This is a genomic window from uncultured Campylobacter sp. (genome assembly GCF_938039245.1).
Taxonomy (GTDB): domain Bacteria; phylum Campylobacterota; class Campylobacteria; order Campylobacterales; family Campylobacteraceae; genus Campylobacter_A.
Genome location: NZ_CALHVN010000020.1, coordinates 1 through 57,671, shown reverse-complemented (window position 1 = coordinate 57,671; position 57,671 = coordinate 1). Strand labels below are relative to the sequence as shown.

The following is a 57,671-nucleotide window of genomic DNA, read 5'->3' as shown; positions in this document are numbered from 1 at the left end:
AGCGAGGAAAGGCCGCCTACGAAACCACGTTCAAAACTTAGAAAAGATTTAAAATTTAAAGAAGCTCCAGAGCCTATGGGCTAAAAAAATTACGAACCAAAGGCATGTTTTTATAAAAAAAATGTAAAACACGACTATTTTTTGCAAAAGTCTTGACTTTGAGAAGAAATTGGGCTATAATCCAACTTTCACAAATCAGGATGCTGGTGTAGCTCAGTTGGTAGAGCTACTGCCTTGTAAGCAGTGGGTCGGCGGTTCAAGTCCGTTCACCAGCTCCATTTCATAACAGTGTTTGACCAGAAATACCATTAAGCATTTATAATTTAAAATTAATTAGGGTGAGATACTCAAGTGGCCAACGAGGGCAGACTGTAAATCTGCTGACTATGTCTTCCGTGGTTCGAATCCACGTCTCACCACCATGCTATATGCGGGAGTAGCTCAGTTGGCTAGAGCATCAGCCTTCCAAGCTGAGGGTCGCGGGTTCGAGCCCCGTTTCCCGCTCCAGAATTTTGGAAATGAAGCTGGGAGCTGTAAAATGATAAAAGTCTCTATAAATTTTTATACATTTGCTGTAGCTCTATTTTTAATTTCCTTTTAGTTGTTTATGTTTTTATATTATCTCTTATGCCAAGCGATATTACGCTCATATGGCTCAGAGGTAGAGCACTTCCTTGGTAAGGAAGAGGTCGCGGGTTCAAGTCCCGCTATGAGCTCCATGGTTTTAGAGAAATTAGACATAAATTTGAATTAAAAACAAATCATTACGGAGGAAGAGATGGCAAAAGAAAAATTTTCACGTAACAAGCCACACGTAAACATTGGTACTATCGGTCACGTTGACCATGGTAAAACAACATTGACAGCTGCGATTTCCGCTGTTCTTTCAAGAAAAGGTCTTGCAGAGCTAAAAGACTATGATAATATCGATAACGCTCCTGAAGAAAAAGAGCGCGGCATTACCATTGCTACTTCTCATATTGAGTACGAGACTGAAAATCGCCACTATGCACACGTTGACTGCCCAGGCCACGCCGACTATGTTAAAAATATGATTACAGGTGCGGCTCAAATGGACGGCGCTATCCTAGTTGTTTCTGCTGCTGACGGTCCGATGCCTCAAACCAGAGAGCATATTCTACTATCTCGTCAAGTAGGCGTTCCTTATATCGTTGTATTTATGAATAAGGCTGATATGGTTGACGACACGGAGCTTCTTGAGCTAGTCGAGATGGAAATTCGTGAGCTTCTAAACGAGTACGACTTCCCTGGTGACGATACTCCAATCGTAGCAGGCTCGGCTCTACAAGCTCTTAATGAGGCTAAGGCTGGAACAGACGGCGAATGGTCTGCAAAGGTTCTTGAGCTTATGGCTAGAGTTGATGAGTATATTCCAACTCCAGTACGCGCAACAGATAAAGATTTCTTGATGCCTATCGAGGACGTTTTCTCTATTTCCGGTCGCGGTACGGTTGTTACCGGTAGAATTGAAAAAGGTGTGGTAAAAGTAGGCGATACCATCGAAATCGTAGGTATTAGACCAACTCAAACTACTACAGTTACCGGCGTCGAGATGTTTAGAAAAGAGATGGATCAAGGTGAAGCAGGCGACAACGTAGGCGTTCTTCTAAGAGGTACAAAAAAAGAAGATGTTGAGCGCGGTATGGTTCTTTGCAAACCTAAATCAATTACTCCTCACACTAAATTTGAGGGCGAAGTTTATATTTTAACAAAAGAAGAAGGCGGACGTCATACCCCATTCTTTAACAACTATAGACCGCAGTTCTATGTAAGAACGACTGACGTTACAGGTTCTATCACTCTTCCAGAAGGAACAGAAATGGTTATGCCTGGTGACAACCTAAAGATAACTGTTGAGCTTATTGCGCCAGTTGCTCTTGAAGAGGGAACTCGCTTCGCGATTCGTGAAGGCGGTAGAACAGTCGGCTCAGGCGTTGTTTCTAAGATTCTAGCATAATTTAATTTTATATTTTGGCGGAGTTTTTCTCCGCTTTTTTGAAGGGAATTTATGGCAAAAGGTAACAGAATAAAAGTTGGTCTTAAATGTTCTGAATCAGGTGATATAAATTATACTACGGTAAAAAACAGTAAAACAACAACTGAAAAATTGGAACTAAAAAAATATTGTCCAAGACTAAAAAAACATACCATTCATAAAGAAGTAAAATTAAAGAGCTAAGGCTTTTAGGGCAATAGCTCCAACGGTAGAGCGCTGGATTCCAAATCCAATGGTTGGGGGTTCGAATCCCTCTTGCCCTGCCATCAAAAGGTTAAAAATGGAAAAAATAATAAGCTATATTAAGCTTTCTTGTGCGGAGATTGAAAAGGTAATTTTTCCACTCAAAGAGCAAATCAGGAATGCTTTTATAACGGTTTTTGCTGTAGTAGCTATTGTCTCACTTTTTTTAGCTCTTGTTGACGTCATTATGTCTTTTTCTGTTTCAAAGCTTATTTAAGGTTGAATGTATGGCACATAAATGGTATGCAATTCAAACTTATGCCGGTAGCGAAATGAGCGTAAAAAGAGCTATTGAAAATTTGGTTAGAGATAATCACATTGAAGAACAACTAAAAGAAATTATAGTTCCTACTGAAGACGTAATAGAAATAAAAAATGGTAAGAAAAAAATAAATGAGAGAAGTCTTTATCCTGGATATGCTTTTGCGTATCTTGATTTAGATACTGCTCTTTGGCATAAGATACAATCTCTTCCTAAAGTAGGTAGATTTATAGGTGAGGCTAAAAAGCCTACGCCTTTGAGCGAAAAAGACATTAATTTAATTCTGGAAAAGGTTCAAAAACGTGCTGCTCCTAAGCCAAAGATTTTCTTTGATAATGGTGAAAATGTTCGTATTACCGAGGGACCTTTCGCAAATTTTACCGGAATAGTAGAAGAGTACGATATGATACACGGCAAGTTAAAGTTGAATGTTTCAATATTTGGTAGAAGTACTCCAGTTGAAATTTTGTATTCACAAGTTGAGAAGATAGTATAAGGAGAAGTTTATGGCTAAAAAGGTTGTAGGCGAAATTAAATTACATATTGCTGCTGCAAAAGCAAATCCGAGTCCTCCGGTAGGTCCGGCTCTTGGTCAGCAGGGTGTGAATATTATGGAATTTTGCAAAGCTTTTAATGAAAGAACTAAGGATATGGCCGGATTTAGAGTACCGGTCGTTATTACAGTATATGCAGACAAAAGTTTTACTTTTATCACAAAACAGCCACCTGCAACGGATCTTATCAAAAAAGCTGCAGGCATAGAAAAAGGTTCGGATAATCCGTTAAAAAATAAAGTGGCTAAGCTTACAAAAGCTCAGGTGCTCGAAATTGTTGAGAAAAAAATTGCCGATTTAAATACTAAAGATAGGGAGCAAGCAGCTAAAATTATTGCTGGTTCAGCTCGTTCAATAGGTATTACGGTAGTAGATTAATCCTTTTACCACATAAGGGTTTTGTTGAAGTTAAATTTATGGCACGCGTTAATACCTAATTTAGCGCGTGTATTTTAAACTTAGCAATGTGGAAGCATAAAAATTATAAATGCGGAGAAATCAATGTCAAAAAAAACTACAAAAAGATTTAGTAAGCTGCTTGAAAAAGTTGATGCTACTAAAAATTATTCTTTAGCTGAGGCTATTGATACTATAAAACAATTAAAAAGCGCAAAATTTGACGAAACCGTTGAAATTGCTTTGAAACTTAATGTTGACCCAAGACACGCAGATCAAATGGTTAGAGGCTCGGTTGTACTTCCTGCAGGAACCGGCAAAACTGTTCGCGTAGCTGTTATAGCAAAAGATGCAAAAGCTGACGAAGCAAAAGCTGCCGGCGCCGATATAGTCGGTAGCGATGAACTTGTCGAAGATATCCAAAAAGGAATTATGAATTTTGATGTTCTTATTGCTACTCCAAATTTAATGGGACTAGTCGGTAAAGTAGGACGAATTTTGGGACCAAAAGGTCTTATGCCAAATCCAAAAACAGGCACTGTTACTATGGATGTAGCTCAAGCGGTCAATAACGCAAAAAGCGGTCAAGTTAATTTCCGTGTAGATAAGCAAGGAAATATACATGCCGGTCTCGGTAAAGTTAGCTTTTCAAAAGAGCAACTAAACGATAACATTTCAACCCTTATTAAAGCGGTAAATAGACAAAAACCTGCAGCAGCAAAAGGTAGATACATTAAGAGTGCTGCTTTATCGTTAACTATGAGCCCTTCTGTTCTACTCGAGACTCAAGAGCTTATGGATCTACGCTAATTTTTAGCTAATAAATTTTTATCTTAGATTGGAGATAGCAGAGGCTTTTGCTTAATCGCGCTTTTATGCCGCTCTGCTTGAAATCACTAGTCGGAAAGGAGAAAAACTAGATGACGAGAAATGAAAAATCTGAAATAATCAGTAAACTTGAAGCTGAATTTAAAGAAAATGAAGCGATTATAGTTTGCGATTATCGCGGTCTTAGCACTAAAAAGCTAGAGGCCTTGAGAGATGCGGCTAGGGTTTTAAACGTAAAAGTTCAAATCGTAAAAAATACTCTTGCAAATATTGCTCTTAATAATATCGGAAAATCCGGTATGGTTTTGAAAGATACTAATATCTTTATCTGGGGCGATCAGCTTTCAGCTACTAAAGTTGCGGCTAAATTTGAAGAAACAAATAGCGAACTATTCAAAATTAAGACCGCTCATATTGATGGCGAAGTTGCAAGCGTCGAGAAAGTCAAGGCTCTATCTAAGATGCCTAGCCGTGATGAGTTGCTTGCGATGCTTTTGCAAGTTTGGAATGCGCCTATCCAAAATTTCACTATTGGACTAAATGCGCTTAAAGAGAAAAAAGAAAAATCAGCATAAAAGGATAAGAAATGGCAATTACTAAAGAGGACGTATTAGAATTTATCTCTAATCTTTCAGTATTAGAGCTAAGCGAATTAGTAAAAGAATTTGAAGAGAAATTCGGCGTAAGCGCTGCTCCGGTAATGGTAGCAGGTGGCGCAGCAGCAGGCGGCGCAGCAGACGCAGCTGAGGAGAAAACAGAATTTAACGTTGTTCTAGTTGACGGCGGCGACAAGAAAATCAACGTTATTAAAGTCGTTCGCGCTCTTACCGGCCTTGGTCTTAAAGAGGCTAAAGATGCAGTCGAGCAAACTCCTTCCGTTATTAAAGAAGGCATTAGCAAGGATGAGGCTGAAGCAGCTAAAAAAGAGCTTGAGGAAGCCGGCGCTAAAGTCGAACTTAAATAATTTTACTTATTTTTACAGAGGAGGCATTGCCTCCTTATTTAATTTTTATAAAGATGCCGCAGACGTGCGGTTATTTACTTTCTTTCAACTTATACCAATGAGGTAGAATATGCTAAATAGTTTATACTCAGGAAATCGTCTTAGGGTTGATTTTTCAAATGTCGCCAAAGAGATCGATGTTCCTAACCTACTACAATTACAAAAAAAGAGTTTTGACCAGTTTTTAAACGTAGATAAAAATCAAGGCGAAAGCGGTATAGAAAAAGTTTTCAAATCGATATTTCCTATACATGATCCTCAAAACCGCTTAAGCCTGGAATACGTAAGCTCTGAAATCGGAAAACCAAAATATACGATCAGAGAGTGCATGGAGCGAGGGCTTACCTATTCTGTAAATTTAAAAATGAAAGTAAGGCTGATCGTTCACGAAAGAGATGAAAAAACAGGCGAGAAGATCGGCATAAAAGATATAAAAGAGCAAGAAATTTTCGTTCGCGAAATCCCTTTAATGACGGATAGAATTTCATTTATTATTAACGGTGTCGAACGCGTCGTAGTTAATCAACTTCACAGAAGCCCGGGCGTTATTTTTAAAGAGGAAGAAAGTCCGACTGTCGTAAATAAACTAATTTACACCGCTCAGATTATCCCGGATCGCGGCAGTTGGTTATATTTCGAGTATGATACTAAAGACGTACTATATGTTCGCATAAACAAGCGTAGAAAAGTGCCGGTAACCATATTATTTAGAGCGCTTGGATATAAAAAGCAAGATATTATTAAACTATTTTATCCGATTCAAACTTTAACGATAAAAAATAATAAATTTTTGACCCCGTTTAATCCTGACGACTATCAAGGCAGGGTCGAATACGATATCAAAGACGAAGAAGGTAACGTTTTACACGAGGCCGGCAAAAGACTAACCAAGAAAAAGGCCGATAAGATTATCGCCGACGGCGTCAAATTTGTCGAGTATCCGACTGAAATATTGGTAAATAGATTTTTGGCTCACCCGGTTATCGACAAAAATAGCGGCGAGGTGCTTTACGATACTCTTGCGCAGCTTGACGAAAATAAATTGGTTAAAATTTTAGCCGATCAAGAGAGCATCGAGATAGCAAACGACCTAGCTGCAGGCGTTGATGATGCGATTATAAATTCGTTTATAGCCGATAACGAGACGCTAAAACTGCTACGCCAAACCGAAAACGTCGATGACGAAAACGACCTTGCTGCGATTAGAATTTATAAAGTCATGCGCCCGGGCGAACCGGTAGTTAAAGATGCCGCTCGCGCTTTCGTAAACGATCTGTTCTTTAATCCTGAAAGATACGACTTGACGGGTGTCGGTCGTATGAAAATGAATCACAAGCTAGCACTTGAGGTGCCTGAATACGTAACGGTTTTGACCAATGAAGACATTATAAAAACGGCAAAATATTTGATAAAGGTCAAAAACGGACAAGGGCATATCGACGATCGCGACCACTTAGGCAACCGTCGTATCCGCTCTATCGGCGAGCTTTTGGCAAACGAGCTTCACCTAGGCTTTGTAAAAATGCAAAAAGCCATCAGGGATAAATTTACGACCTTAAGCAACATCGAAGAGATTATGCCTTACGATCTGGTTAATCCAAAAATGATAACCACGACGATAATGGAATTTTTCACCGGCGGTCAATTGAGTCAATTTATGGATCAAACCAACCCGCTTAGCGAAGTTACGCATAAACGCAGACTTTCAGCGCTGGGAGAAGGCGGTCTCGTAAAAGATAGGGCAGGCTTTGAGGTGCGCGACGTTCACCCGACTCACTACGGCAGAATTTGTCCGGTAGAGACTCCGGAGGGTCAAAATATCGGCCTTATCAACACGCTTTCGACTTACGCAAAGGTAAATAATCTAGGCTTTGTCGAGGCGCCGTATAAAAAGGTCGTAGATGGTAAGGTAACCGATGAGATCGTTTATCTAACGGCTACCCAGGAGGAAAATTTAGTTATCGCCCCAGCTTCTACTACGCTTGATGAAAGCGGCTATATAGTAGAGGATCTGATCGAAGCTAGACAAGACGGCGAGATGATACTAGCTAAGCGCGAGGACGTTAAACTCATAGACCTTTGCTCCGGTATGATAGCCGGCGTTGCGGCATCGCTTATTCCGTTTTTGGAGCACGACGACGCAAACCGCGCTCTAATGGGATCAAACATGCAACGTCAAGCAGTACCGCTACTTCGCTCATCCGCTCCTATCGTAGGTACGGGCATGGAGAGTACCGTGGCTCGCGACGCATGGGAAGCAATCAAGGCTAGACGCGCGGGAGTAGTTGAGAAGGTGGACAATAAAAACATCTTTATCCTCGGCGAAGACGAGGCCGGTCCGTATATCGATCACTACTCGATGGAGAAAAATTTAAGAACCAACCAAAACACAACCTTTTCTCAGCATCCTATTGTCAAAAAAGGCGAAAGCGTAGCAGCCGGGCAGATCATAGCCGATGGTCCGTCTATGGAGCGCGGCGAGCTAGCTATCGGTAAAAACGCCCTTATAGCTTTCATGCCGTGGAACGGGTACAACTACGAGGATGCCATCGTAATCAGCGAAAAAATGATCCGAGAGGATGCATTTACGAGCGTGCATATTTACGAAAAAGAGATCGAAGCACGCGAGTTAAAAGACGGCGTAGAGGAGATCACCAAGGATATTCCGAATATCAAAGAGGAAGATCTGCTTCATCTTGATGATAGCGGTATAATAAAAATCGGTACGCAAGTAAAACCGGGCATGATCCTAGTCGGTAAGGTTTCTCCAAAAGGCGAGGTTAAGCCGACGCCTGAGGAGCGCTTGCTTCGCGCGATTTTTGGAGAAAAAGCCGGCCACGTGGTAAATAAATCGCTTTACGCGACAGCCTCTATGGAAGGCGTCGTCGTAGATGTTAAAATTTTTACTAAAAAAGGCCACGAAAAAGATAATCGCTCAAATAAAGTTTATGAGGAAGAAAAAGCGGCTTTTGAAAAAGAACACCACGATAGACTCTTGATGCTAGACCGCGAAGAGATGCTAAAAGTGGGCGCTCTGCTTTGCAAAACGCCTTTAAGCTCTGCTCAAACTATCGGTAAAAAAACCTATAAAAAAGGCGAAAAGATCGATAAAGAGGAGTTTGAAAACATCAATCGCTTTACTCTAAGTGCGATCGTTAAAGGCTTTTCAAAAGACGTTCAAAAATCATACGACGACATAAAAAATCATTTCCAAAACGAGAAGAAAAAGCTCAAAGAAGAGCATGACGCGAAGATGGAAATTTTAGAAAAAGACGACATATTGCCAAGCGGCGTAGTTAAGCTAGTTAAAGTCTACATCGCGACCAAGCGCAAGCTAAAAGTGGGCGATAAGATGGCGGGCCGCCACGGAAACAAGGGTATTGTTTCAAACATCGTCCCTGAGGTCGATATGCCTTATCTTCCGAGCGGTCAACCGGTCGATATCGTGCTAAATCCGCTGGGCGTTCCTAGCCGTATGAATATCGGTCAAATTTTAGAAAGCCACTTGGGACTTGTCGGCTACCGCTTGGGCGAGCAGATAAATCAAATTTTCCAAGAGAAAAAAGGCGAGTGGGTAAAAGAGCTACGAGCCAAGATGATCGAGATAGCTTCGGCGTCTAAATTTATGGATGCTAAAAAGACTCTAGGTAAAATGAGCGACGAGATGCTTTTAGACTACGCTAGAGATTGGGCTAACGGCGTCAAATTTGCCACGCCTATATTTGAGGGCGTAAGGGTTGATGAGCTAATGAAGCTATTTGAGTTAGCCAAGATCGATATGGATGGCAAGACCGAGCTTTACGACGGACGCACGGGCTCAAAGATCAAAGAGCGCGTAAACGTCGGATGTATGTATATGCTAAAGCTTCACCATCTAGTCGACGAAAAAGTCCACGCTAGAAGTACGGGACCATATAGCCTTGTTACTCAGCAGCCTGTCGGCGGTAAGGCGCTATTTGGCGGACAAAGATTCGGAGAGATGGAGGTTTGGGCGCTTGAGGCATACGGCGCGGCTCATACGCTTCGCGAGATGCTAACGGTCAAATCAGACGATGTCGAGGGACGCTTGTCTGCGTATAAAGCCCTAACCAGAGGCGAGAATGTGCCTGAAACCGGCATTCCTGAGACATTTTTCGTTCTAACAAACGAGCTAAAATCATTGGCGCTTGATGTCGAGATATACGATGAGGATGAAAATAATGAGTGAGTTAAAACCTATTGAGATAAAAGAAGAACGCAGACCGCGCGATTTTGAAGCGTTTCAGCTTCGTTTGGCTAGCCCTGAGAGGATAAAGTCATGGAGCCACGGCGAGGTCAAAAAACCCGAAACCATAAACTACCGTACGCTAAAACCTGAGCGCGACGGTCTATTTTGCGCTAAAATTTTCGGTCCGATCCGAGACTACGAGTGCCTTTGCGGTAAGTATAAAAAAATGCGCTATAAAGGCATCAAATGCGAAAAATGCGGCGTCGAGGTAACTAGCTCAAAGGTGCGCCGCTCTAGAATGGGGCACATCGAGCTCGTGACTCCTGTAGCGCATATCTGGTACGTAAATTCGCTCCCAAGCCGCATAGGAACGCTGCTTGGCATAAAGATGAAAGACCTTGAGCGCGTACTTTACTATGAGGCATATATCGTCGAGAGCGTAGGCGACGCGTTTTACGATACCGAAAATAGCAAAAAAGTAGAAATTTTCGACGTTTTAAACGAAGAGCAATACGTTTCTTTAGCTTCCCGCTTTGAAGAGAGCGGATTTAGAGCTAGAATGGGTGGCGAAGTTATCCGCGACTTGCTAGCAAATATCGATTTAGTCGAGCTTTTAAACACCCTAAAAGACGAGATCAGTGCGACAAATTCGGAAGCCAAGAAAAAAACCATAGTAAAAAGACTAAAAGTCGTCGAGAGCTTTTTAAATTCCGGCAACCGTCCCGAGTGGATGATGATTACGAATTTGCCGGTCCTTCCGCCGGATCTTCGTCCGCTAGTTAGCCTTGACGGCGGTAAATTTGCGGTTTCCGACGTAAATGATTTGTATCGCCGCGTTATAAATAGAAACGCGCGCTTAAAACGCCTTATGGAGCTTGATGCGCCTGAGATTATCATTAGAAACGAAAAGCGTATGCTTCAGGAGTCCGTGGATGCGCTATTTGACAACGGACGACGTGCAAATGCGGTAAAAGGTGCAAATAAACGCCCTCTAAAATCGCTTTCTGAGATCATTAAGGGTAAGCAAGGCCGCTTCCGCCAAAATTTGCTCGGTAAGCGCGTCGACTTTTCCGGTCGTTCGGTTATCGTTGTCGGACCAAAACTACGTATGGATCAGTGCGGACTACCGAAAAGAATGGCTCTTGAGCTGTTTAAGCCGCACTTGCTGGCTCGCCTTGAGGAGAAGGGCTATGCTACGACCGTAAAACAAGCTAAAAAGATGATCGAGGATAAGACGAACGAGGTTTGGGAGTGCCTGGAGGAGGTCGTTAAAGATCACCCGGTCATGCTAAACCGCGCTCCGACGCTTCACAAACTATCTATCCAGGCGTTTCACCCGGTGCTCGTCGAGGGCAAGGCTATCCAGCTGCATCCGTTAGTTTGCGCCGCATTTAACGCGGACTTCGACGGCGACCAGATGGCCGTTCACGTGCCGCTATCTCAAGAAGCTATCGCCGAGTGCAAAATTTTGATGCTTAGCTCGATGAACATCTTGCTTCCTGCAAGCGGTAAGGCCATCACGGTTCCTAGCCAGGATATGGTTTTGGGAATTTACTACCTAAGCCTAGAGAAAACCGACAGCAAGGGCGCTAATAAAATTTTCGCATCCGTAGACGAAGTAATGATCGCCGAGGAAGCGCACTGCCTAGAGGTACACTCGAAAATCAAAACGATGATTGGCGGCAAGACGCTATTTACGACTGCGGGTCGCTTGATCATCCGCTCGATTCTGCCCGATTTTGTTCCTGAAAATATGTGGAACAGGGTTATGAAGAAAAAAGATATCGCAAATTTGGTCGATTACGTTTATAAAAACGGCGGCCTTGAGGTGACGGCGGGATTTTTGGATAAGCTTAAAAATTTGGGCTTCCGCTATGCGACCAAGGCCGGTATCTCGATCTCTATCGCCGATATCATCGTGCCTGACAGCAAGCAAAAATATATCAACGAAGCCAAGAAAAAAGTCCGCGAGATACAAAATCAATACGGCGCGGGCTTGCTAACGGACTCCGAGAGATATAATAAAATCATCGACATCTGGACGGATACGAACAACGTCGTCGCAGGCGAGATGATGAAGCTCATCCAGGGGGATAAGGGCGGATTTAACTCTATTTATATGATGGCCGATAGCGGCGCGAGAGGCTCTGCGGCGCAAATTCGCCAGCTAGCCGGTATGCGCGGTCTTATGGCGAAGCCTGACGGCTCGATCATCGAGACGCCGATCATATCAAATTTCCGCGAAGGCCTAAACGTTCTTGAGTACTTTAACTCAACCCACGGTGCCAGAAAAGGTCTAGCAGATACCGCGCTAAAAACGGCGAACGCCGGATATCTAACCAGAAAGCTAATCGACGTCGCGCAAAACGTGAAAGTCACTATACACGACTGCGGTACGCACGAGGGCGTCGAGATCACCGAGATCACCGATAACGGCGAGCTTATCGAGAGCCTGGAAGAGAGAATTTTAGGCCGTGTGCTAGCCGACGACGTTATCGATCCGATAGCAAACGAAGTGCTATTTAGCGAAGGTACGCTAATAGACGAAGAAAAAGCTAAAGCCATAACCGAAGCAGGTATAAAATCGGTAAGCATCAGAACGCCGATAACTTGCAAAGCCGCAAAAGGAGTTTGCGCTAAATGCTACGGCGTAAATTTGGGCGAAGGAAAGCTGGTAAAACCGGGCGAAGCCGTCGGTATCATCTCGGCCCAGTCTATCGGCGAGCCGGGAACTCAGCTAACGCTAAGAACCTTCCACATCGGCGGTACGGCATCGACTGAGCAGCAAGACTACCAAGTCGTCGCGCAAAAAGAGGGCTTTATAAGGTACTACAATCTAAACGTTTACGAAAACGGAGGCAAAAGAATCGTAGCAAATCGCAGAAACTCGGCCGTCTTGCTCGTCGAGCCTAAGATCAAAGCTCCGTTTGACGGAAAGATCGAGATCGAGATCGCTCATGAGGACGTAAATATCATCGTAAAAGGCAAAAAAGAAGAGGTTAAGTACACTCTACGAAGGGGCGATTTGGCTAAACCTAACGAGCTAGCGGGCGTTAGCGGTAAGGTTGAGGGCAAAATTTACATCCCTTATGCTAACGGCGACGCAGTCAAAGAAAACGAAAGTATCGCCGAAGTCATAAAAGAGGGTTGGAACGTGCCTAATCGTATCCCGTTTGCCAGCGAGATAAAGGTCGAAGATGGCGAGCCGATCGCTAAGAAAGTCGTTGCGGGCGCAAACGGCGTGCTTAAATTTTATATCCTAAAAGGCGATTATTTAGAGCGCTTAAGAAATATCAAAAAAGGTCACGTCGTAACCGAAAAGGGGTTATTCGTCGTGGTTGCCGACGAGGATGATAGAGAGGCGGTTCGCTACTATATCCCGCGAAACTCTATCATCAAAGCAAACGATAGCGACACCGTGGATAGCAAAGCAGTCATCTCCGAGCCTGAAAATCAAGAAAAAATCGTCATAGCCGAGTGGGATCCGTACTCTACGCCGATCATCGCCGAGGCTGCGGGCAGAGTATCGTACGAGGATATAGAGCCTGGATACAGCGCCGCCGAGCAGTATGACGAGGCGACCGGTCAGAGCCGTTTGGTTATAAACGAGTATCTACCTTCCGGTATCAAGCCTACTATCGTGATTAGCATGGACGAAGGTAAGATGATCCGCTATCAACTAGAGCCTAAAACGGCGATATTCGTAGCGGACGGCGCTACGGTAGCGCAGGCTGATATCCTAGCTAAGACGCCTAAGGCTGTAGCTAAATCAAAAGACATCACGGGCGGTCTGCCACGAGTCTCCGAGCTGTTTGAGGCAAGGCGCCCGAAAAATACGGCTATCATCGCTGAAATCGACGGCACCGTAAGGTTTGAAAAACCGCTTCGCTCTAAAGAACGCATAGTTATCCACGCTGACGACGGCGCTACGTCGGAGTATCTGATAGATAAAACTCGTCAAATTCAGGTTCGCGACGGCGAATTTATCCATGCCGGCGAGAAGCTAACCGACGGGCTAATATCAAGCCACGACGTTTTGAGAATTTTGGGCGAAAAGGCGCTGCACTATTATTTGATCAGCGAAATTCAGCAAGTTTACCGCTCTCAAGGCGTTGCGATCGCCGATAAGCATATCGAGATCATCGTTTCTCAGATGCTTCGTCAGGTTAAGATAGTAGATAGCGGCGATACGAATTTTATTACCGGCGATATGATTTCTCGAACGAGATTTAAAGAAGAAAACGAGCGCATAATGAGAATGGGCGGTAATCCTGCGATCGCCGAGCCTATTTTGCTAGGCGTTACGCGCGCCGCTATCGGAAGCGATAGCGTGATCTCGGCCGCATCGTTCCAAGAGACGACCAAGGTTCTAACTGAGGCTTCGATCGCAGCCAAGATCGATCACCTCGAGGATCTAAAAGAAAACGTCATTTTAGGACGCATGATCCCTGTTGGAACCGGTCTTTATCAAGATCAAAAGATCAAGCTAAAACAAAACTAAATTTAACCCCGCAAGCCTCGCCAAATTTGGCGAGGCTTAAATGTACCTCGTTTTAAAGCTAGCCGGATAAAATCAATCCTTTAAATTTAAAATTTCGAAAAATTCGACTAGGATTGGCGCATTGCTTACTATCGGCACTAGCCTAACGATAATGTACGCCTATTGCGGACTCGGAAATTTGCCGAAGCTTACAAACGTCGGCGGCTTTAGGGTCGAAATTTATGCCTTTATCTCATTTGCGTTATCTTTAGTAAAAGCGGAAAATACGCTTTTAAAAAAGACTAGCGCGATAAAATTTGACGCTAAAGATGAAATTTACCTTATATTAAGCCAAATTTAAATAAAATCAAGTCTTTTTAATAAATTTAGTTGAAAGGAATTACTGTGCCAACCATTAATCAATTGGTCAGAAAAGAGCGCAAGAAAGTGACTTTTAAGTCAAAATCTCCGGCGCTAAAAGAGTGTCCTCAAAGAAGAGGAGTTTGCACTAGGGTCTATACTACGACTCCTAAAAAACCAAACTCGGCTTTGAGAAAAGTTGCCAAAGTTAGGCTTACAAGCGGTTTTGAAGTGATCAGCTATATCGGCGGCGAAGGTCACAACCTACAAGAACACAGCATCGTGCTAGTGCGCGGCGGTCGTGTTAAAGACTTACCGGGCGTTAAATACCACATCGTGCGCGGCGCTCTTGATACTGCAGGCGTTGCAAAAAGAACGGTTTCTCGCTCAAAATACGGTGCTAAACGACCAAAACCTGGTCAAGCAGCAGCCGCAGCGGGTAAAAAGAAATAAAAAATTAGGTTCGCAGACCATGCCATTAGCGGCATAGGTTTGAGTAAAATTTATAAAATTTGAAGGAATAATCAAATGAGAAGAAGAAAAGCTCCCGTCAGGGAAGTAATGCCTGATCCAATTTACGGCAATAAGGTAATCACTAAATTTATTAACTCTCTTATGTACGACGGCAAAAAAAGCGTCGCTACCGAGATCATGTACGGCGCTATCAAAGCTATCGAGAAAAAAAGCGGCGGCGTAAAAGGTATAGACGTATTTAACGATGCTATCGAAAACATTAAGCCTCTTATGGAGGTTAAATCTCGTCGCGTCGGCGGCGCTACCTACCAAGTACCGGTAGAGGTTCGCCCGGCTCGCCAACAAGCTCTTGCTATTCGCTGGATCATCGGTTTTGCTAGAAAAAGAAGCGAAAGAACTATGATCGATAAGCTAGCTAATGAGCTACTTGATGCGGCAAATTCAAAAGGTGCGTCTTTCAAGAAGAAGGAAGACACCTACAAAATGGCAGAAGCTAACAAAGCGTTTGCTCACTACCGCTGGTAAGAGGAGGCTGGTATGGCAGATAGAAAAACCCCTTTACATATGGTTAGAAACATCGGTATCGCTGCTCACATCGATGCCGGTAAAACTACGACCAGCGAAAGAATTTTGTTCTTTACGGGTATGAGCCACAAGATCGGCGAGGTTCACGACGGTGCTGCTACGATGGACTGGATGGAGCAAGAAAAAGAGCGCGGCATTACGATTACGTCTGCGGCGACCACTTGCTTTTGGAAAGATCACCAGATAAATTTGATCGACACTCCGGGCCACGTCGACTTTACTATCGAAGTCGAGCGTTCTATGCGCGTTCTTGATGGCGCCGTTTCGGTATTTTGCTCAGTCGGCGGCGTACAGCCTCAGTCTGAGACCGTTTGGAGACAAGCAAATAAGTATCACGTCCCAAGAATCGTTTTCGTAAATAAAATGGATAGAATCGGCGCAAATTTTTATAACGTCGAGTCTCAAATCAGAAACCGCCTAAAAGCAAATCCGGTGCCTATTCAAATTCCTATCGGCGCAGAGGATAACTTTAGAGGCGTAGTCGATTTGGTTAAAATGAAAGCTTACGTTTGGGAAGACGACAAAAAGCCGACTGATTATAAAGAGATAGAGATCCCGGCGGAAGTAAAAGAAAAGGCAGAAGAGTACCGCACTAAGTTAATCGAAGCGGTTTCTGAAACCGATGATAGCTTGATGGAGAAATTTTTCTCAGGCGAGGAGCTAAGCGAAGAAGAGATCAAAAAAGGTATCAAAGCGGGTTGCTTAAGAATGACGATAACTCCTATGCTTTGCGGAACGGCATTTAAAAATAAAGGCATCCAGCCCCTACTTGACGCGGTCGTAGCATATTTGCCTGCACCGGATGAGATCGAGGCGATTAAGGGCGTTTATGAAGACGGTAGCGAAGTAACTGTAGAAAGCACCGATAACGGCGAATTTGCAGCTCTTGCGTTTAAGATTATGACCGACCCGTTCGTCGGGCAGCTTACCTTTATCCGTGTTTATCGCGGTAGCCTTGAGAGCGGTAGCTATGCTTACAACACCGTTCAGGATAATAAAGAAAGAATCGGTCGCTTGCTAAAAATGCACTCAAACAAACGCGAGGAAATTTCGATTCTTCACGCAGGCGAGATCGGCGCGGTCGTAGGTCTAAAAAATACCCTAACCGGCGATACGCTCGCGAGCGAAAAAGACAAGGTTATCCTTGAGAAGATGGACTTCCCTGAGCCGGTTATCAGTGTTGCCGTCGAGCCAAAAACTAAAGCCGATCAAGAAAAAATGGCTATCGCGCTTCAAAAACTAGCTCAAGAAGACCCAAGCTTTAGAGTGGGCACCGACGAAGAGAGCGGTCAAACCATCATCAGCGGTATGGGCGAGCTTCATCTTGAGATCATCGTAGATAGAATGCTACGCGAATTTAAAGTCGATGCCGAAGTAGGTCAACCGCAAGTCGCATACCGCGAGACCATCCGCAAAACAGTCGAGCAAGAGTATAAATACGCTAAACAATCAGGTGGTCGCGGTCAGTACGGACACGTGTTCTTGCGCCTTGAGCCGCTACCTGCGGCTAGCGGATTTGAGTTCGTTAACGATATTAAAGGCGGCGTAGTTCCTAAAGAGTATATCCCAGCGGTTGAAAAAGGCTGCAAAGAGGCGCTACAAAGCGGCGTGCTTGCCGGTTATCCGGTCGAGGACGTTAAAGTTACCCTATTTGACGGTAGCTACCACGAAGTTGACTCGTCTGAAATGGCATTTAAACTAGCTGCTTCTATGGGTTTCAAAGAGGGCGCTAGAAAAGCGGGTGCGGTTATCCTTGAGCCTATGATGAAGGTTGAGGTTGAGACGCCTGAGGACTATATGGGTGACGTTATCGGCGACTTAAACAAACGTCGCGGTCAAGTAAACTCTATGGACGAGCGAAACGGAAGCAAGATCATCACTGCTTTCTGCCCGCTAGCTCAGATGTTTGGTTACTCTACTGACCTTCGCTCTATGACGCAAGGTCGCGCTACTTATTCTATGGAATTTGACCACTATGAGGAAGTTCCAAAGAACGTCAGCGAAGAGATTATCAAGAAAAGAAACGGCTAAGCCGAATTTGGCGGGGATGCGAGTCCTCGCCTTGAATTTAGTTAAACGACTGCCAGCAACTTCTCGTAGTTGGGGCAAGTCGTGTTTTTATATAATAAAATTTGACAAGCTGTTAAATTTAGTTGATTTATTACCTGTATGTCCTCATAGCTCAGCTGGATAGAGCGCAGAATTCCTAATTCTGAGGCCGTGAGTTCGAATCTCGCTGGGGACACCATTCCACCTAAAATATACCCCCAATTTATGGACTTTCCTTAAGCCCTCAAAATACGTATACAACATATTTATGTAGTAATTTCACTTATGGTTAGCTTAAAAAGAAAAGCGAGCTATTGATACTACTAAATAGGGCTAAATTTTAGAATTTCTTAGTATGATTTCTAGCGTGACCAAACTATTCGCTTTTAAATAAACCATGTTAAACAAAATCGGCTTAAGAACCGATACGCTCTTTAAAAACTGACAAATACGGTAAAATTCTAGTCTTTTATTATATACGGCTTAAATTTTAGGCTCTAAAAAATCCATGAGATAGCTATAGGTGCGCATTTGCTTACTACCGTGCTTATACGGCTTAAATGGTAAATTTAGCAAGCCGGCAGCCTAGCGACATCTTTGTTTATTAGCCGCTAAAAAGCTCCACAAAATATTTAAATGCGGCAAATCTATACATCAAGTTTCTAAAAATCAGGCTAAGCATTGCCAAAAAATTATTGGTAAATTTAACGCTGCTACGGCCGCAACATGAAACAAAAATTTTATTTATACACCTTGAACATTATTGTTTTTTGTAGCGATCGCTTAACTAAATTAAAAAACGCTTCCCTTCATTTTATAAAAATTATGGTATAATTGGCGATAGTTTTCTGTAAATAGAACACTAAAAACATCAAGTAATTTTATAAAGGAGTCCTTAATGGCAGTAACACAAGCCCAAGTAGCGCAGCTTTACGTTGCGTTATTTAACAGAGCCCCGGAAGGCGACGGCTTTAGAGCGTGGGTAGCCGCAGGCGCGACTAAAACGCAGGCTCAGATAGCCAACGAGATGCTAGCATCTCCGGCTACGGCGCCTTATTATGCTAGTCTAGGTATAGACATAAGCACAAACAGAGGCTATGTAGAGCTCATCTACAAAAACATCCTAGGTAAAGACTATGTAAGAGACCCGGACGGTATCAACGCATGGGTTAGACACCTAGACGCAGGTCACAGCAGAGGAGATACTCTAGTTAAACTATTTGAGGTAGCCACTTCTGCAGAGGCTAGAGCCGCAGACCCGGTAGCGGCGGCGGTATTTGCCAACAAAACAGAGGTAGCCTCTTATATGGCGCAAAAGATCGCCGATATTAGGCAAGACCTCTCCGGAGACTATGATTACAGAGAGTTTCAGGAGATTATAAAAACTACTACGGCTACCAACCTAGATGAGCAAAAAGCTAGGATAGACGCGTTAGCAGCCTCTACCGTACATAACCTAAGTACGGATTCAAACGAAATACTAGGAAGCGTGGGTCAGGATATATTTAACGCCGTAGCCGACAGCGTCGTAAGTAACGCTACTTTAAAACCTACCGATAAGATAGACGGCGGCGGCGGAGAAAACACTCTAAACGTTAGAGTAAACGATAGCTTTAACGGCATGACTACCGGCTATATCAAGCATATCGATAACCTAAATTTAACCTCTACGGCGCCTACAGCTAAGACCTTTAACGCGCGAGGCATAGAGGGTCTTAAAAAAGTAACCCTAGATAGCCAAAATGGTTTAAATTTACTAAATCCGCAAAATATCGTGGACATTAGCCTCCAAAACGTAACTAGCAACGCCGCCGACGGCTTTAAGCTAGACTACAACTCAAGCACTATCGCTGGCGTTAACGATACTCAAAATTTAACCCTAGATAAGGTAAATTTACACAAATATGCTATCACCGGCGTAACAGGAAGCGACGATGCGGGTATCAATATCCCTAATATCGAAAATCTAAACATCTCTACCAAGGGCGAGAAGAGTAACGTAACTATAAAATCCGGCGCAGGTACGGGAAACCACTATAAAAACATAACCGTAAAAGGCAACACCGACCTAACGGTAAAAGCCGAAAGCGACCGCATAGAAAAATTCGACGCATCAGCCTTTACGGCCACTCTTGATTATACTTACAAGGCTTTAGCTACTACTCCTTCCGGCGCTACTAGCGTTATCAAAGGCGGTAGCAGTAAAGACGTCATAAAATTAGACTTTGAAGACGTTAGAGCCGCGGATGCTAGACCGTACTTCGAGATAGACGGCGGAGCGGGTAACGACGAAGTGATCGTAAAACATCTAAAAGCCAACGAAAATAGATTTAACATCAAAAATGTAGAAAAAGTCGGCATCGAGAAAGTGGATACCGGCGTAACCAACAGCACCGCTACAGCAGATTTTACCGGCTCAGACGTCACTCATCTATATACAAGCAAATTTAAAGACAATCTAAAAGTAGTAAATTCGTCTATAAAAAGCGTTACCGTAGATAAACCGGCCCTTGACGAGAGCGGCAACCCCGTTATTGCTAGCGGCCCTTATGGTACTACGCAGTTTACAAACGGCTATCTAGAAAACATCAATGTAGAAAACACCATAGATCCTAGAAATCCTGTAGGCGAAGCTATCATAAACCCTACCGTTCCTGGTCTAAGAAGCAAGGTAACTGCATACGTATCTGCCGACGAGAGCGAAAAAGTAACCGTAAATATCGGTAAAAACGTGTATGCACAAAAGATAGCGGGCGACTGGGTAAACTCTCATAGAATGCATGCAAATGAAGGCATAGGCATCATCGCCCCTAGAGCTAAAGATATAACCGTAAATTTCAACTCTCCGGGTACTTTAGGTAACTCCCATGCAAATACTACCGGCATAAGCATAACTAATGTAGCTCTAGCCGATCTTAGCACTACTGCTGGTGCAAACCAAAGAGACCTTAGCGGCGCATTTGACAAGCTAACCATAAACTCAAAGTCAAATATCCTAAGCAACGTTGACGCCACCTTCCTTGAAAAGCTAAAAGTGTTTAATATCAACACCGATACGAATTTTGAGGCTATCGACGATAGGAAATTCGAGGCTATCCAGCAGATTAACGCAAACGGTCTAGCCGATAACAACATAAAAACAGGTAAAGTGTATTTTACAAATAATATCCTAGGCAAGGCCGACAACGATACTACTCCGACAGCTGCGGTAGCTACTCAAGCCATCGGTATAACGGCTAAGAATCTAAGCGCGTTTAAGGCAAACAAGGGTATCTTTACCAAAGGTAGCATAGACGTAAGCCTAGATAACATGCAAGGTCAAGTAGAGATAACAAACGGTATGGATCAAGGTACCGACGCTACTATGGCTAGCCACTATGTCGATTATCATAGCACTACCGTTAACACCCAGATAAACTATGCATACGGCGCAACTGGCGCTAAAAACTCCGTCATCACCGATGGTACGTTTAAGGTTCACGGAAATAACATAACCAACCTACTAATAGGCAACGTCATAGCTAGAGACATCGATATAAACGCGGGTAACGCAAGAGGCAACGTGAGCCTAGCAAGCGGCGGCGGTCAGTATACATACGTACCCGGAAATAACCAAGTCTATGCCGATGCCGTAGGAAGAATCGGTAACGACAAAACTATAAACAATACCGTCGACCTATCTCAGATAGCAGGTACCTATCACGTAGGCGAGCTTTTCGGTCAAAATATCAAATTTAAAGCAGGCGTATTTACTACTCCTACATATTTTAGCGACAAGATAGACGGCACACTAGAAACCGACGCTTCTAAATTATACATGTATGCTACGACAAACACTATAAAGGCCAACTTCGGCGGTCAAAGAGCTAACCAAAACTCTGCTAGCCTAGAGGCTAAAGGCGTCCAAACGGGTAGCGATAAAACGAACGTCTATGTTAAATTTGACGACGGCTCTCACTCTCCGAAGGATCTAAAAACCTTTACTATGAAAGGCGAGGACGTAAATTTAGTCCTTAACGGCAAGTACAATTCAGCTGATCCATCCGTACTGGAAACATTGGATCTAAGCGGAGTGAAAGCCGGTTCTACGTCTTTCGTAAATTTATCGGGCGTTAAATTTTCTACGAATGTTACCACCACTTACGGTAGTAGTTTGCAACAGAATTATGGTTCATATCACAATGCACGCGATTTTGATAATAACAAATTCGGTTTCGGCGCAACTAGTCATGGTAGCCTAAAAAATCCTTTCTACGATAACCAAGCTTCTGCAGCTGCAGACAACTTCAAAGCTACGTCTACATTACCTGAGTGGGGTGCTCGTGCCGCGGTCGGAGCTAATGACGGCGTTACCAGTGACGATGTGCCGACTTTCTATAGTACGAAGCGTATCGGTGGCGAAAACTCTACTGATATGGTAAGAACCAAGAGCGAGATGGGGGCTACCGACCATACCAAGTTATCTCTTATCAAAGGTACTCAAGGTAACGACGTAGTGCTTCTAGGAGATAATATGGCCACTAACGTAGCGGCAAATCCGGACGGTATCAAGCGTCTAAATGTAGAGCTAGGGGACGGCGACGATATCATCCATACTGGTAAGCTAGCCAATGACACCGAGATCGTCATCGACGGCGGTAGAGGTCGCGACGTGTTTGACGTAAGTAGATCAAAGACTAACGCTAGTGTAAATAAAATCGTAACTATCAAAAATATCGAAGCGGGCGATAAGATCAAGCTAGCCGACTACTTCGCTCACGGCTATGATCCAAAAGACCCGGATTCAGACGGTAAAGATGCAAACTGGGGAGCTGAAACTAACTACGGTAGCGACAAGGTTCAGTTCTATACAGGTAACCATCCTGGCGCTTCTACTTCTGCATCGGATCACGGTCAAACGTTTAAAGCCGTAAACAATAGCACGGCTCCAGCGGATAACACCACGCCTCCGCTTACGATCACTGGTACTACTTCGGGCAACTCTACTAGTACGGTAAACGGCTATAAAACTCCTACCGGTACTGCAAGCTTTGAAGAAAAGCTCAACGACTCTCTTGCTGCGGGCGGACACGTCGGCGGCGATAGATACGTATATCAGGCTAATCACGGAGATTTCTCTTGGCAAACCGGAGACAGTACGACATCTGCGGCAGGTAAAAATATCTCCTCTAATCCGTGGGGATCGACGACCAATAGTACCAACTACGGCTTTAATAATTCTACCAGTCCGTTTTATGAACCAGGCAAAGCGGCTGTGACGGCTACCCCAACTCCTGTTAGCCAAGCTACATATACTATAGGTACCGGCTGGCATGAAGGAGCCACGCCTGGTACTCCGCCGCGTATCGGTGGAAGTTGGGATTCTTTCACGGCTGAAAATAGTAGCGGCGCTACGGTAAATTACTATGCCGACCACGACTTGGGTCTTACGGTACCGCCATCAGGCCAGCTAGTTAAAGACAATAAACTATATAGTTCTACTGCAAATAAATTTGTTAACAACGAGCTATACAGCAAAACATATAATGACGTTAATAATACAGCTGGTGGCGGCATACAAACAACCGGCAACCCTGTACTTGGAACAAACGGTACCGTCGTCATCCAAAACTCTGGCGTAGCCGGTACGAAGTCGGCAAATGCGGGCGCTATCACGGCAAATAACCTCAAAAAGAGCATCATAGTAGATACTGCTACGAATAGCGATAAATATACCGGCGGTATAGGCGCTAGCGACCAGAGCTTTTATGACGCGCACAACGCTATCAAGGTTACCGTAAATTCTAAACTCACGGACTTGACGAGCGTAGCCGGTATGGATACTTTGATACAGGCGGTAAATCACGCTATATCTAGCAATAAACTATGGGGTAACGATACTACGTATTGGACCTCTACTCCTACTTATTTTAATAAGTATGCAGATGCAAACAGCACCTTGACTACGTCCGATAACGTAATTATGGGTTATGTCAGAAACATCAGAGCAGACGGTAACTACGATGCTCACAACGACAGACTATATGCTTTCTCATGGAGAGGAGACACCTATTTGGTCTATGATAAGAAAGCCGTAGCATACAACGGTAGCAATGCCATAGGGCAAGAGGATACTATAGTTAGACTTGCGGGCGTAAACTTAGACTCTCTAAAATACACCGTAGATCCAAAAACTGGAACTATCACTATCGACGACGTTCAGTTCGGCGGTTGATATAGTTTTTATCCCCATTCCCCGAGCGACCTTTGCTCGGGGTCTTTTCTTTTAATTTAATCTACTTAGCAGGTCCGAAAATATATACAGCCATAAACATTACCTTAAATCAAAGCTTGTTTTAAATAGCGATTTATAATACCGTGAGCATCTTAGATGTTCAGCAAAATTCAAGCAAATAAAATATAAATTATTTCTTCATTTAAGCTTATATTTTAAAACTAAGTTATATAATCATACTATATGATTAAAATTTAATCCAAGGAGGACGCCAAAGACGCCAATAGTAATAAAGGTATTTAGAGTAGAGTCGTAAATTAAAGATTTACAGGTAATAGCTAAGTAAATTTAAGGAGAAGCTATGAAAAACTCAAACGTTTCAAGAAGAGATTTTGTTAAGTTAAGTATGGTAGGTGCCGGAGCTTTAGCTCTAGGCGGAGTAAATGCGCAAGCAGCCGTAAACTCTAAAGACGTCAAATTTGACGAAGAGTGGGACGTAGTTATCGTTGGTTCCGGTTTTGCAGGACTTGCAGCCGGTATCACCGCAGCTGAAAAAGGCAATAAAGTCCTAATCCTAGAAAAGATGGGACGCGTCGGCGGTAACTCCGTTATTAACGGCGGCATATTTGCCGTTCCAAATAGCGACAAACAAAAAGCCGAAGGCATCAAAGATAGCAACGAGCTATTTATCAAAGACTGCCTAAAAGCCGGCCGCGGCCTAAACCACGTAGATCTCATCGACACCATCGCTACTCGCGCGCAGGATGCATATAAACTAACTCTAAAATGCGGCGCTAAATACATAGATAAAGTTACTCACGCAGGCGGACACAGCGTACCTAGATCGCTTCAAACCGCTAACGGCTCGGGATCTGGTATCGTTCAGCCGATGGTAGAATACTTTAAAAACCTACAAGGCTGCGAGCTAAGACAAAGAGCTAAATTTGACGAATTCGTCCTAGGCGAAGATGGCGGCGTAGACGGCGTGATCATCAGAGAGGATTATAAATTTGATCCAAAGAGCCAAAAAGACGACGCCGAAAACACTACCGGAACTAAAAAGACTATAAAAGCTAAAAAAGGCGTAGTACTAGCAGCAGGCGGATTTTGCCGCGACGTATTCTTTAGACAGGTCCAAGATCCATCTATCCTACCTAGCACAGATAGCACCAACCACCCGGGCGCAACCGCAGGCGCTATGAAAGAGGCGTTTAGGATCGGCGCAACTCCAGTGCAGCTAAGCTGGATACAGTTTGGTCCATGGGCATGCCCTGATGAAAAAGGCTTTGGCGTTGGCTCTATGTTTAACGTAAACGGAAGCTTCCGCTACGGAATTTCAGTCGATCCAAGAACCGGCAAACGCTATATGAACGAGCTAGCGGACCGCCGCACCCGCTCTCAAGCTATGTTTAAAGTAATCGACGCAAAAGCAGATATCTATCCGATCAACTTCTGCGATAGCGAGGGCGTAAAAAATATGGTCATACCTGAGCACTACACTAAACCGCTGGAATCAGGCGTACTAAAGAAATTTGAAACCCTAGACGAACTAGCGGCGGCTTACAAAATCCCTGCCGCAGAGCTAAAAAAGACAGTCGAGAGATACAATAGCTTCGTTAAATCAGGTAAAGACGAGGACTTTGGCAAACCTATGGATAAAACCACTACAAACGGCGTAGATATCTCTAAAGCTCCTTTCTACGCTATGCGCGGTACGCCAAAACTCCACCACACTATGGGCGGTATCGATATCAATACCAAAGCCCAGGTCATCTCTCTACAAACAGAGATGCCGATCCCAAGATTATTTGCAGCAGGCGAGATCACGGGCGGCGTACACGGAGCTAGCCGCTTAGGTAGCGTGGCGATAGCTGATTGCTTAACGTTTGGTATGATAGCCGGAGAGAATATAGGCTAAATCGTAAAACGAAGTTCTCGCGAGCACTTTTAAATGATTTCGTAAATTTCGCCCTGCGACAGACTATCTTCTCTTTGCTTGCAACTGCAAGCAGAGGTCTAGCCTTGGGGCGAAATTTTCTTCTATTTAGCTACGAGCGTAGCGACGTAGAAAACATTTAAAATCATCTCGCGATAATTCGTTTTAAATTTGCATTTTTTGAGCGCTTTTCAACCATGCCTTGCTTACTGCTTTACAAGAAACGAATTTTAACTTCTTCTGCTTACAGCTGCGAGCTTGTGAAGCAAAAACCCCAAAAATCGCCTCGAAATACTTGCAAATTTTATTTTAATCGCAGGTCGAATTTAAAGTTAAATTTGAAAATTCGGCTTGCGGTACTTTTAAATTTGAAGTCAAATTTATAAGATTTACTCTACCAAAAAATGACGCTTTTACGCGAGCAAGACCGCGTCACCCCCCCCCTTAACCTCGCCTTGCTTGCTATGAAACGGCGATTTGTTGTCTCTACAAAGAGCGCTGCACGGAGGGGACTAGATGAAACGAGAGCTTTTTGCGTTTCTAGCAAGTTTAAGCCGAAAAACTTTGCTCCGAGACGATATATGCGTTCTATCTCGGGTTAAATTCGCGCTTTTATCTAGCGGTTACTAACCGCGGCCGTTTTAGCTAGGGCAGCGATTTGGGAGCTAGAGGCTTTTGCATGCGACGCCGCTAAATTTCAGATTAAATTTAAGCTCAAATCCAAATCCGGCCCAAACCCGAATTTTGCCCCGTAAATTTAATATCAGTTTAAAATAGATTTGTATATACTTAGAGCTAAAATTTATATCAGCAAAAGGGGCGAAGTTGGATAAAAATCTGGGTAAAGCAAAGTTGCAAGGCATCATGGGCGCAGTCTGCACGGTGGCTATGAGCGCGGCATATCTCGCAGGCGAGGCCGTCTGGATCGTGCGTTTGCTCTCGCTACTACTTGCGCTGACGTTTTTTCACTATGCGCTAGTTTGCATCGAGGAGGCATTCGGACAAAACGTTTTTAGGATTTTTAAGTACGCTTATAACGGCTTTTTAGCCATGATTTTATGCTCCGTCGCTCTTTATGTGTTTGATAAAGATTTACTTGGTTTGATCACTAACTTCATCATCCCGCTTAGCGTATTTGCCGCGTCGATCGCTTGGGTCGTTATAAATTTCAAGCTCGCAAACGTGCTTGATTGCGTGCTTTTTAGGGTTTATGCGTGGATGCTTAGCATCGATATCGCCGCAAATTTTCTCTACGGCATGCTGGAGGTTTTAGCCCCGACGCTCATCGCTCCCGCCGTTAAATTTATGCCTCTTGCAAACGTGCTTTTTGGTTTATTTACCGCAAGCGCGCTGCTTTTTGCGTGGATTAGCGTCAAATTTCCAAGAGCCGAAGCGGAGTAAATTTAATCGCCAAAAGCCTTTGCTTAACCCAAATTTCGCTACAATCTCTAAAATTTATCTAAAGGCTTAAATTTTGCAAAATACTCAAAAAACCAAAATCCGCTGCGACTGGGCGGAGAAAAGCGAGCTAGAGCGCGTATATCACGACCGGGAGTGGGGCAGGCTCATAAAAGACGATGCGAAATTTTTCGAGCTCATAATTTTGGAGGGCTTTCAGGCGGGCATCTCGTGGCATGCCGTGCTGCTTAAGCGCGAGGCGATGCGAGCGGCGTTTGACGGATTTGACGCGCATAAAATTTCGCTCTATGGCGAGGAGCAGACGGCAAAGTTTATGCAAAATCCGGCACTCATCAGAAACCGCCTAAAGCTAAACTCGCTTGCCGCAAACGCCCGCGCATTTCTCGCAGTCGTGAGCGAGTTTGGCAGCTTTTACGATTATCTTTGGGGCTATCTTTTGCCTAAATTTGATCCAAAATTTGACGGCAAGCCCATCGTAAATCACTACGAAAACATAAAGCAGATCCCCGCTACTACGCCGCTTGCGGAGTTTATCGCAAAAGAAATGAAAAAGCGCGGGTTTAAATTTCTGGGGCCCACGAGCGTCTATGCGTTTTTGCAAAGCGCTGGCGTAGTGGACGATCATCTGGACGCCTGCTTTTGCAAAGGAGGCAGATGATGCCCGCACGCAAGCGGATTTTTAGCTATATCGAGGAGAAATTCGGCGCGCAGGGCGATCGGATATTTGACAAGCACCCCGAAATCGCCGTATTTCGCCATGCGAAAAATCAAAAATGGTTCGCCGTTTTTATGCGCGTGGACGGCGGCAAACTGGGGCTTAAAAGCGCGCAGGCGTTAGAAGTCCTAAATCTAAAATGCAAGCCAGATCTCGCGGCTATTCTGCGCGACGGGGAGCAAATTTTGCCCGCCTACCATATGAATAAAAAGCACTGGATCAGCGTAAATTTAAGCTCCAAAATCGCGCCGGGGCAGGTAGAGGATCTGATTGACCTTAGCTTTGAGCTGACACGGTAAAATGCCTAAAAGAGCCTGTTTTAGCTAAGCGCTTTTGATGATTTTGGCGAGCCAGGCTTGCTAGAAAACGGCTAAATTCGGAGCTAAATTTAACGCAAAACCCTTTGCGCCAAATTTGGGCGGTTAGTACTTTGCCGATTTTAAACGGCTAACTCGTGTAAATTTCGCCTTTTCAGCGTCTTGATATTTCATTTTCGCTAAAATCGGGCTAATAAATTTAAAGAAAAATCACGCGAACTTTAAGCGTAACGGCAAGCATCAAGGCGCTAAAAGATATGCCGTTTGCGGGTAAAATAAACCTAGAGCCGCAGACTTGGGGCGCGGGATTTGGTATTTTAGGAACCGATAAGGAAAACAAGTGGAAAATTTAAAACAAGGAAATTTAAACCAAGCAAGCGGGCTTCACCGTACGGTAGAAGCGGGCGGGGCGTCAAATTTCGGTCGCGAAAATTTAGCGCAGTCAAATTTAAGCGCGCAAGCAGATAGCGTGGATGAAATAAGGCGCGCAAAGAAGCGTAAAAAGGTCCATTTCATCGGTATCGGCGGTATCGGTATCTCGGCGATCGCGCGTTTTTTGCACGAAAAGGGATTCATCATCAGCGGTAGCGACATCAAAGAAAGCCCGACTACGCGCGAGCTAGCAGCGCAGGGCATCGACGTCATCACGCCGCACAGCAAGGCCGCGATCAGGGATCAGGACTTCGTCATCTACTCGGCGGCGATAAAACCCGATAACATCGAGCTTGTCGAAGCGCGAAGTAAAGGCTTGCAGTGCCTATCGCGCAAAGAGGCTCTACCGATGGTGCTTGAAGGCAAGCGCGTGTTTTCGGTGGCGGGCGCGCACGGCAAAAGCACGACCTCGGCGATGCTCTCTAGCCTCGTGGAGGGCTCGGTCATCATCGGCGCGATCAGTAAGCAGTTTGGCTCAAATATGAAATACGAGCCTTGCGACAACGTCATTTTCGAAGCCGACGAGAGCGATAGTAGTTTTCTCAACTCAAACCCGTATCTAGCCGTCGTGACTAACGCTGAGCCCGAGCATATGGAGCATTACGGCTATGATTTGGAGAAATTTCACGCGGCGTATCGAGGCTTTTTGGAGCGAGCCAAGGTGCGCGTGATAAACGCCGAGGACGAGTTTTTGGGTACGCTAAAGCTTGATGCCGTGCGCCTTTATCCGAGCGTCGATATCACCGAGCTTAGCATGATCGTGCGCGATTTCGTACCTTATACCGCGTTTAATCTAAAAAATTTAGGCAAATTTGAAGTGCTTGGCATGGGCGAGCATATCGCCGTGGACGCGTCGCTTGCTATCTTAGCCGCGCTAAATGAAACCTCTCTGGCGCAAATTAGACAAAATTTGCTAAATTTTAAAGGTATCAAAAAGCGCTTCGATATCCTAACCGCAAGCAGGAAATTCGTACTTATAGACGACTACGCGCACCATCCGACCGAGATCAAGGCTACGCTACAATCGGTCTTTGAGTACGCCAAACTACTAGGCATCACTAAGATCACGGCGATCTTTCAGCCGCATAGATTTACGCGTCTGAGCGCAAATTTAGAGGCCTTTAAGGAGTGTTTTGAGGGCATAGACGAGCTTGTTATCTTGCCCGTTTACGCTGCTGGCGAGACGCCGATAGATATAAATTTAAAAGAGGAGTTTAAACGCTACAATCCCGTGATGACGCAAAAAGTCGCGCGCGAGGGCGAGGGGATTTCTTTTACGGACGAGTTTGGCGTAAAAAACCTGCTTGATGACGGCCTGGTGATCGGCTTTGGCGCGGGCGACATCACATATCAGCTGCGAGGCGACGCATGAGGGTCATAATCGTACTTTTAGGCGTGCTTGCCGCGATCGCGATATTTAGCGTGAGCGACGAGAAGCTAAGCAAAAAGGCTAAATTTATCATCACTTTTTCGGTGATTTTTGTCGCGGCGGCGCTGTATTTTTACGAGACTAGACTGGAAAGCGAGCAGGGCAAAAGGCTGGAGCTAGTCGCGCTTTTTAATCAAGGCAAAACACTAAAATGCGGGAATTTCGACGTAAATAACACTAAATTTAACTATGAGTTCGGCACGTCCTCCTTCGTCGCAAAACGCGCGGCAAAGGAACTAAACAGCGTCAAGATCGCGCTTGATGGCTGCAAATTTAAAGGCGAATAATTGCGAAATTTTAAAGATAATCAAAATTTGACTAAAAGCGGCGCTTGGGAAGCAAGCGGGCGAGAAAATAACGTCTCGCGCGAGCAAAGAAACGGCGATGTTTCGGACGCTGCGGCACACCGCGAGCAAAAAGAATTTACAAATGCGGAAGGCTTTGAGCGGCTTATAAAAATTTTAGACCTGCAAGGCTATATGGAGAGGTTTAACTCCTTTTTAGCGCGCCCTAAGCCGCTTTTTATGGCGGGCGACAGCAGGCTGCACTACGAGAAAATTTTAGAACTCTCGCAAAAGCAGTTTGACCCGCCCACACCGGCTCAAAACCTAGACGACGCGCTCATGCGCCTTAGCAAACAAGCCACGCTGCACGTGAGCGAGATTTTCGAGTTTGCTAAGATAATTGGCTACTTTACCTACCTAAAAACGCTCAAATTTGAAGGCAAGCTAGGCGAGTGGCTCGCTAAAATAGAAATCCCGCAGCCGATGCTAAAGCTCGCAAATTCATTTGATAAAAACGGCGAACTAAAAGACGAAGTAGACGAGCGTCTAAGCGGTATAAAAGACGCGTTTAGCGCAAAAAGAGCGCAAATAGACGCCGATCTACGCCGTCTCATCTACTCAAAAAGCGTCGCGCCCTACCTCGTCGATACGCAGGTGCACTACATCAGCTCGGTCGAGGCGCTGCTCGTGCGAGGCGGGTTTAACCACGTGCTAAAGGGTACGGTTGTGGCTAGAAGCTCGGGCGGCTACTTCTACGTCGCGCCCGAAAACATCCAAAAGCTCAAAAAAGAGCAAAGCGAGCTGCTGGATAAAAAAGAGCAGATCGTCTATGAGCACTGCAAAATTTTTAGCTCCGCGATGCACAAGGGCTTGCCGTTTCTGAAATTTATAAACGGCGCGTTTGACGTATTTGACGCCTACTGCGCGCGAGTTTTTACGGCTAAAAGCGCGGATCTGGAGTTCGTGCTGCCAAGCGGCGGATCAAATTTAAAGCTGGCAAATTTCGCCCATCCCGCGCTAAAAAATCCAAAAAGCATCAGTATCGACTTTAGTAAAAAGGTGCTACTGATCACCGGCGTAAACGCGGGCGGTAAATCGATGCTGCTAAAATCGCTGATAGCTGCGGCGTTTTTAGCCAAATACCTGCTGCCGATGCGCATAAACGCGCAAAATTCGCAGATCGGAAATTTCAAGGAATTTGACGCCATCATCGAGGATCCGCAAAACGTGAAAAACGACATCTCGACCTTTGCCGGGCGTATGGTGCATTTTTCTAAGCTCTTTACGAAGAAAAATTTGCTCATCGGAGTCGATGAGATCGAGCTTGGAACGGACTTTGAGGAGGCGGCGAGTCTATACGGCGTGATGATCGAGCGGCTAATGGGACAGGATATCAAGATGATCATCACCACCCACCACAAGCGCCTTGCGATGCTGCTAGCTAAAAACCCGGACGTCGAGCTCGTCGCGGCGCTATACGACGAGGAAAACTCGCGGCCTAAATTTGAGTTTTTAAAGGGTACGATCGGCAAATCATACGCCTTTGAGACCGCGGCTAGATACGGTATCGCGGCAAATTTGGTCGCGCAGGCGAAAAAGATCTACGGCGAAGACAAAGAAAATCTAAACGAAATCATCACAAAGACGTTAAATTTAGAGGTGCAGCTCAAAGAAAAGCTCGAAAGCGCTGAGAAAAAAGAGCAAAAACTGGACTCTCTCATCGAAAATTTAAAAGAGCAAAAAGAGCGCGCCGAGGCGGAGCAGCACGAGGTTATAACGCGGCTGGAGCGGGAGTATTTTAAGGCGATAAACGAGGCTAGACGGGCGATAAATCTAGACGATACCAAAGAAAAACAGCGCGCCCTAAACCGCGCAAACGAGGCCAAACGCGCCGTGCAAAAGCCCGAAATCTCCGCCCCGCCCGAGCTAAAAGTCGGCGACCGCGTAAAATACGGCAAGATAAAGGGCATCGTGGCAAGCCTTAGCAAAAATGACGCCGTGATACAAACGGATAACGTGAGCATGCGCGTGCCGATAAATCAGCTAAAAATCAGCGGCGAAACGCCGGCACCCGCGAAGAAATCAGGCATAAATCTAAGCGTGCAAAAGCCGCAAAACGCTAGCGTCACGCTCGATCTACACGGCTTGCGCGCGGACGAAGCGGTGCAAAAGCTGGATAAATTTATCTCAGATAGCCTAGTGATGGGCTTTGACGAGGTGCAGGTGTATCACGGCATCGGCACGGGCAAGCTCGCCTACGCGGTCAAAAATTTCTTGCGCGAACACCCGAGCGTGAAGGAGTTTTTCGACGCGCCGGCGGGGCAGGGAGGATTTGGAGCGCAGATAGTGCGGCTGTAAATTTGCCTTGCTGTGGTTTGTCTTTTTGGTTTATACTTCGTTGGATCTAAATTTTACTCGGTCACTACCGACAAGGTAGCTCCCGTCGTAAAATTTAAATCCGCCTCGTCTAAACGCAAAAATACTTCGCCTTATCGTTTTACGTTCAAATTTGAAGTTGAATTTGCAAATTTGAGTCACCGAGACCCGCATCTTGAAAATGTCAAATTTAAGCCTATTTACGCTTTTTTGTAAATTCATCGCAACATTTAAATTCATCGCAAGATACTTCGCCTTGTCGTTTTGTGATCAAATTTCGAGTCAAATTTACAAATTTAACTCGAAATTTTACTCACCGAGACCCGCATCTTGAAAATGTCAAATTTAAGCCTATTTACGCTTCTTTGTAAATTTGGAGCTTTAAAATTTAGCGACGGCGCCTAGTCGCCTAAATCTCGCAAAAAAGAGCGACGAAAAATCAGCCGTCCGCATAGTTGTTTTACTGCGTCCGTTTTCTTCTTTGCTTTTTTGCCGCACAAATTATTTTTATAAATTTTGGCTTTAATGATTAACTTAAATAAATAATGATAAAATGGCGATAAAATTACAAAAGAAGGTCGATGCAAAATTTAGAATCTAAGAGCAAGGCAACTCGCTACCTCGTTTTACCTATCGTCGTGCTTGTGATATGTTCGTGTATAGCCGTTTGTTTTATATTTTATAATAAATTTCAAGACTCCGTTAATTACCCTTCAAACATCGGCATAGACGCTAAAGCCGAGGCATATATGAACGTAGTAGAAATGATTTATAAACAAGTGGCCAAGCGCGACATAAACGAGTTTCAAAGGTATGCCGAAGCGGCTAATTCTGTACCTGCTTGGATATTTAAGCAAACCGGAGACAAAAACGAACTTACGGTGCTTGCCAGCTCGCAGCATCCTAATTTAATAGGCGAAATTTTGCCCTATAAATTTTGCGATATGGACTCTAGGGCGCATACGGATTTGGAGCAAAAGGGCATTTATAAGCGCATTCGTCTGATTGCGGATAATAAGGCCGAGGTTTGCTATTTTAAAAAAACAGACGGCGTGATACTGGGCTACGATATGGTTCACGCGGTAAAAATTTCAGGCTTTGACGACCCGCGTTTTTTTACTTGGCTTGCCGTAAATATGAAAAATACCGTTTTAGTTACCCTTATCATGATGCTTATTTGCGTGTTTCAGTATTGGCTTTTTTTTAGAAATATCAAAAACAGTCAAATTTCGCTCATGAAAACCAACGCTAGGCTGCTAGCTAATAACTCCGAGATGCAAAAGCGTCTATATAGCGACGCGCTAACGGGGCTACCTAACAAAACGGCTTTAGAGCGCGACGTAGCGACTATGAAGAGTCCTAAAATCGTAGTCGTGGATATAGACGAGTTTAGAAAAATGAATAACTACTTTGGCGCCGAGGCTTGCGATCAAATTTTACTTAAAATGGCGCAAATAGCTAGAAAATTCGCAAACGATAACGATATGGCGGCTTACCGCGTGGGACCTGACCAGTTTGCTCTAGTCGAAAACGCCGATTATTTTATAGATAGATACGAGGATTTGGCAAGCGAGCTTTTAGAGAGTATAAAAGGACTGGTCATAGACGTGTCTAAAGACGGCGGCGAGCAAATCGAGATAGAGATTTACTGTACGGTAGGCTTTGCCCTAGATGAGACCGATACGTTTAAAAAGGCGATGACGGCGCTTGAGTTTGCAAAGCAAAGCGGTAAGGATTTCTTTTGCTACTTTAAAAATATCGACGATACTCCTCAATACGCCGAGCAAATCAAGCGATCGAATATGATACGAAACGCCATAATAAACGATAAAATCGTGCCGTTTTATCAACCGATATTTAACAAAGACGGCAAGGTGTTAAAATACGAAACGCTAATCCGTATCCAAAATAGCTCTGAAATCATCTCGCCGAGCATTTTTTTAGAAGTTTCAAAGCGCATTAAGCGCTACACCGATATCGAAAAAATGCTAATCGAAAAGAGCTTTAAGCTAATCAAAGACAAGCCTAGCGCCATCATCTCGGTAAATTTATCCGGACGCGATATGACCGACGGCGACGTGAGCGCGTTTATCATCGAGAGGCTAAACAGATACAAGATCGCCTCAAGGGTGATATTTGAGATACTAGAGGATGAAAATATAGAAAATATCGAGCGTATCGGCGCATTTATCGAACGCGTGCGAAGGATGGGCGCAAAGATCGCCATAGATGATTTTGGCTCGGGTTATAGCAACTTCTCCTATATCCTAAAGCTAAAGCCAGATTACATCAAAATAGACGGCTCGATCATCAAAAATATAGACTCTAGCGAGGATTCTCGGGCGATAGCTAGCGCGATCATAGCCTTTGCTAACCAGCTAGACATCACGGTAATAGCCGAGTTCGTCCACTCAAAAGAGGTGTTTGACACCTGCGTGCGACTAGGCGTGGACGAATTTCAGGGCTTTTATCTAGGCGAACCGCGAGATAGCCTGCTGGAGTAGCGAGGCGAGTAAAACGCCATCAGGTACGTTCGCGGTCGTCCGGTAATGCGCCTGCGCCAAAAAACTGCAGTAGCGAGGTCGGTAAAACGCTGTCCTGTGCGGCTAAATTTACTCGCGCCTATGCCGCCCGTATCGGCTAAAACCCGTAAAGACGGCGGCCTAAGAGCGTTTAGCAAAACCGCCCCGATTAAGAGATTTTAAAACGGGAGCTTGAAAAGCCGCTTTTATTCCCAAGGGCGCCGTGCAAATTTATACGAGTTTTTATCACGCTTACTTGAAGTTTTTATTCATTTAAATTCTCGCCGATTTTTACTTATTTTTAAGACATAATTTATACTTTCGGTAAAAATTTATAGGATAATCTGTAAAACCGCTTTTCAAATCAAAGTGAATTTACGCTTAAAATCAAAGTGGATTAAAAACGGCGATTTTTTACTTTGATTTCTAACGTAAATTTTTACCTTTTAAACTCCCTTTTAAAAGGCTTTTAAAATATCATTTTATATCGTTAATAATCTCCACTTCAATGCTCTTGCCCTGGATAAAACTAAGCAAAGCTTCTAGCGTTTTGACGCTCTCAAACACTCCCTCGTCATTTGCCCATTTCCCTACCAAGATGCAGCCCTCGGTATGCTTTGGATAGTTGCCCGCATGTATCTCTATGTAGCGATCTTTCGCTACTCGCTCGTTAAAAAGCACCGGCACCACGCGGTTAAATTTTGGCGACTTGTGCCAAGCCACGCGATAAAGTCCCGCAGGTATGCGCCTATCTTTGCCTCGCTCGGTGGTATCTGGTCCTGCGGACTCTAACGTATAGCCCGTCATCAGCACGGTATTTACGCCCACTAGCTCAAATTTACCCAGCGTGCCGTCATAAATATCCTTATATCGCCTTATGATTAGTTTCATCTTTTCTCCTTTCTATAAATTTGACGCGTTCTTTATGCTCGCCTTTTTTGCCGACGTTAAAGCTCTCTACCGGGCGGTGGTATCCCATTACGCGCGTGTAGACAACACACTTGGTGCGCTTTGCTTGCATGCTCTCTAGTATCTCTTCGTTGCTCATTTAAGCTCCTCTTCGTATTCGCTCTTTGCCAAGCTACCGCTATCTCCACCTAGGCTTTCTATCTTTTTATTTGCCGCCTTGTCGATCTTGCGTCTGACCCAGTCTCCGCCCATAAAGGCGATGATGCCACCTATGGCAAGAGAAAAGGGCGTGGCGTGCGAAATGAAAAATACTATCTCATACGTCGCCCAGCATAAAAACGCAGACGTTGCGGCCGCGGCTAAAAAGGCTTTTTTTGTTCTGTTTTTCCTAGGCCTGCCGTTTTCATCCAGTAGCCCAAGCACCGCCCCGATGAGGCCTACGACCATCACCCAGAATATATACCAGTACTCTTTGTCGATCCAGCTCATCCCATCACCGCCCCGAAAATCAAGGCGAGCAAGACCGCTAAAGCTATCTCTATAATGCGCTTTTTGCTAAGCTTAAAGCCCATGATCTTTCTAATCACTAGCTCGCTCACGGCCTTGCTCCTACGCACAGCAAAAGCAGCCTTTCGATCTCTTCGTGATATGCCGCTACGGCTCCGGCGGTCGATGGATCGCTCTCGTCAAAGCTAGGCTTTGGCGGTAGCTCTACGTCGCAGCGCACGGGTTTGTCTACGTCCTGATACTGGGTGCGCGCTATGATCCGTGGCTCAGCGCCTGCGCAACCGCAAAGTATAGTAGTCGCAGCGCAGACGGCCGTAAATTTGACTATTTTTCCCGCTGTTTTCATTTTCCTAGCCCCCTAAACAGCCTTTCGTAGTATCCCAGCTTCTTTTCGCATCCGCTGTCTTTTGGCGGAGGCTCCATACTTTCGTATTTGGCTTGTAGCTCTTTTCTCAGCCCCGCTTGGCTTTGGCGGATCTGTTTCATATCTAGAGCCATGCTTTTGATAGCTTCGTTTTGCGCAGAGATTTTGGAATTACATTCGCTTAAATTTGCTGCGTAAATTTGGCTTTCTGCCTCTTTGAGGGCTAGCTTGGTCTGCTCTTTTTCCAGCTTGTCTTTGGCATTTTGCGTTTCGGCCTTTGCGCTTGAAACAGCGCCGTTTAGCCGCCAGATTTCAATCCCTGCACCGCCTAGAGCTATCAGCAAAGCGACGCCCGCGGATATTAGAAATTTGATATTTAAAAAGCCCATTTTACGCTCCTTTCAGTAGTTTTACTGCAGCGGTTATGATTAGGATAGCCGCCGCGATCAGTACGAATTTCTTTGTTGACGCGTTCATTCTTTGACCTTTCTCATGGGGTGAAACGCCCACACGGTTTTAAGCACTTTTTTATCCTCGCCCTCGATAAATTCGTGCCAATTTTGGGGATTTGCGCCAGCTATATCCATGAGCTTCCACCCCACGTAAATGCGGATATAAAAGCCTTTGCACCAGCGGATCGTGCGGTAGTATCCAAAACGCTCGCGCCCGTCTTTGAGGTGGCACTCTACCTTGCACCACGAGCTTACCGCGCCGCCGTTTGACGTGACGGACGGGTCTCCGAACGTTTTGATAGAGGCGGGGTCTATTTGGCTTGTTTTGACGCCTAGGTATTTGACGCAAAAATAGCCTATTCTATTGCGCAAAAGCCAGCAAAGGCGGGCGAAATAGGTACGGTTTTTAGGGGACGGGAAGTGATCCCGTCTCCATCCGCCATCGCCGTTTATGGCCGCACTTTGCCCGTCGTAGTAGTCGTCGGCATCCTCAAACCAGCGAAAACATCGCGGCAGATGGTCGTCGCTTTCTTTTACGAAAAGCAAAGCGATAGGCACAACGAAAAAGGCAAGTATCTCAAGCGGGATCTCGATGATGAAATTTTTGGCTACTTGGAGCCATTGTTTTAGAGTCGGTTTCATCGGCTACTCCTCGTTACTAAAAATTCCATACGGCAATACAGTCTCATAAAAAGTCCGCGGCTTGCCGTCGGCAGGCAGCCGCGTCACGTACGCTATCCGTACGCCTTGCTCGGTTTCTTCTGCGCATAGTACGCCCACTGGGAGCCTCACGATTTTACCTTTTCCGGTAATATCGTACATGCGCGTATAGGTTTGGTCTGTGCCGATATAAACATTGATTAAAAATCTAGTCCTTTGGGCTAGAAATAGTTTCTCATTTCCTTGCGGCATTATCGGTATAGGTAGTCGCTCTTTGTTTTTATATAAGGCGTAGCTACGACTTATACCGTCATCGTTCTCAAAATTCTCAAGATAGTACAAATCACTACCTTTTTTATAATATTGATCTCTTATAGATGGGCGCCACCATTCAGTTTCAATAACCATCCTTTTGTAAAGACCGTGATAAGGAACTTCGGACATATCGATAGGGGCTATTGAAGCGCTACGCCCGTTAACCGTAATCCTAAAAGCCTTGACGGATTTTGTGTAATAGTTCATTTGTATTATGTAGTCCTGAATTACTACTATGGTTCCCGTTTGATCTTCTAGCTCTATATAGCCATCGGTATTTAAAATTTTAAGCGTTTTCCCTGAGTGCCGCGTGATGGGGAATTTTGGATCTATATAGCGCATTTGATCCATTTGATAAAACTCTCCGGCGCCTGAGTGATTTATTTCCATTTGATTGGTTTTTGTATTGTATATATAAGGTTGGGATTGTCTACTAAAATAAAGTAAATCTCCGATCTTAAACAAGAAGGCGACTGTGATGCTAGGATATGGGAAAAGGTCTCCTCTTTTGAATATATTCTTGCTATTTGGATTTTTTATTTCTTCCGATATAATGCCCCATTTTGATCCTATGACGTCTATATAAAAATATTTTCCGTTATCTACCGATAAAATCGGAAATCTGCTTACTACGAAAGAATTGCCTGAACCGCTGGTATCGTCTATTTTTACGGCTACGCCGTCTGCCGTGACATCTTGCAAGAAATTAACCATAAAATCGAGATTATTTTGTTTTTTGACCACTTTCGTCTTAAATTCATTAAATTTCTCAATAGATAAATAGGTCGTATCGTGGTTGTGATCCGTCTTTGAAAAATCGCTATCGATCTTTTTACTCGAATAGGTCAAATTTGTTCTTGTCTGAGTATCGTCGATGAAACCCGTCGCGACTATTTTTTTCATCTCTTCAAGCGCATTTGCCGAGTCTTGCAGCCCCTCTTTGACGGACGTTGCCACCTGCTCGCTTTGTTTTGCGGAGGCTGCGGCGCTTACGGCGATCTCTTTTGCCGACACGGCCTCGCTTGCGCTACTTACTGCAGTATTGCTGGCGCTACTAGCCGTTTGCGCAGAATCTGCGGCAGAGTCTGCGCTAGATTGAGCAGCGGTTTTTAGCGACGCTGCGCTACTTAAATTTTCTTCCAGCTCGGCGGCTAGCTCGTTGGTTTCGGTAACGAATTTCGGTAGCGCGCCTACGAACGCGTCGGCTCGGTCGTCGAAATTTTGAGGCTCGGCCGTGGTAGGCGGCTGAGGCAACTTAGTTATTTGTTTCATTTCCTCTCCTTTAAATTTAGATTATTCCCTCTACGTTGATCGAGAGCGCGCTATACTGCTCGCCCGTGATCTTGATCCTAAAATCATTGAGAAAGCCAAAGACTAGCAGGCTCTTGAAGCCCTTGTCTTTCTCGTCTCCAATAAAAGTCGTAAGCTCTCCGCATAGGTTTTTGAGCGTGTCTCTCGTGCGGTCTATCTGCGGGGTGGGTAGCACCACCGCAAGGCTCATATAGTTTGCCGTGCGGCCTTTTGCTATGAATACGTCGCCGTAGGCCGTCTTTTGCTTTCTACTGTAGTCGTTTACGCCAAATTCCGCCTCTAGCTCGGTGTAACCGAGAAACACCCGTTGTCCGGCTGAAAAATGCCCGAGATTTGCCCCCAAGCGGTTTGGCGTGATCTCTATCTCAAACTCTCCGAAGTATTTGTCTGCATACAACACCACGTCTTTTTTGTAGTCTTGCCCAAACTCGAAAAAATACTCCCACCAGCTACGGCTTCCGGCGTTTAATAGGCGCTTATGGGCTATTACGGCGCCGGCTTTTCGGATAAAAATTTCGCTGCCGTCGACGTTGAAAAAAGAAAAACAGTTCACTCGCTTTTTGCCCGTATCTATTTTGAATTTCAGCGGCTGCCCGTCCTTTTTCCTCGTTTGCGTTCCGATATATCTATCAAACATCGCTTTTTCATTTATCGCTCCCATGTGGGCGAAATTTGCTATGTCTTTATCCGGCTCAGTCTGGATATTCGTCATCGCCTTTGCGGCCTTGTATTTTTCGCCCTCATATATGATCTCCTCGCCAAGCTCTACGTTCATACCCTTTGAAAAGGCTCTTATCGTATCTGCTGGCGCATTGGTCTCTTTGAGGGTTAGATCCACTTTTTCTACTACGGTCATGCTATGCTCCTTACGTTTACGGCTCCGTTTTCTATAGTTTGCCTTGCGTTCATCGTCATCTCTCGTACGTCCCTTCCTATGTTTGCGGCTATTTGCTCCACTCGCTCCAGCCTCTTTGCTAGCGCCTCAAAGGCCCCGCCCATATCTACCTTTATGCCTCTGCCATCAAGCGGAATAACCGCTTCGTCGTAGCCCGCTTCGCCTATGAGCGCTCTTGTAGGCCTGGTCACGATGCCGCCGTCGGCAAAGGGCTTGTAGCCTCTTTTCTTGCTCCATTCAATGAAGTCTTGTTTTGAATTGCCGCCCGTCGCGGCTCTTGCGGTGGCTTCTATCTGCGCTCGTAGTTGCTCTTTGCTTAGCCCCTCGATTTGTGCTTTTCGTTTCCATGCGTCTAGTCCTCCTTGTTCTACGCTACGCCCCAGCACGTCTTTATATATCTCGTTTATGTCGCGGTCCAGGCTTGAGCTTATTATCGCGCCGTTTGCGGTAATAGCTCCGTTTGCTATATTTGCGGGCGGCGCGCCTTTGTATTCGGGTGCCGCTTTGCCGGCTATAATTGCGTCTCTGACGGCTTGCAGATATGCAACTACGGGGCTATCTTTGCCGAGCAGGTCGTGCAGGGCGTGGATTTGGTTTTGGCTATCAAGCTCTAGCGCCTCTTTTTGTTTTTTTAGGGCGTCGAGCTGCTGCGAATATGTGTCGTTTGCGCTGTTTAGCAGCTTATCTAGCTTTTTGATTTGCTCGAGCAAATCGCTTAAATTTACGTCGCCGCTTATGCCCTCTACTTCGTTTGCTAGTTTGAGCATTTCGTAGCGGTAGTCTTGATACGTTGCGGCGTTATCTCTTAAATTTTGCTCCTGCTTGGATATGGCGCTATTTAGCTCGTCATATGCTTTGGCGTCGTATTGGCCCGCGCTAAACGCCGCTTTTGCTTTTTGCAAGGCTAGGGCGTAGTTTATGCCGGCGGTTTGATTATCGATGACGTTTTCTCTGATCTTGCCCGCCATAGAGGCTAGCTTTTCTACTGCACTTTTTTGCAAATTTAGGACGGCGAGTTGCTGTTTTTGCGCTTCGAGCGTCTTTCTTGCTTGCTCCGCTAGATCCAGGGCTTTGATTTGCTTGACGATTTCTTCAAGCCCCGTGAGGGACTTGAGCCAGACGTCGCGTCCGCCGTTTTGGTTTCTGTGGTTGTTGTACTCGGTTACGGCTTCTAAGAGTTGTTTTCTCATTTCGACGTTGCCGGTAGAGAGAAACTCTTGCAACTCGCGCGCGCTCATACGGTAGAAATACTCCGCCCAAACCCTAGGATCGTTCGTATTTCCCAGCTTTGAGACGCGGCTCATTTCGTCAGCACCCAGATCGCCCTCTATGCTTCCTGCTAGAGCGCGAAATTTGGTGTAGATGTTTTGCAAGGTTAACACGTTTGTGTCTCTGCCGACTGCTGCAAAAAAGCCCGCTTGAGTCTGAGCTATACTTTTCGTGAAGCTGATTAGAGCTTTGGTATATTCATCCTGCGCCTTTTTCGCCGCCTCGTAAGCCTTGACTAGGCCGTTTAGGCTGTCTACGTTTGATTTCGTGAAGTCTGACGCGATAGCTTTGCGGTATGCCTGCGCCATACGCTCTACGCTAAGGTCTGCTATGCTTCCCATTTCTTTTGGTATGTCAAGCTTAAGCGCTTCGGCTGCGTCCGTGAAGCTTTCAAACGCTTGACGCATAGAGATTTCTACCTGCTTGATAGGATTTCTTACGCTGAGTAGCTCAAGGCTCTTGTAGCTATCCGCGATCGCTCCTAGGCTCTCGCTCATTAGCTCGATGACCTTTTTGTTGGCCTTTTTCGCTTGCTCCTCCCAGTCTTTCCACATTCTGGAAAACTCGGGATTGTCGACGAGTCTTTGGTTTTTGTTGGTTTCGTCGCGGGAGAGATTTAGCAAATCATCTATTTTTCGAGAGCTTTTGAGCCCGAATATGTTGCCGTCGCTAGCCTTGCCAAACTCGTCTCTCATACCGCGCGCCATATTGTCGATCGCGCCAAGGCCCGCTTTATTCATCGCCTTGCTTACGGCATCGTCAAGCGGTTTGGTTATGCGGTTTATTATGCTGGATGGGCTAAATTTCATAGCCTTTTCAAATACCCCGCCTATTTTGCCCAGCAGACCTTTTCGTTTCTTGCCGCCGCTTTCGGTGACCTCTGCCCACATCTGCTCTGCCTGCCCGGTCATTGAGCGAAGTATCGCTTTGGCAAAGCCCTCATTTGCTAGGCTTTCGCCGCTATACTTGCCCGTTTTTAGCGTTAGGCTTGCAAGAGCGCCCGCGCGGCTAGCCATTCTGCTCATAGAGCGAAGCTGCGCGCCGATCTCGCGCATAGAGGCATCGTCTAGGTCGCTCATTTCAGTCCAGCTTTTCTTTGAGAACCAGCCTTTCTTTTGCATATCGACGTATGAACGGATGTTTTGGTTGGATAGTATGTCGCCTGCGGTTATATCTTGCAATACGGATATTCCGCTGCCGGTCGCTTTTTTCTTACCAAACGCTCCGCCTATTAGTGCGCCCGCTACCGCACCTATGACTGCGCCCCAAGGACCCATCGAGGATCCCGCTTTCATACCGGCTATCAGACCGCCCGCAGCGCCTCCGAGCGCTCCGCCCGTGCTGGCATAAGTGTTGGCTTTAAAAAGCTTGTCGCCAAGATAGCCTATACCGTATCCAAGGGCCGCGCCGCCAAACGCAGACCCCGCCATATAAGGAGCCGTACCTGCGCTGCTAAACTGCGTAGCCGTCAAGGCACCTTTTACGCCCGTTCCGAAACCGTATACGCCCTGACCGAGTCCTGCGTATCCGTGCATAGAGAGCCAAGATGCCGCATTTAGCGCCGGCGTACTCGTAAAGCTAGAGATAAAGCCCGTATATCCGCTGGTAAGTAAAGAGTATGCGCTTTGCAAATTTGAAACCGAGCTAAGCAGGCTCGTCGTGCTTTTATCCAAAGCGTCCGCGCCGCGTAAAATTTGCCCCGTGCTGCTAAGCTCAACCGTAGTGCCGCCGATAGTTCCATCCCAGCCGCCTCTGTCGTTTTTGGCTAGTCCTAGATTTGAAGCGATAGAGGCCAAATTTGACCCGCCGCCAAGCAATGCGCCAAAGCCGCCCGAAATGCCTTGCGACAAGACGCGCGCGTATGGGCTGATTAGATCGCGCATCAGGTTTGTGCCTATGTCTTTGAGCGCGGTTTTTAAAGACTTTGTCTTGCCTATGAAAAAATTGAAAAAGCCGTCGTCGACGGTTTTTGACATGGACGAAACGGTGTCCGCCCAAGAATTTTTAATATCTTTAAAAGAGTTTTTGGCTATTTTTGACCCCGTTAAAAAGGCCTTTTCTTCGATTTTTAAGAGTTTATCAAGCTGCTCTTTGGTTATCTTTTTGCCGTCTTCAAAGATCAAATTTTGATATTTTTTCTCTAGCTCGGCTTTTTTGATTTGCCATGCGTTTTCCTTGTCTCCGATAGCCGTATAATATTCGCTTCTAAGCGCAAGCTGCTTTTCGAGCGTCTCTTTTTCGCTTTTTTCAATCTCGGCTAGGTGCTCGTTGGCTATCTGCGCTAGGCTAGAGTTTAGATATTCTCGGGCTTTTTGGCGGCCTACGCCAAGGCCTAGCATCTCGTTATAGCGGTCTATCACCCTTTGAGTCTTTTTCTCTATATCCGTGAAATTTACCTCGGCTATATCTTTGAGCGCATTCTTTAGGGCTCCCGTATCGGTTACTGCTACATTTGCGCTTTTGGAGAAATTTTTGATTTTAGTTTCGAGATCTTCAATATATTTTTCAGCCCGCTTTATGAGCGTTTCGTCTTTATTTTCGCGCTTTAGATCCGCCAAAAGCTTTTTAGCTTCTTCTAAATCGTCGGTTAGATCCTTTAAAATTTGCGTTTTTCCGAATTTCTCTTTGGCTTTGTCGCTGCCTGCGGCGCCCGGTAGAGAATTCACGGCGTCTTTTAGCTCGTCCACGCTGGCTTTAGCCTCTTTTGCGCTCTTATTGATGACGGTTATTTGTCCGTCTACTTCTCGCGTTTCAAATCCGTCTAGCCCCAAGTATCTTTTTACGCTATCTTTTTTGTACTGCTCTATTAGGCCCTGATAGCCTTTGTTGTATTCTTCTAGTAGCCTTATCTGACCTTTTATCTTTTCCGCTCCGCCGCCGTCCGAAAAAGGGTTGTAGTTGTCGTCTAGCTCAGCGAAAAACTGTTTTGCTTTTAGCGCCAAGATTTTTAGATCGTTTACGAACTGATATATCTTCATCTGCGCTATTTGAAGCTGAGTAGCAAACGCGTCGAGGAAGTTATAGATAAATTTTTGTACGCTATTTAGCTTACTTGCTCCCTCTTCGAGATTTCCGTTTAGCGCCTTTATGGCGTCTATGCTTTCGTATATTAGATAGATCGTAGCTACGGGCAAAAGCGTAGCGAATGCTTTATTTAGCGTTGCAAGCCCCGCTTGAAGCGCGGCGGCGGCGGTAAGGCTAGCCGTAAGCGAGCTCGTAAATATAGGCAGCATGCCGGTTATAGCCGCAAGTCCTCCCTGCAAAAGAGATAATGCGCCGCCCCAAAGTATGCCCGCGCCCTTTACGGCTACGAACGCCCCCGCAAGCAGACCTAGATGCTTTACGGTCTCTCCGATATACCCCGCCCACTCTATGATCGTGGCTTTGTTTTCTTTGACGAAATTTGAAAAAGAGGCGATGCCAGAAGTCAGTACGTCAAACATCGGCTTAGTTAGCTCTCTAGTTAGTTCGGTGAGTTCGTTTTTAAGAGAGCCGAGCGCTACTTCGTAGCCCTTGGCCGCCTCGGCGCTAAGCTCTTTATATTTTGCTAGCTTTTCTATGATATGATCGTAAACCTTGCCCTCGGAGCTCGCCTTTTTTAACTCTTCATTTGTGAGACCGACGATCTTCATAAATGAGCCCATCTCGGAAGCCGCTACTACCGTGCCGGTAGCTAGGCTATCCATCATAGGCGTTAGATCGCTTAGGTTTTTGCCTACCGCCTGGGCTGCTAGAGCTATGCTATCCATAGCCTGCACGGCCTTGTTTCTGCTGCCTTGTCCGGCCGAAGTGGCGTAAAACATATTGAAAGCGCCGGTAATTTCCTCAAGCGTAAATTTGGTTTTAGCGTTGGTTTCGTTTAGTTTTTTGAGTATTCCCTCGCTCTCTTTCATACTCATATTCCATTTGGCGTGAGCGTCGAGGGTTTTACCCAGCATGCTTACGTTTGAGGAGTTTGCGGCGATTAGGCCCGTGAGCTGAATTTTGAGGTTTTCAAAACTGCGGTTTGCTTCGATGCCCGAAGCCGCGAGCTCTTTGACCCCAACGGCTAGGGCTCCTATACTAGCTACCGACGCAGCTATCTTACCAAAAGAGCTGCGTAAGGCGTTTGCGATGGTGTCGGTGTTATTTAGGCTGCGTCCTAGGGCGTTTACATCCTCTCTGGCCGCCCTTAGGTTGTGCGTATCGCCGTTTATGCTTATGGTGATATTTACGTCGTTATTTCTAGACATCGTTGGCTACTTTATGGTAAAATATATATAGAAAAACGAAAGGAGCTAAGATGCCAGGTTTAGTAAAATACGCTTTGCTAGGTTGCTTGCTTTTTGCGATAACGGTAACGGTAGCATATGCGCTCACGGACGTTTTAAGCTCGGGTAACGCTTTGATAGTAGGTCTGGCTACGCTAATAGTCGCGGCGGCAAAGATGATGGACGACGCAAAAAAAGCTAAAAATTTATCTTTATAGTTCATGTTTCGCCCTTCAATCCTTTTTGTTTAAAATCCTATTAAACGCCTTTGAAATTTCAAACATCCATAAAAAATCGATTTTAAAACGCTTACAAAAAGCCTTTAAAACGACTACCTCGCATTCAAAATACCCGCCGTTAAAGTCTCGCTTTACCACGCTTGCCGTATGAAGCCCCCGAAGCATAAGAGCCTCGTAATAATCAAGCCCGAAATCATCCGGGCTCATTTTTGCTTCAACGCAGGCAAGCAGCCTCTCTACTTTTTTGAGCGTTCGGCTTCTATAGCTGCGTCGATTGCGCCCATAACCGATAGATAGCTTAGGCCTTTGTCTTCGATTTCGGCCTTAAATTTCTCCAGATCCTCGCCGCCAAGAGTAAGATCGAATCGCTTTTTAGCGGCGACGTCAAGATCTATCGAGGCGTTAGAAATCTCTTTTTGCTCCGCGCGCTTTGCTTCTATCTGCTCGATGAGCGCGAGCACTTCTAGTAGGGTTTTGGCTTTTTTGTCGCCGCTTTGGGTAGAGGCTATGCCGTTTTTGATCTCCTTTTTCTCTTCAAGCGAAGCTATCTCTGTTTTTAGAGAGTCGCTAGCGTCTATTTGCTTTTTTAGCTCGGCAAATTCTCCTACCAGATCTCTTGCTTCGCTCTTTTTTAGCTCCCTGTACTCGAGTTTGAATTTGTTTTCGTCGATGTTTATCTCAAACGGAAAGCGTGTTTTCATTGTTTTTCCTTTTTTTTTATTTTTACTTCGCAGGTGAACTAAGCCTGCCTTTGCGACTACTCGCCGTCCATAAAGCTAAACAAGTTTTCGTTAGCGGCCTTTAGCACCTTGCCCTTGAGACTTAGTTTGGCAAAATCGGTCCCGCTTACGCTCACGTCGCCCTCAAAGCTGAGATTCACTAGCGGGATAACTAAAATTTGAGCCTTGCCGGTGGCTAGGTTTTTGCCCTCGACGATGATTTTGCCGAGCGAATTTGCGAGTTTTTGCGGCGCGATTCTTTTGAACTTTGCCGGGTAAACCTTTGGTGCACACTTGTCTATCGTGAAGCTGCCCGCCGCCATGTTTTCCGTAGCGGTGTAGATCTTGCCGTCTTTTAGCACCGGATCGCCGATTCGTATTTGTTCGGTGTCGGCTTTGATGGTTTTTTCGTTGAAAAATTTGCCGGCTGCGGCGTATGTCACGTCCTCTACTACGCCCTTGAAACAAAGCGCCAAATTTGCGATATTTATATCGCCGATTTCTGTGCTGAAGTTGTACTCCGCTTTTGTTTCAAGCTCCATTACCGTTTCGCCTAGGCTCTCGTCGTTACTTAATAACTCTTTTTTCTCTATGGTCCTATTGAGCGATACGCTTTGCTGATAGCCTAGGGTTATGCTCTCGTTTGCGCCTTGAGGCGTGAAACTCACCGTTGCCACAGCAAGTCTCGCTACTTTTTCTTGTGCCATTTTTTCTCCTTTTATGCTTCCGTGAAGCCTGTGATCTTAAATTTGATTTGTACCCTTACGCAGTAAAGCGTACCGGTTATAAACGCAGCCTTTGCTCCAAACATAACTTTTTCACCGTACCTGGCGCCGAATCTAAACAGCTCGCCTCTTAGTCGGTCGATTTTATCTAGCACGCCGCTTTTGTCAGCGTTAAGCGAATTTCTAGCTACGACGACGCTAAAAACGGCGTTGTCGGTTATATCGTCTACGCTTTCAAGCCCTTCAAACACGAGATAGTCGCCGTTTTGCGCGAGAGCTTCGAGGCTTGGCAGCTCAAGTAGCCCAAATTCCCTCTTTAGCCTTGCGGCTAGTTCGCTTAGCGAGTTCACATCACGTCCTTTCTTGCCTTACTTTTGTAAAATTTCGCCGAGCTAAGCTCTCCGGCGTCGTTTACGAAAGGCGAGTTTTTGATGATCTTTTGCGCCGCTTCCAAAAGCAGCAGATCTTGCTCGTCAAGGCCTACTTTTAAATAAACCTTTAGCCTGATATATGCAAAATCCTCTTTTGCAAAATAAGGCACCTCGCGCCCTTTACAAGCATCCTGCGCGTCTGTAACGCAGCGCGTTATTAGTTCAGACGTTATCTCATTTGGATTTTGCAGGCTTTGCTTTGCCCTTAGCTCCAGCTTTTGCGCCATCTCCACTTTTTACTCCTCACGTGGGCCAAGCCACCGCTGCGGCAAGCTTTCCAAAAACTTGACCAAACTAAAGCCCTGCCTTACGGCGGGTTCCTTATCTGTTATTTTTGGCATTTGCTTTACTCTGATCGGCGGCTGGAGTAGACGGATCCTCGTCGCTACCCTCGTTTTGTTCGAGATCGCCGTTTTGATCCGTCAAATTTTGCGTATCGTCGTTTGCTTGACTCGCTTCGGACGGATTTGTAGCGTCCAAATTCGCAGCTTCTTTTTCCTCTTCTATTTCGCCGACGCCGGAATCAATATCGCGAGCTTTTAAAAAGCTTTCATAGTTGCCCATTGCAGCTCCTTACTCCGTCGGTGCGTTTTTATACGCCATTTGCCATAGGCCGTATCCTGCGTTATCCTCGGTATCCACGCCGTATCTAAATTCTTTTCTCATAAACGCCGCTTCGTTATCGGGCTTGTCCTGAGCGACAAATTCGGCCTCTTTGTTTTTCTGAAGCACGATAGGCTTGACCGCCCTTGAAGTGTCTAGCAGATACCACGTTTTTTTCTTGGTTAGCTCGTAGCACACGAGGATTTCAACCTCTTTATAGAGAGGATTGCTGGCGCCGTTTGCCTTTTTCTCGGCCAAAAATAGCTCCTTGGCCTTTGCTTTTAGCTCCGGCGGTACTACGATAAGATTTGGCTTTATGCGAAGCGGATTTCCGTTATCCTTGATGAGTCTGCCCATCTCGGCTACCGTTTTTTCATAGTTTTCCTCGGTTAGCTCCAAATTGCTCAAATTTGAAAAACTTTGCCCTTTTACTTGGTGATCGGCGGCGAAAAACTTCTTGCCGTCGTAGCAGTCGCCGTTTGACTCAAGTAGACCAAATACCATAGAGTTGTAGTGCTCCGGTACTGTGGCGGCTAGATCTATTATGCGAGGCTTTACGATGCCTAGGTTGTCGTATTCGATGACGTCGCGTTTGACCTTTATCGATGATTCCCAATCTTTTTTAGAGATGGTGTAGTTCCAAGCCGCAAGCTCGTTTAGCGTTCTATCTCCTACCCATTCGCGCATGCTAGGCATATCGGCTAGCCACGAATAATCGACCGTTACGGTATTTGCATGTATATCCGTGGCAATTTTTAAATAATCGCTGTTTTGCGTATTTAAAGCGTCGTTAAATACGGTTTTAAAACCTTTTGAAACCGACTCCATATATGCGGCATCAAGTACTCTTCTTGGCATTTTTTCTCCTTTTTATAGACCTAGTTGGGCTTTGACATCCGGATCGATATCAAGCTCATCTTTTTTGTTTTTCTCGTAGCTTTTTTCTTTAAGCACGCTTGCGGCTTCGCTTTTTGAAACTTCCATAAAGCTATCTAGCGCATTTCCTTCAAGCGCCATAGCCATCTCTTTGCGGTTAGGCAAAAGTTCGCCGTTTTTTATGGCGCTTTCTATTCGCACAGTTTTAGAGTTATTGCGCTCGGTTTCAAGCGCCGTTTTTAGCTCTCCTATCTCATTATCTTTCGCGATTATTTGCGCCTGCAAAGCCGCGTTTTTCTCGTTTAGTTCGGCCAGCTTGGCGGCTAGCTCGGAATTGTTTTCAGGCATCTCTTCTCCTTTGTTATTTAGTGCTTTGTTTAGTAAATTCGGGCGATTTACAAGCCCCACGCTTGCGATCCTCACCACCTCTCTTACGCCGTTGTCGCGGTAATTAACCTCGTAAGCGGGGCTTAGGTATCTATATAGTTTTTTATCTACTAGCCCTTTGCCTACTTCGGTAAATTCCAGGCTCGCGTAAATCCCGTCGTCTCTAGCTTCAAGCGAATTTACGTCAAACCACCCCATCGCTTCGCCGTCGTAGTGATCCTTGTCTAGCAAGATGTCTACATTTTGGCTTTTGGTGTTGGCTACCACGAACGAGGCGTCGATGTTAAATACGCGGCCGTCGTAGCCCATAACCTGCTGACCGGCGGGGCTGATTTTTATCTTTCCGTCTTGCAAGCTGTTTAGCTCAAGCGCTACCACGCTTTTTTCAAGCTCTACCATTTCGCTCCTTTTTGGATTTTCTTGCCTCGCATTTTATGGCTTTTTTAAAATTTAACCACTCTAAATACCCGTTATTTGGAGTGTCTGTAAAAAAATTTTGCGTTATAGTTTGCGCAAAAAAACGGACGTGAAAAAATGAAAGACGTAATAAAAGAGCTGTATATACAAGGAAAGACCGTAGATGAAATTTGCGCCGCTTTAAATATCGCGCGCCAAACTTTCTACTACCATAAAAAAGCGGATTTTAAAAAAGGCATCGACTGGGACGGCCTAAAACTGGCAAATTTAAGAAGCGAGGATGAGCTCGAAAACAAAGAGGCGCTTTTTGTAAATAGCCTCATCGAAAATTACGAGAAATTTTTAAAAGACGCCGGAGAGCTAAGCCCGGAGCATATCGAAAATCTTCATAAATTCGCAAAAACGTATTGGAGCATCAAGGCTCCGCGCCAAATAAACCCAAGGGATATAGCCGTAAGCGCCGCGAAAAAGACGCTGGAAGCTGTGGCTAAGCTTGCCTTGTCGCACAAGCAAGCGGACGTGGCGCAGTGGCTTAGCGAAAATGCCGATCTTATTATTTCAAACGTAGTAAAAAACGACAAATGAAAAAAGCGATGTTTCTAGGCGTTTTTAACCCCAATGTTAGCAAAGGTATAGACGTAAACCTTTTAAACGATTTTAAAAGGGGTTTAAACGCTTTTAAAAAGGATTTTTGCAACAACCGTAAAGCGTTTTTGTCCATACAAAGAGTAATAATGAGTGAAGCTATACGGCGCGTCCGCAAGACGCGGTGTGCTTTAGGTGGGTGCAGGGAGTATTTATACTCCTGCCCGCAGCGGGAGCTCGGCTCTCGCGAGGAGTTAAGATGGAGTTAAAAGAGTTAAAGGCATATCTCAAATCTTTGCCGAACATTATAGACGATCAGGGGGGAAATAGGCGTAAAAAATCGCAAAACGATTTTAAATTTTTCGTACTGACTTACTTTCCTCATCAGATAGGAGTCGAAGAGGGCGGCAAATTTAACGACAAATCCAAATTTAGAAGCTTCGTCTATAAAGAGCTCGAAAACGTTTGCATTAAGCGCCGCCATATCCTCGTAGAAGCATATCGCGGCGGCGCAAAAACGACCCTTATCACGCGGTTATACAATCTTTGGCTGTTGCTCACGGACAAAAAGAGTTACGGCATAGTGGTTAGCTCTACGATCGACATCGCGGTAGAAAGTAGCGATACTTTGCGCGTCGAGCTCGAAGAAAACGCCAAGCTCGTAAATGATTTTAAAATAGAAATAGGCGACAAATGGAAAAGCGACGAGTTTATCTTTTCGGCGGACAAAAAACCCAAGAAGCTTAAATTTTTCGGCGCCGGAAAGAAGATAAGGGGCACGAACTTTTTAGGCAAGCGCCCCGACATCATCATCGCCGACGATATAGAAAACGACGAAAACGTAGAGAGCTTGGCTCAAAGAGAAAAGCTTTATAAGTGGTTTAGAAAGGCCGTATTGAAACTGCCTAGCCGCTACGATCCTAGCTTTAACATTATCGTAGTGGGCACGAGGCTTCATCACGACGGGCTTTTAGCGCGCATAAAAAAGCTAAGCGCGTTTACTAGCTTTAATTTTCCGCTGGTGGTTAAATTTCCGGACAATATCGACGAGCTAAACAAAGATAACGTATCAAAAGCCAAAATCTCAAACATGGTCTTAGACGACGAGAGTATGGATAAGCGCAGTGTGCTCGCCGAGTTTTTCGACGACAAGGAAAGCTTTTACTCCGAATACCAAAACGAGCCGCTAAGCCGCGACGGGGCAATATTTTCGGGCTACAAGACCTATGAGGAGATGCCCGTTTGCGACGCATATTATATCGGCCTTGATCCTGCGATGGGCAAGGCTAGAGGGGATTATTTTGGACTTGCGGTGCTTGGCAAAAAAGATAAACAATATTATTTAGACACAAAAGGATATAAGCTCAAGCCCGACGTCATGATAGAAAAATTTATGCAGCTTTATTTGCGGCTGCTACTTTACGGCAAACCCATCAAAATCGCCATAGAAACGGTAGCTTTTCAGGAGTTTTTCAAGGACAAGCTAAAAGAGGAGTTTGTCGCAAAAGGCATAAGCCTGAGCGTTTGCGAGCTAAAAAACTCGGTCGCAAAAGAGCTAAGGCTCGATGCTCTAGCCCCTTACGTGACCGACGGCACGATACTCATAAACGTGGATAATACGCTTCTAATCGAAGAGCTAGATACCTATCCCAAAGCTCCTCACGACGACTTGCTAGACGCTAGCGAAATGGCCTTTAGGATAGCTTCCAGCTTAGCCGTCGCCGACTACCGCGCACTTAACCGCGTAGTTAAAAGAAACCAAAAACTCATAAAATCTCTAAAGGAAAAATATACGTGAAACAGCAAATTATCATCAAAAAAAACGACGCCGCAGGAGTGCTAAGCGGCGTAAACTACGATCTAGTGCGCGCGGCGGTCTCGGGCGGAAGCTTTGAAAGCCTGGTAAAGGTATTTGAATACTTCAAAGCTACCGACACGCAAATAGGCTCGGAACTTTTTAAGCGCAAGGTTTACGTAAGCGCGCTGCCGATATTTTTTGAAAGCGAGGACAAGGCGCAAGGCGCTTTTATACAGGAGTTTTTAGAAAGTATCAAATTTAAAAAGTTTTTGTTTGCCTGCACGGCTGCTATCGCCTACGGGTTCGCGCCTTTTATCAAGCAGTGGCGAAACGATGAGGGCAAAATTTTGCCCGATTTTGAATATATCCCGCCGACGTATTTTAATACCGACAACGAAGACAAGCTTTATCTCAAACAAGGTATAGATAAAATTTACGTCCAAAACGCAGCAGATCTTATGTGGATACACGTTCACCCCACAGATAGCGGCGACGTCATTACCCAAAGCCTCATGTACCGCATCGTCACTATAACGGCGCTAAAACATCTTGCTATATCAAAGTATATGAACTTCTTTGATAGCCTCTCTGTACCGCCGCTAGTCATCAAATCAGATAGCGTAGGTGACGAAAAACAAAGCGACGCGATCATAGAAGCGGCCGTAAATTTGCGCGCTAACGGCGTAGGGCTGTTTTCTAAAGGGGACATCGTAGAGCTACTAAACGGCAACGTCGATAAAGCGACGTTTTTAGAGTTTATCAAGTACTGCGACGACTGTATAGCAAAAAGTATCACCGGGCAGGTGCTAGCGGGCAATTCGCAAATAAACGGCACGCAGGCCCTAGGCAAAGTGCATAACGAAGTAAGGCAAGACATATTGCGATTTGACGCGATGCTAATAAGCGCTAGCCTTTGCGAGCTTATAAGTGAGACGCTAAGGCTAAATTTCTCTAACGTGAAGCCTTTTAAATTTATGCTCGACGCTAATCTTGAAGCCGACGAAAACGCGTTAAGCGAGGTATACGAGCGCATAACGTCCATGGGCTATGAGATCCCGCTTGAGTTTATGGAAACGGCGTTTAAGATCAAGGGGCTTAAATTTAAAGGCGAAGCAGAGGCGCAAATTTTGCAAAATTCGGACAAAAAAGGCGTATCGAAAAACGCTCAAAGGCAAAATTTACCCCTTGACAATATCGACGCCGCGCTTGAAAGCAAAGAATATAACAAATCCGAAAAAGAGATTCTAAAAGAGATCGAAAGTTCGTTAAATAAGCTTTTAAAGGACGCGAGCAGTTACGAGGAAGCCTTTAAAAAGCTAGGCGAGATGTATGGGGGTATTGATATAGCGCTACTTGAAAACGCGATGATAAACGCCGTATCAAACGCCCAAATTTACGGATACGAAGATGAGTAGCGTCGGTTTTTCGTTCTTTGCCGAGCCCGTAAACGTCATCAAGGCCCTCGCCGCCCGCACGCCCGAGCTTCACTTTGATTATGACGAGATTATGCACGAGGCTCATAGTAGAGCTTTTACCGTAGCAAAGATCACGCGGATAGATCTGCTTTCAGATATACAAACTAGCCTTAGCGAGGCCTATAAAAAGGGGCGGGGATTTGGAGAGTGGAGAGATAACATAAAACCCGTTTTAGTAAAGAAAGGCTGGCTAGGAGACATAAGCGTAACAAATCCAAAAACCGGAGAAACAAAGCAAATTTACGTGGGCTCGCGGCGGCTAAAGCGAATTTTCGAGACCAATATGCGTGTAAGCGTCGCAAAGGCAAGGTATGAAAGCCAGATGAGTAGTGCGGGCGAATATTTCCGTTATAAGGCCGTACTAGATCGCCGCACGCGACCCTCTCACGCTAAGCTGCACGGCATGATCCTACCAAAAACGCATAAATTTTGGGAGAAAAACTACCCGCCAAACGACTGGGGGTGTAGATGCCAGGTGCAAGTACTCACGCAATACGAGATGGAAAGCTACGGATTTAAGCCCTATGCCGGCACGCCTTTAAACGTAGCTAGCAAAGACTGGGCGTATAATCCGGGTAAAAGCGCCCAGAGCCTAGATAGCGTGCTAGCAAAAAAGGCCGCAAATTTAAGCGGTGAACTAAAAAATATAGTAAAAAACGATCTTAAAAACTACGAGCAGGATAAGAATTTATACGTTTGGCAAAAAGGGTTAAACGAGGCCGTAGAGCAAATCATCATAAAGAATGATCCAAAAACACCGATAAATATGGTGCAAGTGGGATTTTTGGGCGAAGCTCTAGCAAAAGCCGCGAGTAAAATTTTAGGGCTAGACGTAAATAGCAGCGGGATAATCCTAACAAAAAAGCACCTATCACACGCAAGCCCGAAGCGTAAAGCAGCCTACGATCACGCTTTTAGAGTGGATGAGATGAAACAAATCGTATCGGTACTTAACGACGAGGCTAATGCCTACGCAGATCTTCGAGAGAGACATAAAAACATTATATTCGTATTTAACGACAGTAAAGACAAAACGAAGATAAATTTAATTCCTATAGAAATCAGCAAGATTATCCATAAATTTAAGCAAAGCAACTATGTAATAACGCTTGACAAAGTAGATATTGACGATTTTGAAAAGGCGCTAATAGGCGGGGAACTCGTAAAAATCAAAAAGTAGTAGGCGCGGGCAGGACTCGAACCTGCAACATCGGAGTATTAGTCCTGTGGTTACGCACCCGCTAGGGTTCACATCTTCGCGCCATAGATGATTATAGCCCTTTTGCCCTCAAAAGTCAATTTAGCTTGCTTGCCATTTCGGCAGCCAAAAAGCGCTTGATATTTTCCTCTAAATTCGGCTCCAGCTTTCCGTTTTCATCGACCGGCAAAAAAGGACGAGCGGGTATTTTTGACTTATGTCCGCGTCCGGCGTTTGCGCCAAACTGATGAGATAGCCCGTAGGTAAAGCCTTTATGAGAGCTATTATTCGAGACGGTTACGCTTTTGGCGTCCGAGCTTATGTGCCAGTTGTCGGCTAGTCGCCCGCTATCTCGCAGTATGCGCTCCGAACCGCCTCTTTTTATTTTTTGCGCGAGCGTACTTTGTTTAAGCGGTTTCCAGCTCTGTCCAAACGGGCTTTTTTGGTTTTCAAACGCAAATTCTATGGAGTTTGAGATCATATTGCCGATAGTATCAAACGTGCTTTGAGATAGGGCATTGCCTTCCTCGAGTCGTTTTAGCATATCTTGGATTTGTTCAAGCCCGTTTATTTCTACACTCATCCCTGATCCTGATAAAATTTTCCAGATATTCGTCGTTCGGTTTTACGCTCTCTACCGTCGTCCATGTGGCGCCGCATTTATCGCAACGCCTAAAACGCACGGTTTCAAGCCCTTTTACGGTAGCGCCGACTCTTGTTTTTTCGTTTCCGCAGTATGGACAAAAAATGAAACACCTCCGTTTTTTTAGAGGTATTTTACTATTTCTTTAAAATTTTTCCCACCGCATTAGCCTCTGGCCTTGGCTCTTTGCGTCTTGATTACGGCCTCAAGCCCCGTGATTATCTTGTTCGCTCGTTTTTTATCGAGCATATATAGCTTAGGCACCAGGCAGCCCGTTTGCCTATAAAAAAATCTAAGCCTCGCAGGCTCGTCCCAGCCTAGCTCGTTTATCAAAATTTCAATCTTTTTTATCTGTTTTTGCGTAATTTTATCGGGCTTTGCTAGGTTTCGGCCCGCGTAGTCGGGCGTAAAATTTAGCCTATCCTCGCACTTGCCGCGCAAGATATTTAAGGCCGTGTTTAGCTCGTTTATGCTTAGCTCCTTGCTGCTTTTTACGCCAAATCTAAGATCTAGCCAGTCTTGCCACGCCTCGTTACGCTTTATTTCTTTATACAGCGGATCCGTATGTATGATCGTTAGAAGCTGCTTTCTATAGAGGTCTTGGTTTTTGGTCATTCTTATTCCCCTCTTAAAAGTTCCGGATTTTTGTAGATATTGCCGACAATCTCATAGCTAAGCATCGTGGCTTGATTTAGGTGCGGGCGTCCCGGCCTTTCTTTTATTGGCCTTGCGATAAAACCAAAGCTTGCGTCGTGCCACTTGATTATGTAGTCGGTTTTATCTTTGTTGTTATGGTGACGGATGACGTCGTCCTCGTAAATTTTTACGCCGTTTCTATCTTTTGAGCCGATGTATTGCATAAGCTTAACTTCGCGAGTGTGAAAATAAACCCTAAGCGCCCTTTCGTTTTTTCTCTTTATGACCGTTGCCGTTTTAAAAGGAAAATTTATCTCTTCTACGATATACATCTCTCTTTCGATTTCGTCCCAAACCCTATATTCAATCTCCCTCATTTTTTACTCCTCGCCACAAAAATATATCTTTGCGATCTTAAAATTCTCGTCGCTTAGTCCGTCTAAAATTTGCCTAAACCTATGCTCGTCGGTTTCGTTAAGCAACTCGGTCAAAAGATCGGTTCTAGCGGCTTCCTCGGTCTGCCACGCGGCTTTGCGATATTGCGCCAAAGATCTAAACACGTCGCGGCCGCCGTAGTATTCCACGGCTTCGTCCACGTGGACGTCTAGGCTACGAAGCGCTTGCGCCGCGGTTTTGTAGAATCTGTGGTATTTCATCTCACGCCCCCAGTTTAAATAGTTTATCTTTGGCTTTTTGGACCCGCCCAAATACCATCTTTATAACATTGACGCTCATCGCGTTACCCGCTTGTTTATACGCCTGCGTATCACTCACTACGATTTTGAAGTTTTCGGGGAACCCTTGCAGGCGTAAACACTCGCGCGGAGTGAGCTTGCGTATGCGCTCGCTCTTTGACCTTTGAATAACTTTGGGCGTTTCTTGATTGTTCTTGGCCGTCAATAGTG

Annotated in this window: 52 protein-coding genes and 6 tRNA genes (1 of these 58 running past the window's edge); 35 read left to right on the top strand and 23 right to left on the bottom strand. The window is 45.2% G+C overall.

Going from position 1 to position 57,671, the window contains the following annotated elements:
* The 30 genes from Q0218_RS03385 to Q0218_RS03240 all read left to right on the top strand — a co-directional run.
* A protein-coding gene (locus tag Q0218_RS03385; protein WP_297966215.1) for a hypothetical protein crosses the window boundary here: on the top strand, positions 1 to 84 show its 3' end. 342 nt of this gene lie to the left of the window's left edge; 84 of the gene's 426 nt are visible here — the last part of the coding sequence; the start codon falls outside the window, past its left edge; the stop codon is at positions 82 to 84.
* Between the two features lie 118 nt (positions 85 to 202).
* Positions 203 to 278: transfer RNA gene (locus tag Q0218_RS03380), tRNA-Thr, on the top strand.
* Between the two features lie 59 nt (positions 279 to 337).
* Positions 338 to 422, top strand: a tRNA-Tyr gene (locus tag Q0218_RS03375).
* An 8-nt stretch (positions 423 to 430) separates the two neighbouring features.
* Positions 431 to 507, top strand: a tRNA-Gly gene (locus Q0218_RS03370).
* 137 nt (positions 508 to 644) lie between these two features.
* Positions 645 to 719: transfer RNA gene (locus Q0218_RS03365), tRNA-Thr, on the top strand.
* Positions 720 to 778: 59 nt separating this feature from the next.
* Positions 779 to 1,978, top strand: a complete 1,200-nt coding sequence (gene tuf / locus Q0218_RS03360; RefSeq protein ID WP_297966213.1) for an elongation factor Tu — start codon at positions 779 to 781, stop codon at positions 1,976 to 1,978.
* Positions 1,979 to 2,029: 51 nt separating this feature from the next.
* Positions 2,030 to 2,200, top strand: coding sequence for a 50S ribosomal protein L33 (rpmG, locus tag Q0218_RS03355; protein ID WP_034964152.1), 171 nt, complete (start codon positions 2,030 to 2,032; stop codon positions 2,198 to 2,200).
* 7 nt (positions 2,201 to 2,207) lie between these two features.
* A tRNA-Trp gene (locus Q0218_RS03350) sits at positions 2,208 to 2,283 on the top strand.
* Positions 2,284 to 2,297: 14 nt separating this feature from the next.
* Positions 2,298 to 2,477 carry a preprotein translocase subunit SecE gene (gene secE, locus Q0218_RS03345; protein WP_297966211.1) on the top strand — a complete coding sequence of 60 codons (180 nt, stop codon included), beginning with the start codon at positions 2,298 to 2,300 and terminating at the stop codon, positions 2,475 to 2,477.
* A 10-nt stretch (positions 2,478 to 2,487) separates the two neighbouring features.
* Complete coding sequence (gene nusG / locus Q0218_RS03340; protein ID WP_295142756.1) at positions 2,488 to 3,018, top strand: transcription termination/antitermination protein NusG; 531 nt, start codon at positions 2,488 to 2,490, stop codon at positions 3,016 to 3,018.
* A 10-nt stretch (positions 3,019 to 3,028) separates the two neighbouring features.
* Positions 3,029 to 3,454, top strand: a complete 426-nt coding sequence (gene rplK, locus Q0218_RS03335) for a 50S ribosomal protein L11 (protein ID WP_295142754.1) — start codon at positions 3,029 to 3,031, stop codon at positions 3,452 to 3,454.
* A gap of 123 nt (positions 3,455 to 3,577) precedes the next feature.
* Positions 3,578 to 4,282, top strand: a complete 705-nt coding sequence (gene rplA / locus Q0218_RS03330) for a 50S ribosomal protein L1 (protein ID WP_295142751.1) — start codon at positions 3,578 to 3,580, stop codon at positions 4,280 to 4,282.
* Positions 4,283 to 4,392: 110 nt separating this feature from the next.
* Entirely contained in the window at positions 4,393 to 4,875 is a 483-nt protein-coding gene (gene rplJ, locus Q0218_RS03325) for a 50S ribosomal protein L10 (RefSeq protein ID WP_297966208.1), read from the top strand.
* An 11-nt stretch (positions 4,876 to 4,886) separates the two neighbouring features.
* Positions 4,887 to 5,264: a 50S ribosomal protein L7/L12 gene (rplL, locus tag Q0218_RS03320; RefSeq protein WP_295142746.1), complete on the top strand. Its 378-nt coding sequence runs from the start codon at positions 4,887 to 4,889 to the stop codon at positions 5,262 to 5,264.
* Positions 5,265 to 5,373: 109 nt separating this feature from the next.
* On the top strand, positions 5,374 to 9,510 hold the full coding sequence (gene rpoB / locus Q0218_RS03315) for a DNA-directed RNA polymerase subunit beta (protein WP_297966206.1): 4,137 nt from the start codon (positions 5,374 to 5,376) through the stop codon (positions 9,508 to 9,510).
* Positions 9,503 to 14,011 carry a DNA-directed RNA polymerase subunit beta' gene (rpoC, locus tag Q0218_RS03310; protein ID WP_297966205.1) on the top strand — a complete coding sequence of 1,503 codons (4,509 nt, stop codon included), beginning with the start codon at positions 9,503 to 9,505 and terminating at the stop codon, positions 14,009 to 14,011. Before rpoB ends, rpoC begins: the two co-directional genes overlap by 8 nt.
* 121 nt (positions 14,012 to 14,132) lie before the next feature.
* Positions 14,133 to 14,351: a hypothetical protein gene (locus Q0218_RS03305; RefSeq protein WP_297966203.1), complete on the top strand. Its 219-nt coding sequence runs from the start codon at positions 14,133 to 14,135 to the stop codon at positions 14,349 to 14,351.
* Positions 14,352 to 14,395: 44 nt separating this feature from the next.
* Positions 14,396 to 14,803, top strand: coding sequence for a 30S ribosomal protein S12 (rpsL, locus tag Q0218_RS03300; RefSeq protein WP_004322129.1), 408 nt, complete (start codon positions 14,396 to 14,398; stop codon positions 14,801 to 14,803).
* Between the two features lie 75 nt (positions 14,804 to 14,878).
* Positions 14,879 to 15,349 (top strand): 30S ribosomal protein S7, encoded by a 471-nt coding sequence (gene rpsG / locus Q0218_RS03295; RefSeq protein WP_297966201.1) that lies wholly within the window; start codon positions 14,879 to 14,881, stop codon positions 15,347 to 15,349.
* A 12-nt stretch (positions 15,350 to 15,361) separates the two neighbouring features.
* Positions 15,362 to 17,440 carry an elongation factor G gene (fusA, locus tag Q0218_RS03290; protein ID WP_122874313.1) on the top strand — a complete coding sequence of 693 codons (2,079 nt, stop codon included), beginning with the start codon at positions 15,362 to 15,364 and terminating at the stop codon, positions 17,438 to 17,440.
* A gap of 140 nt (positions 17,441 to 17,580) precedes the next feature.
* Positions 17,581 to 17,657: transfer RNA gene (locus Q0218_RS03285), tRNA-Arg, on the top strand.
* A 699-nt stretch (positions 17,658 to 18,356) separates the two neighbouring features.
* Positions 18,357 to 23,672, top strand: a complete 5,316-nt coding sequence (locus tag Q0218_RS03280; protein WP_297966198.1) for a surface layer protein SapB11 — start codon at positions 18,357 to 18,359, stop codon at positions 23,670 to 23,672.
* Between the two features lie 361 nt (positions 23,673 to 24,033).
* Complete coding sequence (locus Q0218_RS03275; protein WP_297966196.1) at positions 24,034 to 25,590, top strand: flavocytochrome c; 1,557 nt, start codon at positions 24,034 to 24,036, stop codon at positions 25,588 to 25,590.
* A gap of 843 nt (positions 25,591 to 26,433) precedes the next feature.
* Entirely contained in the window at positions 26,434 to 27,009 is a 576-nt protein-coding gene (locus Q0218_RS03270) for a hypothetical protein (RefSeq protein WP_297966194.1), read from the top strand.
* Between the two features lie 73 nt (positions 27,010 to 27,082).
* Positions 27,083 to 27,685 (top strand): DNA-3-methyladenine glycosylase I, encoded by a 603-nt coding sequence (locus Q0218_RS03265; RefSeq protein ID WP_297966192.1) that lies wholly within the window; start codon positions 27,083 to 27,085, stop codon positions 27,683 to 27,685.
* Positions 27,682 to 28,041 carry an MmcQ/YjbR family DNA-binding protein gene (locus Q0218_RS03260; RefSeq protein WP_297966190.1) on the top strand — a complete coding sequence of 120 codons (360 nt, stop codon included), beginning with the start codon at positions 27,682 to 27,684 and terminating at the stop codon, positions 28,039 to 28,041. The genes Q0218_RS03265 and Q0218_RS03260 overlap by 4 nt, the downstream gene beginning before the upstream one ends.
* 496 nt (positions 28,042 to 28,537) lie before the next feature.
* Positions 28,538 to 29,863 (top strand): UDP-N-acetylmuramate--L-alanine ligase, encoded by a 1,326-nt coding sequence (gene murC, locus Q0218_RS03255; RefSeq protein ID WP_297966275.1) that lies wholly within the window; start codon positions 28,538 to 28,540, stop codon positions 29,861 to 29,863.
* On the top strand, positions 29,860 to 30,207 hold the full coding sequence (locus tag Q0218_RS03250; RefSeq protein WP_297966188.1) for a hypothetical protein: 348 nt from the start codon (positions 29,860 to 29,862) through the stop codon (positions 30,205 to 30,207). Before murC ends, Q0218_RS03250 begins: the two co-directional genes overlap by 4 nt.
* The gene (locus Q0218_RS03245; RefSeq protein WP_297966187.1) at positions 30,208 to 32,562 is read left to right on the top strand and encodes an endonuclease MutS2; all 2,355 of its coding nucleotides are present in this window, start codon (positions 30,208 to 30,210) and stop codon (positions 32,560 to 32,562) included.
* A 599-nt stretch (positions 32,563 to 33,161) separates the two neighbouring features.
* A complete protein-coding gene (locus Q0218_RS03240) occupies positions 33,162 to 35,084 on the top strand; it encodes a bifunctional diguanylate cyclase/phosphodiesterase (RefSeq protein WP_297966185.1) in 1,923 nt (640 codons plus the stop codon).
* Here the strand turns inward: Q0218_RS03240 and Q0218_RS03235 are convergent.
* From Q0218_RS03235 to Q0218_RS03190, 10 genes are all read right to left on the bottom strand, one after another.
* The gene (locus tag Q0218_RS03235; RefSeq protein WP_297966183.1) at positions 35,048 to 35,260 is read right to left on the bottom strand and encodes a hypothetical protein; all 213 of its coding nucleotides are present in this window, start codon (positions 35,258 to 35,260) and stop codon (positions 35,048 to 35,050) included. The two genes, Q0218_RS03240 and Q0218_RS03235, sit on opposite strands and share 37 nt — an antisense overlap.
* A 319-nt stretch (positions 35,261 to 35,579) precedes the next feature.
* Complete coding sequence (locus tag Q0218_RS03230) at positions 35,580 to 35,993, bottom strand: DUF5675 family protein (protein ID WP_297966181.1); 414 nt, start codon at positions 35,991 to 35,993, stop codon at positions 35,580 to 35,582.
* Positions 35,968 to 36,150 carry an anaerobic ribonucleoside-triphosphate reductase gene (nrdD, locus tag Q0218_RS03225; protein WP_297966179.1) on the bottom strand — a complete coding sequence of 61 codons (183 nt, stop codon included), beginning with the start codon at positions 36,148 to 36,150 and terminating at the stop codon, positions 35,968 to 35,970. Before nrdD ends, Q0218_RS03230 begins: the two co-directional genes overlap by 26 nt.
* Complete coding sequence (locus tag Q0218_RS03220; RefSeq protein WP_297966177.1) at positions 36,147 to 36,500, bottom strand: phage holin family protein; 354 nt, start codon at positions 36,498 to 36,500, stop codon at positions 36,147 to 36,149. Before Q0218_RS03220 ends, nrdD begins: the two co-directional genes overlap by 4 nt.
* 106 nt (positions 36,501 to 36,606) lie before the next feature.
* On the bottom strand, positions 36,607 to 36,864 hold the full coding sequence (locus Q0218_RS03215) for a hypothetical protein (protein ID WP_297966175.1): 258 nt from the start codon (positions 36,862 to 36,864) through the stop codon (positions 36,607 to 36,609).
* Positions 36,861 to 37,271 carry a hypothetical protein gene (locus tag Q0218_RS03210; protein WP_297966173.1) on the bottom strand — a complete coding sequence of 137 codons (411 nt, stop codon included), beginning with the start codon at positions 37,269 to 37,271 and terminating at the stop codon, positions 36,861 to 36,863. The genes Q0218_RS03215 and Q0218_RS03210 overlap by 4 nt, the downstream gene beginning before the upstream one ends.
* Positions 37,272 to 37,355: 84 nt before the next feature.
* The gene (locus Q0218_RS03205) at positions 37,356 to 37,976 is read right to left on the bottom strand and encodes a hypothetical protein (RefSeq protein ID WP_297966171.1); all 621 of its coding nucleotides are present in this window, start codon (positions 37,974 to 37,976) and stop codon (positions 37,356 to 37,358) included.
* Between the two features lie 3 nt (positions 37,977 to 37,979).
* Positions 37,980 to 39,581 carry a hypothetical protein gene (locus Q0218_RS03200; protein WP_297966170.1) on the bottom strand — a complete coding sequence of 534 codons (1,602 nt, stop codon included), beginning with the start codon at positions 39,579 to 39,581 and terminating at the stop codon, positions 37,980 to 37,982.
* A gap of 16 nt (positions 39,582 to 39,597) precedes the next feature.
* Entirely contained in the window at positions 39,598 to 40,476 is an 879-nt protein-coding gene (locus tag Q0218_RS03195) for a hypothetical protein (protein WP_297966168.1), read from the bottom strand.
* Entirely contained in the window at positions 40,473 to 46,016 is a 5,544-nt protein-coding gene (locus Q0218_RS03190) for a hypothetical protein (protein WP_297966167.1), read from the bottom strand. The genes Q0218_RS03195 and Q0218_RS03190 overlap by 4 nt, the downstream gene beginning before the upstream one ends.
* A gap of 50 nt (positions 46,017 to 46,066) precedes the next feature.
* Between Q0218_RS03190 and Q0218_RS03185 the strand changes: the two genes are divergently transcribed.
* Positions 46,067 to 46,252 carry a hypothetical protein gene (locus Q0218_RS03185; RefSeq protein ID WP_297966165.1) on the top strand — a complete coding sequence of 62 codons (186 nt, stop codon included), beginning with the start codon at positions 46,067 to 46,069 and terminating at the stop codon, positions 46,250 to 46,252.
* Positions 46,253 to 46,267: 15 nt separating this feature from the next.
* On the opposite strand, the gene Q0218_RS03180 is transcribed toward Q0218_RS03185, so the two are convergent.
* The 8 genes from Q0218_RS03180 to Q0218_RS03145 form a co-directional block, all read right to left on the bottom strand.
* The gene (locus Q0218_RS03180) at positions 46,268 to 46,480 is read right to left on the bottom strand and encodes a hypothetical protein (RefSeq protein ID WP_297966163.1); all 213 of its coding nucleotides are present in this window, start codon (positions 46,478 to 46,480) and stop codon (positions 46,268 to 46,270) included.
* Between the two features lie 29 nt (positions 46,481 to 46,509).
* Complete coding sequence (locus tag Q0218_RS03175) at positions 46,510 to 46,974, bottom strand: hypothetical protein (RefSeq protein WP_297966161.1); 465 nt, start codon at positions 46,972 to 46,974, stop codon at positions 46,510 to 46,512.
* A 56-nt stretch (positions 46,975 to 47,030) separates the two neighbouring features.
* On the bottom strand, positions 47,031 to 47,699 hold the full coding sequence (locus Q0218_RS03170) for a hypothetical protein (RefSeq protein WP_297966159.1): 669 nt from the start codon (positions 47,697 to 47,699) through the stop codon (positions 47,031 to 47,033).
* A gap of 11 nt (positions 47,700 to 47,710) precedes the next feature.
* Positions 47,711 to 48,067 (bottom strand): hypothetical protein, encoded by a 357-nt coding sequence (locus Q0218_RS03165; RefSeq protein WP_297966157.1) that lies wholly within the window; start codon positions 48,065 to 48,067, stop codon positions 47,711 to 47,713.
* On the bottom strand, positions 48,064 to 48,375 hold the full coding sequence (locus tag Q0218_RS03160; protein WP_297966155.1) for a hypothetical protein: 312 nt from the start codon (positions 48,373 to 48,375) through the stop codon (positions 48,064 to 48,066). Before Q0218_RS03160 ends, Q0218_RS03165 begins: the two co-directional genes overlap by 4 nt.
* Before the next feature lie 94 nt (positions 48,376 to 48,469).
* Positions 48,470 to 48,712: a hypothetical protein gene (locus tag Q0218_RS03155; protein ID WP_297966153.1), complete on the bottom strand. Its 243-nt coding sequence runs from the start codon at positions 48,710 to 48,712 to the stop codon at positions 48,470 to 48,472.
* Between the two features lie 9 nt (positions 48,713 to 48,721).
* Complete coding sequence (locus Q0218_RS03150; protein WP_297966151.1) at positions 48,722 to 49,609, bottom strand: Mu-like prophage major head subunit gpT family protein; 888 nt, start codon at positions 49,607 to 49,609, stop codon at positions 48,722 to 48,724.
* A gap of 12 nt (positions 49,610 to 49,621) precedes the next feature.
* Complete coding sequence (locus tag Q0218_RS03145) at positions 49,622 to 50,413, bottom strand: phage protease (RefSeq protein ID WP_297966149.1); 792 nt, start codon at positions 50,411 to 50,413, stop codon at positions 49,622 to 49,624.
* A 135-nt stretch (positions 50,414 to 50,548) separates the two neighbouring features.
* Here Q0218_RS03145 and Q0218_RS03140 point away from each other — a divergent pair, with 135 nt between their 5' ends.
* The 4 genes from Q0218_RS03140 (at position 50,549) to Q0218_RS03125 (ending at position 55,469) form a co-directional block, all read left to right on the top strand.
* Positions 50,549 to 51,016, top strand: coding sequence for a DUF1804 family protein (locus Q0218_RS03140; protein WP_297966147.1), 468 nt, complete (start codon positions 50,549 to 50,551; stop codon positions 51,014 to 51,016).
* Between the two features lie 259 nt (positions 51,017 to 51,275).
* On the top strand, positions 51,276 to 52,814 hold the full coding sequence (terL, locus tag Q0218_RS03135; protein WP_297966145.1) for a phage terminase large subunit: 1,539 nt from the start codon (positions 51,276 to 51,278) through the stop codon (positions 52,812 to 52,814).
* Positions 52,811 to 54,229: a DUF935 family protein gene (locus Q0218_RS03130; protein ID WP_297966144.1), complete on the top strand. Its 1,419-nt coding sequence runs from the start codon at positions 52,811 to 52,813 to the stop codon at positions 54,227 to 54,229. Before terL ends, Q0218_RS03130 begins: the two co-directional genes overlap by 4 nt.
* Positions 54,222 to 55,469: a phage minor head protein gene (locus tag Q0218_RS03125; protein ID WP_297966142.1), complete on the top strand. Its 1,248-nt coding sequence runs from the start codon at positions 54,222 to 54,224 to the stop codon at positions 55,467 to 55,469. Before Q0218_RS03130 ends, Q0218_RS03125 begins: the two co-directional genes overlap by 8 nt.
* A gap of 115 nt (positions 55,470 to 55,584) precedes the next feature.
* On the opposite strand, the gene Q0218_RS03120 is transcribed toward Q0218_RS03125, so the two are convergent.
* From Q0218_RS03120 to Q0218_RS03100, 5 genes are all read right to left on the bottom strand, one after another.
* Positions 55,585 to 56,070, bottom strand: coding sequence for a phage virion morphogenesis protein (locus tag Q0218_RS03120; RefSeq protein WP_297966140.1), 486 nt, complete (start codon positions 56,068 to 56,070; stop codon positions 55,585 to 55,587).
* A gap of 225 nt (positions 56,071 to 56,295) precedes the next feature.
* The gene (locus Q0218_RS03115) at positions 56,296 to 56,745 is read right to left on the bottom strand and encodes a phage protein GemA/Gp16 family protein (RefSeq protein WP_297966138.1); all 450 of its coding nucleotides are present in this window, start codon (positions 56,743 to 56,745) and stop codon (positions 56,296 to 56,298) included.
* Between the two features lie 2 nt (positions 56,746 to 56,747).
* Positions 56,748 to 57,143: a YopX family protein gene (locus Q0218_RS03110; RefSeq protein ID WP_297966136.1), complete on the bottom strand. Its 396-nt coding sequence runs from the start codon at positions 57,141 to 57,143 to the stop codon at positions 56,748 to 56,750.
* Positions 57,144 to 57,146: 3 nt separating this feature from the next.
* On the bottom strand, positions 57,147 to 57,422 hold the full coding sequence (locus Q0218_RS03105; RefSeq protein ID WP_297966134.1) for a hypothetical protein: 276 nt from the start codon (positions 57,420 to 57,422) through the stop codon (positions 57,147 to 57,149).
* Position 57,423: 1 nt separating this feature from the next.
* A partial coding sequence (locus tag Q0218_RS03100; RefSeq protein WP_297966132.1) for a DNA cytosine methyltransferase occupies positions 57,424 to 57,671 on the bottom strand: 248 nt, incomplete at its 5' end.

Bases quoted from the DNA above. Each gene is read 5' to 3' on its own strand.
- tuf (WP_297966213.1), top strand. From the start codon at position 779: ATGGCAAAAGAAAAATTTTCACGTAACAAGCCACACGTAAACATTGGT.
- rpmG (WP_034964152.1), top strand. From the start codon at position 2,030: ATGGCAAAAGGTAACAGAATAAAAGTTGGTCTTAAATGTTCTGAATCA.
- secE (WP_297966211.1), top strand. From the start codon at position 2,298: ATGGAAAAAATAATAAGCTATATTAAGCTTTCTTGTGCGGAGATTGAA.
- nusG (WP_295142756.1), top strand. From the start codon at position 2,488: ATGGCACATAAATGGTATGCAATTCAAACTTATGCCGGTAGCGAAATG.
- rplK (WP_295142754.1), top strand. From the start codon at position 3,029: ATGGCTAAAAAGGTTGTAGGCGAAATTAAATTACATATTGCTGCTGCA.
- rplA (WP_295142751.1), top strand. From the start codon at position 3,578: ATGTCAAAAAAAACTACAAAAAGATTTAGTAAGCTGCTTGAAAAAGTT.
- rplJ (WP_297966208.1), top strand. From the start codon at position 4,393: ATGACGAGAAATGAAAAATCTGAAATAATCAGTAAACTTGAAGCTGAA.
- rplL (WP_295142746.1), top strand. From the start codon at position 4,887: ATGGCAATTACTAAAGAGGACGTATTAGAATTTATCTCTAATCTTTCA.
- rpoB (WP_297966206.1), top strand. From the start codon at position 5,374: ATGCTAAATAGTTTATACTCAGGAAATCGTCTTAGGGTTGATTTTTCA.
- rpoC (WP_297966205.1), top strand. From the start codon at position 9,503: ATGAGTGAGTTAAAACCTATTGAGATAAAAGAAGAACGCAGACCGCGC.
- rpsG (WP_297966201.1), top strand. From the start codon at position 14,879: ATGAGAAGAAGAAAAGCTCCCGTCAGGGAAGTAATGCCTGATCCAATT.
- fusA (WP_122874313.1), top strand. From the start codon at position 15,362: ATGGCAGATAGAAAAACCCCTTTACATATGGTTAGAAACATCGGTATC.
- Q0218_RS03280 (WP_297966198.1), top strand. From the start codon at position 18,357: ATGGCAGTAACACAAGCCCAAGTAGCGCAGCTTTACGTTGCGTTATTT.
- Q0218_RS03275 (WP_297966196.1), top strand. From the start codon at position 24,034: ATGAAAAACTCAAACGTTTCAAGAAGAGATTTTGTTAAGTTAAGTATG.
- Q0218_RS03260 (WP_297966190.1), top strand. From the start codon at position 27,682: ATGATGCCCGCACGCAAGCGGATTTTTAGCTATATCGAGGAGAAATTC.
- Q0218_RS03250 (WP_297966188.1), top strand. From the start codon at position 29,860: ATGAGGGTCATAATCGTACTTTTAGGCGTGCTTGCCGCGATCGCGATA.
- Q0218_RS03240 (WP_297966185.1), top strand. From the start codon at position 33,162: ATGCAAAATTTAGAATCTAAGAGCAAGGCAACTCGCTACCTCGTTTTA.
- Q0218_RS03230 (WP_297966181.1), bottom strand. From the start codon at position 35,993: ATGAAACTAATCATAAGGCGATATAAGGATATTTATGACGGCACGCTG.
- nrdD (WP_297966179.1), bottom strand. From the start codon at position 36,150: ATGAGCAACGAAGAGATACTAGAGAGCATGCAAGCAAAGCGCACCAAG.
- Q0218_RS03220 (WP_297966177.1), bottom strand. From the start codon at position 36,500: ATGAGCTGGATCGACAAAGAGTACTGGTATATATTCTGGGTGATGGTC.
- Q0218_RS03215 (WP_297966175.1), bottom strand. From the start codon at position 36,864: ATGAAAACAGCGGGAAAAATAGTCAAATTTACGGCCGTCTGCGCTGCG.
- Q0218_RS03210 (WP_297966173.1), bottom strand. From the start codon at position 37,271: ATGGGCTTTTTAAATATCAAATTTCTAATATCCGCGGGCGTCGCTTTG.
- Q0218_RS03205 (WP_297966171.1), bottom strand. From the start codon at position 37,976: ATGAAACCGACTCTAAAACAATGGCTCCAAGTAGCCAAAAATTTCATC.
- Q0218_RS03200 (WP_297966170.1), bottom strand. From the start codon at position 39,581: ATGAAACAAATAACTAAGTTGCCTCAGCCGCCTACCACGGCCGAGCCT.
- Q0218_RS03195 (WP_297966168.1), bottom strand. From the start codon at position 40,476: ATGACCGTAGTAGAAAAAGTGGATCTAACCCTCAAAGAGACCAATGCG.
- Q0218_RS03190 (WP_297966167.1), bottom strand. From the start codon at position 46,016: ATGTCTAGAAATAACGACGTAAATATCACCATAAGCATAAACGGCGAT.
- Q0218_RS03185 (WP_297966165.1), top strand. From the start codon at position 46,067: ATGCCAGGTTTAGTAAAATACGCTTTGCTAGGTTGCTTGCTTTTTGCG.
- Q0218_RS03180 (WP_297966163.1), bottom strand. From the start codon at position 46,480: ATGAGCCCGGATGATTTCGGGCTTGATTATTACGAGGCTCTTATGCTT.
- Q0218_RS03175 (WP_297966161.1), bottom strand. From the start codon at position 46,974: ATGAAAACACGCTTTCCGTTTGAGATAAACATCGACGAAAACAAATTC.
- Q0218_RS03170 (WP_297966159.1), bottom strand. From the start codon at position 47,699: ATGGCACAAGAAAAAGTAGCGAGACTTGCTGTGGCAACGGTGAGTTTC.
- Q0218_RS03160 (WP_297966155.1), bottom strand. From the start codon at position 48,375: ATGGCGCAAAAGCTGGAGCTAAGGGCAAAGCAAAGCCTGCAAAATCCA.
- Q0218_RS03155 (WP_297966153.1), bottom strand. From the start codon at position 48,712: ATGGGCAACTATGAAAGCTTTTTAAAAGCTCGCGATATTGATTCCGGC.
- Q0218_RS03150 (WP_297966151.1), bottom strand. From the start codon at position 49,609: ATGCCAAGAAGAGTACTTGATGCCGCATATATGGAGTCGGTTTCAAAA.
- Q0218_RS03145 (WP_297966149.1), bottom strand. From the start codon at position 50,413: ATGGTAGAGCTTGAAAAAAGCGTGGTAGCGCTTGAGCTAAACAGCTTG.
- Q0218_RS03140 (WP_297966147.1), top strand. From the start codon at position 50,549: ATGAAAGACGTAATAAAAGAGCTGTATATACAAGGAAAGACCGTAGAT.
- terL (WP_297966145.1), top strand. From the start codon at position 51,276: ATGGAGTTAAAAGAGTTAAAGGCATATCTCAAATCTTTGCCGAACATT.
- Q0218_RS03125 (WP_297966142.1), top strand. From the start codon at position 54,222: ATGAGTAGCGTCGGTTTTTCGTTCTTTGCCGAGCCCGTAAACGTCATC.
- Q0218_RS03120 (WP_297966140.1), bottom strand. From the start codon at position 56,070: ATGAGTGTAGAAATAAACGGGCTTGAACAAATCCAAGATATGCTAAAA.
- Q0218_RS03115 (WP_297966138.1), bottom strand. From the start codon at position 56,745: ATGACCAAAAACCAAGACCTCTATAGAAAGCAGCTTCTAACGATCATA.
- Q0218_RS03110 (WP_297966136.1), bottom strand. From the start codon at position 57,143: ATGAGGGAGATTGAATATAGGGTTTGGGACGAAATCGAAAGAGAGATG.
- Q0218_RS03105 (WP_297966134.1), bottom strand. From the start codon at position 57,422: ATGAAATACCACAGATTCTACAAAACCGCGGCGCAAGCGCTTCGTAGC.